49 protein-coding genes and 1 pseudogene (2 of these 50 only partly in view) are annotated in these 57,671 nt (G+C 70.5%); 38 read left to right on the top strand and 12 right to left on the bottom strand.

The window, feature by feature from the left end; all coding sequences use genetic code 11:
• The 3 genes from OG456_RS02320 to OG456_RS02310 form a co-directional block, all read right to left on the bottom strand.
• On the bottom strand, window positions 1-46 hold the start of the coding sequence (locus OG456_RS02320) for a CoA ester lyase (RefSeq protein ID WP_266556732.1). The gene continues 854 nt to the left of window position 1, outside the view; the window shows 46 of its 900 coding nt (coding positions 1-46); the start codon lies at window positions 44-46; its stop codon lies beyond the left edge, outside the window.
• A complete protein-coding gene (locus OG456_RS02315) occupies window positions 36-1,253 on the bottom strand; it encodes a CaiB/BaiF CoA-transferase family protein (RefSeq protein WP_266556730.1) in 1,218 nt (405 codons plus the stop codon). The genes OG456_RS02320 and OG456_RS02315 overlap by 11 nt, the downstream gene beginning before the upstream one ends.
• Before the next feature lie 123 nt (window positions 1,254-1,376).
• Complete coding sequence (locus OG456_RS02310) at window positions 1,377-2,300, bottom strand: LysR family transcriptional regulator (RefSeq protein WP_266556728.1); 924 nt, start codon at window positions 2,298-2,300, stop codon at window positions 1,377-1,379.
• 162 nt (window positions 2,301-2,462) lie between these two features.
• Between OG456_RS02310 and OG456_RS02305 the strand changes: the two genes are divergently transcribed.
• The 3 genes from OG456_RS02305 to OG456_RS02295 are packed head-to-tail and all read left to right on the top strand — an operon-like array spanning window position 2,463 to window position 4,847.
• The gene (locus OG456_RS02305; RefSeq protein WP_266556726.1) at window positions 2,463-3,782 is read left to right on the top strand and encodes a CitMHS family transporter; all 1,320 of its coding nucleotides are present in this window, start codon (window positions 2,463-2,465) and stop codon (window positions 3,780-3,782) included.
• Between the two features lie 32 nt (window positions 3,783-3,814).
• Window positions 3,815-4,339 carry a CocE/NonD family hydrolase gene (locus OG456_RS02300; RefSeq protein WP_266556723.1) on the top strand — a complete coding sequence of 175 codons (525 nt, stop codon included), beginning with the start codon at window positions 3,815-3,817 and terminating at the stop codon, window positions 4,337-4,339.
• Window positions 4,263-4,847: a CocE/NonD family hydrolase C-terminal non-catalytic domain-containing protein gene (locus OG456_RS02295; protein ID WP_266569001.1), complete on the top strand. Its 585-nt coding sequence runs from the start codon at window positions 4,263-4,265 to the stop codon at window positions 4,845-4,847. Before OG456_RS02300 ends, OG456_RS02295 begins: the two co-directional genes overlap by 77 nt.
• A 321-nt stretch (window positions 4,848-5,168) precedes the next feature.
• On the opposite strand, the gene OG456_RS02290 is transcribed toward OG456_RS02295, so the two are convergent.
• Entirely contained in the window at window positions 5,169-6,449 is a 1,281-nt protein-coding gene (locus OG456_RS02290; protein WP_266568999.1) for an ATP-binding protein, read from the bottom strand.
• 930 nt (window positions 6,450-7,379) lie between these two features.
• Here OG456_RS02290 and OG456_RS02285 point away from each other — a divergent pair.
• From OG456_RS02285 to OG456_RS02265, 5 genes are all read left to right on the top strand, one after another.
• Window positions 7,380-7,931: an NUDIX domain-containing protein gene (locus OG456_RS02285; protein WP_266556721.1), complete on the top strand. Its 552-nt coding sequence runs from the start codon at window positions 7,380-7,382 to the stop codon at window positions 7,929-7,931.
• A 99-nt stretch (window positions 7,932-8,030) separates the two neighbouring features.
• The gene (locus tag OG456_RS02280) at window positions 8,031-9,506 is read left to right on the top strand and encodes a methyltransferase (RefSeq protein WP_266556719.1); all 1,476 of its coding nucleotides are present in this window, start codon (window positions 8,031-8,033) and stop codon (window positions 9,504-9,506) included.
• Window positions 9,507-9,534: 28 nt separating this feature from the next.
• Window positions 9,535-10,743 (top strand): bifunctional class I SAM-dependent methyltransferase/NUDIX hydrolase, encoded by a 1,209-nt coding sequence (locus OG456_RS02275; protein WP_266556717.1) that lies wholly within the window; start codon window positions 9,535-9,537, stop codon window positions 10,741-10,743.
• A 77-nt stretch (window positions 10,744-10,820) separates the two neighbouring features.
• On the top strand, window positions 10,821-11,027 hold the full coding sequence (locus OG456_RS02270) for a hypothetical protein (RefSeq protein WP_266556715.1): 207 nt from the start codon (window positions 10,821-10,823) through the stop codon (window positions 11,025-11,027).
• Window positions 11,028-11,414: 387 nt separating this feature from the next.
• Window positions 11,415-13,229, top strand: coding sequence for a hypothetical protein (locus tag OG456_RS02265; RefSeq protein WP_266556714.1), 1,815 nt, complete (start codon window positions 11,415-11,417; stop codon window positions 13,227-13,229).
• Between the two features lie 258 nt (window positions 13,230-13,487).
• Here OG456_RS02265 and OG456_RS02260 read toward each other — a convergent pair whose 3' ends face one another.
• Window positions 13,488-13,874 (bottom strand): DUF6281 family protein, encoded by a 387-nt coding sequence (locus OG456_RS02260; RefSeq protein ID WP_266556712.1) that lies wholly within the window; start codon window positions 13,872-13,874, stop codon window positions 13,488-13,490.
• Between the two features lie 139 nt (window positions 13,875-14,013).
• Entirely contained in the window at window positions 14,014-15,414 is a 1,401-nt protein-coding gene (locus OG456_RS02255) for an IS1380 family transposase (RefSeq protein WP_266556710.1), read from the bottom strand.
• Window positions 15,415-15,814: 400 nt separating this feature from the next.
• On the opposite strand from OG456_RS02255, the pseudogene OG456_RS02250 reads away from it, so the two are divergent.
• Window positions 15,815-15,981, top strand: a pseudogene (locus OG456_RS02250) (integrase); the annotation flags it as partial.
• Window positions 15,982-15,986: 5 nt separating this feature from the next.
• Here OG456_RS02250 and OG456_RS02245 read toward each other — a convergent pair.
• On the bottom strand, window positions 15,987-16,481 hold the full coding sequence (locus OG456_RS02245) for a GbsR/MarR family transcriptional regulator (RefSeq protein WP_266556708.1): 495 nt from the start codon (window positions 16,479-16,481) through the stop codon (window positions 15,987-15,989).
• Between the two features lie 134 nt (window positions 16,482-16,615).
• Here OG456_RS02245 and OG456_RS02240 point away from each other — a divergent pair, with 134 nt between their 5' ends.
• The 3 genes from OG456_RS02240 to OG456_RS02230 all read left to right on the top strand — a co-directional run bounded on the left by OG456_RS02240 (window position 16,616) and on the right by OG456_RS02230 (window position 20,844).
• A complete protein-coding gene (locus OG456_RS02240) occupies window positions 16,616-18,178 on the top strand; it encodes a GMC family oxidoreductase (RefSeq protein WP_266556706.1) in 1,563 nt (520 codons plus the stop codon).
• Between the two features lie 84 nt (window positions 18,179-18,262).
• A complete protein-coding gene (locus tag OG456_RS02235) occupies window positions 18,263-19,687 on the top strand; it encodes an aldehyde dehydrogenase (protein ID WP_266556704.1) in 1,425 nt (474 codons plus the stop codon).
• Window positions 19,684-20,844, top strand: coding sequence for a M20 family metallopeptidase (locus OG456_RS02230; RefSeq protein ID WP_266556702.1), 1,161 nt, complete (start codon window positions 19,684-19,686; stop codon window positions 20,842-20,844). Before OG456_RS02235 ends, OG456_RS02230 begins: the two co-directional genes overlap by 4 nt.
• A gap of 404 nt (window positions 20,845-21,248) precedes the next feature.
• Here the strand turns inward: OG456_RS02230 and OG456_RS02225 are convergent, their stop codons facing one another.
• On the bottom strand, window positions 21,249-22,295 hold the full coding sequence (locus OG456_RS02225; protein WP_266556700.1) for an NAD(P)-dependent alcohol dehydrogenase: 1,047 nt from the start codon (window positions 22,293-22,295) through the stop codon (window positions 21,249-21,251).
• Between the two features lie 99 nt (window positions 22,296-22,394).
• Between OG456_RS02225 and OG456_RS02220 the strand changes: the two genes are divergently transcribed.
• The 8 genes from OG456_RS02220 (at window position 22,395) to OG456_RS02185 (ending at window position 34,555) form a co-directional block, all read left to right on the top strand.
• The gene (locus OG456_RS02220) at window positions 22,395-23,201 is read left to right on the top strand and encodes an SDR family NAD(P)-dependent oxidoreductase (protein WP_266556698.1); all 807 of its coding nucleotides are present in this window, start codon (window positions 22,395-22,397) and stop codon (window positions 23,199-23,201) included.
• Window positions 23,202-23,361: 160 nt separating this feature from the next.
• Window positions 23,362-24,288, top strand: coding sequence for a branched-chain amino acid ABC transporter permease (locus OG456_RS02215; protein WP_266556696.1), 927 nt, complete (start codon window positions 23,362-23,364; stop codon window positions 24,286-24,288).
• A gap of 11 nt (window positions 24,289-24,299) precedes the next feature.
• A complete protein-coding gene (locus OG456_RS02210) occupies window positions 24,300-26,798 on the top strand; it encodes an ATP-binding cassette domain-containing protein (protein WP_266556694.1) in 2,499 nt (832 codons plus the stop codon).
• Between the two features lie 42 nt (window positions 26,799-26,840).
• The gene (locus tag OG456_RS02205; RefSeq protein WP_266556692.1) at window positions 26,841-28,178 is read left to right on the top strand and encodes an FAD-binding protein; all 1,338 of its coding nucleotides are present in this window, start codon (window positions 26,841-26,843) and stop codon (window positions 28,176-28,178) included.
• A 32-nt stretch (window positions 28,179-28,210) separates the two neighbouring features.
• The gene (locus tag OG456_RS02200) at window positions 28,211-29,797 is read left to right on the top strand and encodes an aldehyde dehydrogenase (RefSeq protein WP_266556690.1); all 1,587 of its coding nucleotides are present in this window, start codon (window positions 28,211-28,213) and stop codon (window positions 29,795-29,797) included.
• Window positions 29,798-29,842: 45 nt separating this feature from the next.
• Entirely contained in the window at window positions 29,843-30,982 is a 1,140-nt protein-coding gene (locus OG456_RS02195) for an acyl-CoA dehydrogenase family protein (RefSeq protein ID WP_266556688.1), read from the top strand.
• A gap of 17 nt (window positions 30,983-30,999) precedes the next feature.
• Entirely contained in the window at window positions 31,000-32,952 is a 1,953-nt protein-coding gene (locus tag OG456_RS02190) for an FAD-dependent oxidoreductase (RefSeq protein ID WP_266556686.1), read from the top strand.
• 73 nt (window positions 32,953-33,025) lie between these two features.
• The gene (locus OG456_RS02185) at window positions 33,026-34,555 is read left to right on the top strand and encodes a GMC family oxidoreductase (protein ID WP_266556684.1); all 1,530 of its coding nucleotides are present in this window, start codon (window positions 33,026-33,028) and stop codon (window positions 34,553-34,555) included.
• A 61-nt stretch (window positions 34,556-34,616) separates the two neighbouring features.
• On the opposite strand, the gene OG456_RS02180 is transcribed toward OG456_RS02185, so the two are convergent.
• The 3 genes from OG456_RS02180 to icmF all read right to left on the bottom strand — a co-directional run bounded on the left by OG456_RS02180 (window position 34,617) and on the right by icmF (window position 40,544).
• Window positions 34,617-35,480 (bottom strand): 3-hydroxybutyryl-CoA dehydrogenase, encoded by an 864-nt coding sequence (locus OG456_RS02180; RefSeq protein ID WP_266556682.1) that lies wholly within the window; start codon window positions 35,478-35,480, stop codon window positions 34,617-34,619.
• Window positions 35,481-35,516: 36 nt separating this feature from the next.
• Window positions 35,517-37,199: an AMP-binding protein gene (locus OG456_RS02175; RefSeq protein WP_266556680.1), complete on the bottom strand. Its 1,683-nt coding sequence runs from the start codon at window positions 37,197-37,199 to the stop codon at window positions 35,517-35,519.
• 117 nt (window positions 37,200-37,316) lie between these two features.
• Window positions 37,317-40,544: a fused isobutyryl-CoA mutase/GTPase IcmF gene (icmF, locus tag OG456_RS02170; protein WP_266556678.1), complete on the bottom strand. Its 3,228-nt coding sequence runs from the start codon at window positions 40,542-40,544 to the stop codon at window positions 37,317-37,319.
• A 179-nt stretch (window positions 40,545-40,723) separates the two neighbouring features.
• Between icmF and OG456_RS02165 the strand changes: the two genes are divergently transcribed.
• From OG456_RS02165 to OG456_RS02080, 18 genes are all read left to right on the top strand, one after another.
• Window positions 40,724-41,779, top strand: coding sequence for an alcohol dehydrogenase catalytic domain-containing protein (locus OG456_RS02165; protein ID WP_266556676.1), 1,056 nt, complete (start codon window positions 40,724-40,726; stop codon window positions 41,777-41,779).
• 117 nt (window positions 41,780-41,896) lie between these two features.
• Entirely contained in the window at window positions 41,897-42,685 is a 789-nt protein-coding gene (locus OG456_RS02160) for an enoyl-CoA hydratase/isomerase family protein (RefSeq protein WP_266556674.1), read from the top strand.
• Window positions 42,686-42,690: 5 nt separating this feature from the next.
• The gene (locus tag OG456_RS02155) at window positions 42,691-43,071 is read left to right on the top strand and encodes a Zn-ribbon domain-containing OB-fold protein (protein ID WP_266556672.1); all 381 of its coding nucleotides are present in this window, start codon (window positions 42,691-42,693) and stop codon (window positions 43,069-43,071) included.
• Window positions 43,068-44,213: a thiolase family protein gene (locus tag OG456_RS02150; protein ID WP_266556666.1), complete on the top strand. Its 1,146-nt coding sequence runs from the start codon at window positions 43,068-43,070 to the stop codon at window positions 44,211-44,213. Before OG456_RS02155 ends, OG456_RS02150 begins: the two co-directional genes overlap by 4 nt.
• 21 nt (window positions 44,214-44,234) lie before the next feature.
• A complete protein-coding gene (locus tag OG456_RS02145; RefSeq protein WP_266556664.1) occupies window positions 44,235-45,437 on the top strand; it encodes an acyl-CoA dehydrogenase family protein in 1,203 nt (400 codons plus the stop codon).
• Entirely contained in the window at window positions 45,434-46,408 is a 975-nt protein-coding gene (locus OG456_RS02140; protein ID WP_266556662.1) for a phosphotransferase family protein, read from the top strand. The genes OG456_RS02145 and OG456_RS02140 overlap by 4 nt, the downstream gene beginning before the upstream one ends.
• 76 nt (window positions 46,409-46,484) lie before the next feature.
• The gene (locus tag OG456_RS02135) at window positions 46,485-47,726 is read left to right on the top strand and encodes an acyl-CoA dehydrogenase family protein (protein ID WP_266556660.1); all 1,242 of its coding nucleotides are present in this window, start codon (window positions 46,485-46,487) and stop codon (window positions 47,724-47,726) included.
• Window positions 47,723-48,499: an SDR family oxidoreductase gene (locus OG456_RS02130; protein WP_266556658.1), complete on the top strand. Its 777-nt coding sequence runs from the start codon at window positions 47,723-47,725 to the stop codon at window positions 48,497-48,499. The genes OG456_RS02135 and OG456_RS02130 overlap by 4 nt, the downstream gene beginning before the upstream one ends.
• Entirely contained in the window at window positions 48,496-49,269 is a 774-nt protein-coding gene (locus tag OG456_RS02125; protein ID WP_266556656.1) for an SDR family NAD(P)-dependent oxidoreductase, read from the top strand. Before OG456_RS02130 ends, OG456_RS02125 begins: the two co-directional genes overlap by 4 nt.
• The gene (locus tag OG456_RS02120) at window positions 49,266-50,069 is read left to right on the top strand and encodes an enoyl-CoA hydratase-related protein (protein WP_266556654.1); all 804 of its coding nucleotides are present in this window, start codon (window positions 49,266-49,268) and stop codon (window positions 50,067-50,069) included. The genes OG456_RS02125 and OG456_RS02120 overlap by 4 nt, the downstream gene beginning before the upstream one ends.
• A gap of 30 nt (window positions 50,070-50,099) precedes the next feature.
• A complete protein-coding gene (locus OG456_RS02115; protein WP_266556652.1) occupies window positions 50,100-51,248 on the top strand; it encodes an acetyl-CoA C-acetyltransferase in 1,149 nt (382 codons plus the stop codon).
• Between the two features lie 78 nt (window positions 51,249-51,326).
• Window positions 51,327-51,947 carry a TetR/AcrR family transcriptional regulator gene (locus tag OG456_RS02110; RefSeq protein ID WP_266556650.1) on the top strand — a complete coding sequence of 207 codons (621 nt, stop codon included), beginning with the start codon at window positions 51,327-51,329 and terminating at the stop codon, window positions 51,945-51,947.
• 177 nt (window positions 51,948-52,124) lie between these two features.
• Window positions 52,125-53,315, top strand: coding sequence for an ABC transporter substrate-binding protein (locus tag OG456_RS02105; protein ID WP_266556648.1), 1,191 nt, complete (start codon window positions 52,125-52,127; stop codon window positions 53,313-53,315).
• A gap of 53 nt (window positions 53,316-53,368) precedes the next feature.
• Window positions 53,369-53,728 (top strand): nuclear transport factor 2 family protein, encoded by a 360-nt coding sequence (locus OG456_RS02100; RefSeq protein ID WP_266556646.1) that lies wholly within the window; start codon window positions 53,369-53,371, stop codon window positions 53,726-53,728.
• Window positions 53,729-53,752: 24 nt separating this feature from the next.
• Window positions 53,753-54,151 (top strand): hypothetical protein, encoded by a 399-nt coding sequence (locus OG456_RS02095; RefSeq protein WP_266556644.1) that lies wholly within the window; start codon window positions 53,753-53,755, stop codon window positions 54,149-54,151.
• Between the two features lie 45 nt (window positions 54,152-54,196).
• Window positions 54,197-54,517, top strand: a complete 321-nt coding sequence (locus OG456_RS02090) for an EthD family reductase (protein ID WP_266556642.1) — start codon at window positions 54,197-54,199, stop codon at window positions 54,515-54,517.
• Between the two features lie 67 nt (window positions 54,518-54,584).
• Window positions 54,585-56,075, top strand: coding sequence for a class I adenylate-forming enzyme family protein (locus tag OG456_RS02085; protein ID WP_266556640.1), 1,491 nt, complete (start codon window positions 54,585-54,587; stop codon window positions 56,073-56,075).
• A gap of 167 nt (window positions 56,076-56,242) precedes the next feature.
• Window positions 56,243-57,283, top strand: a complete 1,041-nt coding sequence (locus OG456_RS02080) for an MBL fold metallo-hydrolase (RefSeq protein WP_266556638.1) — start codon at window positions 56,243-56,245, stop codon at window positions 57,281-57,283.
• A 64-nt stretch (window positions 57,284-57,347) separates the two neighbouring features.
• Here the strand turns inward: OG456_RS02080 and OG456_RS02075 are convergent, their stop codons facing one another.
• Window positions 57,348-57,671: the 3' end of an SDR family NAD(P)-dependent oxidoreductase gene (locus OG456_RS02075; protein WP_266556636.1), read on the bottom strand. The gene runs 435 nt beyond the window's last position; only the last 324 of its 759 coding nucleotides appear in the window; the start codon falls outside the window, past its right edge; the stop codon is at window positions 57,348-57,350.

Below are 57,671 nucleotides of genomic sequence, written 5' to 3'. Positions count from 1 at the left end.
GGGACCGCAGCAGCGGGCGGGGCGGGGCTGTGGGTTCAGACGACACCGTGCTTCTCCAGGTCCGTGAGGTGATCCGGGTCCAGGCCGAGCCACTGCCGGTAGACGAGGTCGTTGTCCTGCCCCAGGGCGGGGCCGGTCCGCCACACCGCGCCCGGCCGCTGCCGGAAGTGCGGGATGACCGACTGCATCCGTACGGGGCCGAGGTCGGCGTCGTCGATGGTGACGATGTCCTCGCGCTCGGCGTAGACGGGGTCCTCGGCGATGTCCGCCGCGCTGAACACCCGCGACGCCACCACCTCAGCCAGGGCGAACGCCTTCAGGCACTCGGCCGCTGTCCGCTCGGCCACCCAGGCCCGCAGCCCTTCGTCGAGCCGCCCGCGTCCCGCGAACTGCTGTTCCGGGGTGGCGAATTCGGCCTCGTCGTAGCCGAGTAGCGCGGCGACATTGCGTACGGAACGAAGAGTCGCCGACGTCACCGTGATCCACTCGTCGTCTCGCGACCGGTAGGTGTTGATGACGGCGGCCGGGGCGACGGCGAGCTGGTTGCCGGAGCGCTCGGGCACCGTGCCGAGCTGGTCGTGGACGATGACCTGCCACTCCACGAGCCGGAACAGCGGCTCGAAGAGAGCGAGGTCGATCCATTCGCCGTCGAAGTCGGGGTCGTGGTCGCGGCGGTGCAGCGCGGCGAGTACCGCGTAGGCGCCCATGAGCCCCGTGACGGCGTCGCCGTGCGAGAAGCCGGTGTGCACCGGAGGGGTGTCGGGGAAGCCGGTCAGGTGCACCACACCGCTACGGGCCTCGCCGACCTTGCCGAACCCCGGCTCGTCGGCTCGCGACGAAGTGGCGCCGAAGCCGGATATCTGCAGCAGTACCGCCTTCGGGTTGACGCGATGCACTGCTTCCCAGTCGAGCCCCCAGGAGCGCAGGCGCCCGTTACGCAACGTCACGATCACCACGTCGGCCCACGCGACCAGGCGCTGGGCGACCTCCCGCCCCGACTCCTGGTGGAGGTCGAGGGTGACGGATCGCTTGTTGCGGCCCGCGACCTTGAACCACAGCGGATGACCGTCCTTCTTGGGGCCCATGGCGCGCGCCGCGTCGCCGGCACCTGGCGGCTCTACATGAACCACGTCCGCACCCTGGTCGGCGAGCATCGACCCGGCGAGCGGACCGGCCACCACGTGTGCGAACTCGACCACCTTCAGGCCGTGCAACTGGCCCCGGCCGCCGGATTCCTGCTGATTGATCGACACTGCTGCTCCCCGGCTCGCTTGACTGCGGTGCTCCTGAGCTTGCCCAGCCGCTGACATGTGCGTCCAGCAAGAAATGACGATGAATCCTTGCAGTTACCGCATAAGTGCAGGGGGGTGGCTGGGTCAGACCCAGGACACCCCGGGCGGCAACGGATGCCGGCGCGTGCGGCACTCCTGGAGCGTCTCCAGGAACCGGTCGGCCGCGAGCGGGAGGGGGCGCTGCGCGCGCAGGGCGATGTCCAGGCGCCGGTGCACGGTCGGCTGGGCCAGTGGGCGGTGCACGACCGGGCCCGCGCCGAGCAGTGGCAGCACGAGTGCGGGCATCGCGGTCACCCCGAGCCCGGCCGCCACGAGGCCGCCCACCGTGGCGACGTTGCCCGCCTCCGCGGACGGCGCCGAGCGTGCGTCGATCTGGGCGAACGCGGCGTCGGTCAGGCGCCGCACACTGGAGTCGCGGCCCACGGCGAGGAACGGCTCACGGGCCAGCTCGTCCCAGGTGACTTCGGAGAGGTCGGACAGCGGATGGTCCCGCGGCAGCACCGCGACGAACCGGTCGCGCACCAGCGGGCGGTGCTCCAACTGCCCCGACGGCTCACCGGTGGTGGTGATCGCGAAGTCCGCGTCGCCCGACAGGACCCGGCTCAGCACCGACTGTTCCAGACCGTCCATGATCTGCACGGCGACCTGCGGCCGCTGCTGCCGGAACTCCAGGATCACCTGGGGCAGCAGCACCGCCGCGACCGATGGCAGCGTGGCCACCGCTACGTTCCCCGCCTCGCCGAGCAGGAAGCGCTGCAGCTCCTTCATCCCCGACCGGTGGGCGTTGACGATCTGCTCGGCTATCCGCAGTGCCTCCCGGCCCGCCGCGGTCAACTCGACGTTGCGGGTGTCGCGTTCGAGTAGCTGGGTGCCCAACTGTCGTTCCAGGTCGGCCACCGCGCGGCTGAGCGAGGACTGGGAGACGTGCAGCTGGGCGGCGGCCGCCGTGAAACTGGCCGCCCGGGCCACGGCTGCGTACGCGGTGAGATGACGGAGAGTGCTGTCCATGGCGAACGAGCGTACGGTCTGCGGCTGTCATTGATGCGCAGACCGCATGGATAGATCTCGGTTTGATGCTGGACGCCGATCCTCCGCTGCTCCGAGACTCGTCACTCAGCCGGGCAGACACGCGCGACGGTGCGCGACGGTAGGAGAAGGTGAGCGACAACCATGCTGGCAGCGCTGGGTTTCTGCACGATCGGGCTGTTCCTCGTGCTCACCATGAGTAAACGGGTCTCTGTCCTGGTGGCTCTCGTGCTGCTGCCGGTCCTGGCGGCGCTCGTCGGCGGTTTCGCCGGGGACATGGGCGACATGATCCTCGACGGGCTCGCCACGGTCGCCCCGACCGGCATCATGATCGCCTTCGCGGTCCTCTACTTCACGCTGATGGTCGACGTCGGCCTCTTCGATCCGCTCATCAACGGCATCCTGCGGATCGCCCGCAAGGATCCGGCGCGCATCGCCGTCGGCACCGCCGTCCTCACCATGTGCGTGGCCCTTGACGGCGACGGCGCCTCGACCTTCCTCATCACGGTCTCCGCCCTGCTGCCCGTCTACAAGCGCCTCGGCATGAGCCCACTGGTCCTGTCCGGTGTCGTCTGCCTGGGTGCGGGCGTGATGAACCTGATCCCGTGGGGTGGGCCGACCGTGCGGGCCATGGCGGCGCTGAAGCTGGAGAGCTCGGACGTCTTCACGCCGGTCATGCCCGCCATGGCCTGCGGCGTTGTATGGGTGCTGCTCGCCTCGTACTGGATCGGCCGGCGCGAGCGCCGCCTTGCCGTCCCGGGGCTGCACGAGGAGCATGAGTCCGCCGTACGCACAGCAGGAGACGGTCTCGGCACCCCGCTGGTGCCGTCGGTGACACGTCCGCCGGTCCTGCTCACCGCGTTCAACGCAGTACTTACTGTCGTCCTCGTCGTGGCCCTGGTCACGGAAGCCATGCCGCTGCCCGTGCTGTTCGTGATCGCCTTCGCGCTCGCCCTCGTCGTCAACCACCCCACCTGGGAAGCTCAGCAGACGCTCCTGGAGAAGCACGCGAAGAGCGTCGTACTGGTCACGACGATGATCTTCGCGGCAGGTGTGTTCACCGGCATCCTGACCGGAACCAAGATGATCTCCGAGATGGCCCAGGCCCTCGTCTCCGTCGTGCCCGACTCCCTCGGCGGACACCTTGCACCGCTCGTGGCGGTCACCGGCATGCCCCTGAGTCTCGCCTTCACCCCGGATGCCTACTACTTCGGTGTGCTGCCCGTCCTCTCCCACACGGCATCCGGGTTCGGCGGCGACCAGGCGGAGATCGCGCGGGCCGCGATCCTCGGCCAGATGACCACCGGGTTCCCCCTCAGCCCGCTCACCGCTTCCACGTTCATCCTCGTCAGCATGAGCGGCGTCCAACTCGGCGAGCACCAGCGCTTCATCTTCCGCTGGGCGTTCGGCACCACCCTCGTGATGACCGCCGCGGCCCTGCTCACCGGTGCCATATCCCTCTGAACGACTCTGGACGACCTTAAGGACACGTCGACATGCAGTTTCCTGAAGACGCGGTGCCGCTGCGCCGCCGCACAGTGTGCGCACTCGGCGCTGCCAGCGCTCTGACGGCGGCTCTCGCCCCCACCCGGGCCGCGGCAGCGACACCCCCAGCCACCTCGGTGCCGTCCGACCCGTTCTTCTCGTACGACAGACCGGAGACGTACGGTGTCGTACGCGAGGACGTCAAAGTGCCGCTTCGGGACGGAAGTTACCTGGCCGCTCAGCTGTCCCGGCCCGCGAGCCCCGACGGAAAGCCGGCCACCGGCACGTTCCCGGGCATCGTGTACGAGTACACGGCCTACGCCGCGAACCTGGAGTACTTCGGCACCGGTGCCGCCTACTTCGTCCGCCGCGGCTACAACGCCCTGGTCTGCCAGGCCAGAGGATCAGGTACCTCGCCGGGAACGGTCGACCCCTTCAGCCCGCAAGAGCAGCGCGACAATTACGACGCGATCGAATGGCTGGCCCAGCACCCCGGCTCCACCGGCCGCATCGGTCAGATGGGCGCCACGCCCTGACGCTCGCGCTGCGCGCCGATGGGTCGCTGAAGCCCGCACCCGGCGTTGGCGGCGAGGCCTCCTTCGAGGTCAACACGGGGACCACCGCGCCGCACAGGGGAAACAAAACCGCTTCTCCACACGGCCGTTGGCCCGCGACATGGTCCTTGCCGGGGACAGCACCTTCGCCGTCGACGCCGCGTTCACCGCCGATGACGGCAATATCGCTGCGGTGCTCTTCGACGAAGCGCCCGATGGAGCCGCCACAAGGATCACCGCGGGATGGCTCAAGGCCAGCCACCGCCGCGGGCACACGGCGCTCTCCCCGGTGACGCCGGGCGCCTATCACGCCATGGACATCCACATCTGGCCCACGCACTACCGCGTGGAGGCAGGGCACCGGCTTGTTTTGCGCGTGTCGAGCGACGACTACCCGGAGATCGACTCCGACGTGCCGGCGGAACGCGTCACGCTGAAGGTCGGCGAGCGGGGTGCGGAGCTGAGGCTCAGAGTGAGAGGGGACTCGTGAGGGGCTGTGGGGTTCCCACAGTGGGGGTCGTGCTGACCTGCATCTCTACGCCGCTCGCTCGTACTCGTTGATGAGGCCGCCGAGGACTGGGCGGCGCTTTATGCTCTCGTGGGCGAGGTTCGCGGTGGGGTGATCGGGTCGCGGCGGGTGCAGCTGTTGTCCGCGGTGCGGTCTTCGCCCGTTGCTGGGCGTACTCGTTCAGCACGGTGCGTAGGCGGCGCTGGCTGAAGACGAGCATCCGGTCGGTGACCTCGGAGCGGACAGCGCGCAAGCGACCGACGCTGAAGGCAGCCTGCCGGGTCTGCGGTGTGTGCCTCGATGTCACATGCGCACGTATTCCTCGGTGTCCTGAGCGAAGTCCTTCAGCGCTTGGTCGGTGAGTGTGGGACGGGTCTCGGCGATGGCCTGCAGGTAGTCCTCTGTGCCGATGGGGATGCCTTTCCCCTGGGCGACTTCGCGTTCGAAGGCGGTTTGGGCACCCTTGCGAGCGGCGAACTCGATATCGGCCGGTGTGAACATTGCGCTTGCCTCCACCAGACGGTGCAGGTCGACATGGATGGCGGCGGGTCCGAGGTAGCGTCGCCAGACCGCCGAACGAGCCTTTGGATCCGGCGGCCCGACGGGGATGACGTAGTCGAAACGACCAGGGCGAAGGAACGCCGGATCGAGGGAGCGGACGGAGTTCGTGGCGCAGATCAGGAGGCGGTCGTCGTGGTCGCGGAAGCCGGGGATCAGCTTGAGCAGTTCGTTGGTGACTCCGTGACTGGGGTCGACAGCCGTACCGGATCGGACAGAGGCGATCTCCTCGACCTCGTCGATGAAGAGCACCACCGTCTCCAGCTCGGCCAGCTCGGTGAATGCCTCCCGCAGCGAGGTCGCCAGTCCTCCCTCCTGGAACGAGGCCAGCCGCGAGGGGAAGAGTTCCACGAAAGGCCACTGCAGCCGCGAGGCGACCGCTTGGGCGAAGCTGGTCTTGCCGGTTCCCGGCGGCCCGAAGAGGATGACCGCCTTCGGCGGCCTCACTCCGTACTGCTCGGCCAGCACGGGCTGGGCCAGCGGCAGCACGATCCGCCGCTCGATGGCTTCTTTCTCCCGTTCCATTCCCGCGAGGCTGTCCCACAGACCCTTGGGAAGCATCCTTCCCCCGAGTTCCGCAAGGAGGCCGGCGTCGCTCGCGCCGAGGTGCTCGACCTTCTCGTAGAAGACGAGCCCGGACCGGGCGCGGTAGCCGGTATTTTCCAAGGCTGCGGTTCCCGTCGCCCCCGGCGCGAGGAGAGCGCCGATCCGGCGGACTCCCTGTGACCGCAGGCGCCGCTCAAGCTCGGCGATCAAGGAGCTGCCGATGCCGCGGTTGCGCCACGTCGAGGCCAGGGCCACCACGGTGATCCAGCCGCGCTCGCCATAGGCCTGCGCCACGGCGACGCCCACCAGCTCGTCGCCGACCACCGCCACCACGGCCGGTCCTCCGGCCCTGGCTGCGGTCACCACCTCCGACACAGGGAAAACGGCAGGTGCCTCGTCCGCCTGCTGGTTCTGGTCCCAGATCTGGATGGCGCGGTCCAGGTCGTCATCGTGGAAGTCCCGCAATCGCCACGTCGGCATCGCCACCACCTTCGCGAGGGGGCCACCGCCGCTCTGCAGGTCAGAGGGCGAGGTGTTCCTGGCAACAGATCCTTCCTTCATTCTCCGCGTGCGTGCCACCCATGCGCGCGTCGAACGATCCGGCATGGCGAGCTGCCGATGACCGCCCGGCCGCCAAGTGCGATCCCCGGCAGCGTCACGGGGTCGCACAGACCCTATGGCGCACCTGCCAAACCCGCGCCTAGGCCTCCGCGGCCGTCGCGGTCGCCGGAGCACTGCGGCCGGATCTGACGTCTCGACGACCACGTAGCTGCGACCGACAATCCCCCAGAGGAGGTACCGGAACCCACATGAGTGATCGAACGCAGCATCACAAGCCCCCGCGCCCGGACACACAAAGGCACGGCCCGGTATTCGAAAGCGGGTCCTACATTTCGCCCTCCCGTACCCGTGACGGCGACAAGAACCACCCCGTTACCCGATCACTCGTCCGGATCTCATCCCGAGGAATTGCCATGCGTCCCGCACGCCGCCCCGCGCTGGTTCATCTTGAGTTCGAAAAGACCAATGCTGTCTTGGACACCCGCGCCCGCCCTGCCGGCGCTCTCGCCGACGGCTCACGTCCCGATACGAGGTACCGGGCATGACGGACTCCACACGCTTTCCGTCCGCTCTCGCGTCCTGGACGGAAGCAATCCTCGGCCCCCTCGAGTCCGTGCACGACTCCTCGCACGCCCGCGAGAACTCACTGGTGTGGAGAGTGAGCACGGAGACAGGCGACCACTACGTGGAAGTGGCGCCCAAGCCGGTCCTGCATGCTCGGGAGGTCCGCGCTTATCGCGAAGCTGTCCCGCAGCTTGGCGATGGCAACGCCCCGTTTATGAGGGCCAGTTCAGTACGCCCCCGCGGCCAGCCTCCCGAATCCCTCTGCCCCACCGTCGCGGATCCCGCATGACCCGCTCGCACGAAAGGCCCGCCGTGACGACACCCCACGCCGACGACCTCGACGAGACGCGCACCCTGCGCCACCAGCTGGCTGAGGAAGTCCGTGAGCCGCGCGACCACCGCAGCCGCAGCATCGTCGGCGCCCACCTCGTCCTCATCCGCGACGGCGCCGTCCTTTTGGGTAAACGCCACCCAAGCAGCGCCTTCGCCCCCTCCACATGGCACCTCCCCGCCGGCCACCGCGAAGACATGGAATCCACCGTCACCTGCATGGTCCGGGAAACGGAGGAGGAGACCGGACTGCGCATTCCTGTAGGTGACTTGTCGCTCATCCACGTCCTGGACCTGCTCGACCCCGGGAGCCCGATTCCGCGGGTGCAGTTGTTCTTCGCTCCCTCCCACTGGGAGGGCGAGCCCGTCGTGCGCGAACCCGAGTGTTGCACCAAATGGCAGTGGTGGCCGCTGGACGCACTGCCCGAGCCCACCGTCGATTACGCGCGCGTCGCCTTGGAAGCCATCTCCCGCGGCTCTCTCTACGCCCCCATGGGTTGGTCCTGACAAAGTCCGCATCCGAACGACCGGCACCAGGCAGCTACCACCGGATTCAGCCGCCCTGCCTTTGCCAGAACCGCTACCGAGAAGGGCCTGCCGTCGCACATGTTCACCACGCAGGACGAATGGGACCGCGGCTATACCCAAGGTCGCCGCTATCGGCCGCTCACTGACGCCGAACGCACGCTGCTCGATACACATCTACCGCCCGCCGGTGAGGCGCTGGCTCTCGACGTCGGGTGCGGGACCGGCGAACTCGCCGCACACCTGTCCTCATCCGGCTACACCGTGGACGCCGTCGACTGGTCGGAAACCGCCCTGGCCGAAGCCCGGAACCGCCACGGTGGCGCTGCTCGTTGGCTCCGTCTCGACATCGAGGGCGACGACGGAGCCTCGCTGAACGCCGGCGGCTATGACCTGATCACCCTGCGACTCGTCGCTCCGTTTCTCACCTACCGCGACCGCAGCCCGGACGTGCTGGGTCATCGGCTTCGGCCAGGCGGTGCCCTCGTGCTGATCACGCCGCTCGCCGCCGACACCCCCGCTGAGCGGCGCGGGATCGCCCTGGCCGAAGACGAACTTGCACGCCTGCACAGTCGCTGGGCGGCTGCGGAGCGGCATGATGCCGACGGGCTGGTCTTCCTCGTCCTGCGGGGGCCGCGCCAGGACGAGGCCGCACCGCACGTCGCGGCGCAGGGCAACCCGTCGTGTGCGCACAGCGGGGAAGAAGCAGCCGCCCGGCGCGAGCATCACTTCCACCTCATGGCCCCCTACTACGGGCAGGTGGAGTCGGGACGCAAGACGATCGAGGTTCGCGTCGCTACCCCGCAGAAGGCGGCCGTCAAGGTCGGGGACGCCATCGTCTTCCACGACCGGGACAGCGAGCGGGAAGTCGACGTCATCGTGAAGCGGATCTCCTCGTACGCCTCGTTCGAGGATCTGCTCAGCGCGGAGGATGCCGACCGCATCGACCCGGACGGTCCGCGCGAGGAACTCCTGCTCACCCTTCGCGCCATCTACCCGACGGCCAAGGAAGCGCTCGGCCCCCTCGCCTTCGAGTTCGACCACAGCCCCGCGCGGCCCGGCCGCCCCATGCCGATGACACCCACGCAGTACGCGCAGACCGTCCCCCACCACACGGTGTACGGCTGCCTGTACGTCCGTGACGAACACGACCGTCCAGTACAGCTGCGCTCGGTCTACGGATCCCGGCTCTGGCAGTTCCCGGGCGGCAACCTCGACACGCAAGGGGAAGACCCGCTCCAGACCGCACGGCGCGAAGCCGTCGAGGAGACCGGTCTCGAACTCGGCCTGGAGGAGCCGCGGCTGCTCCTGACGCACTTCCTGCACGCCGGACCGCGCATGCCACTGAACAAGGTGGGTCTCATCTTCGACGGGGGCCGGCTGACCGCGGACCAGCTTCGCCGGATCCGCCTCGATCCCGCCGAACACGACATCTGGGCCGTCCACGACCTCGTCGACTGGCAGGAGTTGATGGCGCCACGGGACTACGCCCGTCTCGACGCCGTCGAACATGCCAGGCGCGGAGAGGGTCCCGCCTACCTCATCACGCACACCTGACCCGCGTCCCGCCCACCGAGGAGGCACCGTGCCCATCGAGGACATCAACGCCCAAGCCTGGAAGATCTATGGCCAGCGCCAGCTGACCCGCGCCTACACACCACCTGTCCCCGTCCAGATGTCCTGGACGCCCTGGCCCTGGGAGGGGGGCGGACCAGGGGCTGAAGTCCTCGGCGACATCACCGGCCGCCGCGTCCTGGACATCGGCTCCGGGGCCGGCCACCACGCTGTGCATCTCGCGCGAGCCCACGGCGCTCGCGTCACCGGAATCGAGCTGTCCCCGACCCAGCACGAACGCGCCGTCTCCACCCACGCGGACGTTCAGGACGTGGAATTCACACAGGGAGACGTGGCCGCATACCTCGCCGAGGCCGAGCCGTTCGACGCCGCGTACGCCATCGGCACCCTGGCCTACATCGAGCCGCACCGGGCACTGCCCGCCCTGCGCGACGGACTGCGTGCCGGTGCGCCACTGATTCTCTCGCTCCTGCACACCGACTTGCACGGCCGCGGCCCGTCCACGCAGGTGGCACCGCGCGAGCAGATGATCCTGCTGCGCGACGACCCGCCCCTGCCGACCCAGATGTGGGTCCTGGCGCCGCAGCTGTGGGAGGACCTGCTCACCGAGTACGGCTTCAGGGTCGAGTCCATCGACCTGCTGCACCATCCTGACGACAACGCCCTGGTCGTCCAGCAGCTCATCCGCGCCCGCCGACTGCCCGCCCGGCCGCCGCGGAGTTCCAGCCGCCCCCGGAGCAGCAGGCCGCCGGTGGCGCACGCGGCCGTCGGTGTCGGAGCCATCCTCGTCAGCGAGCAGGGAATCCTGCTGGGCCGCCATCGTCGAGGCACCTTGGAACTGCCCGGTGGAACCGTCGAGGCCGGTGAGTCCTTCGAAGCCACCGTGGTCCGCGAACTCGGCGAGGAGACCGGTCTGATGGCCCGCCCTGGTGACGTCACGCTCCTGGGCAGCCTCCTCGACCACGTCGAAGGCGTCCTTCGGGTCACCGTCGGCGCGCTCGTCCACACCTGGCGGGGACAGCCGGCCACGCAGCCGAACGAAAGCGTCGGTGACTGGGCCTGGCACCCTCTTGATCGGCTTCCTGACGGCCTGTTCGTGTGCAGCGCCCAGATCCTCACAGCCTGGCGTCCTGACCTGCCCATCGACCACACGCCCGCACACTTCACGCCTTTCGCCCACGGCACATCAGCCACGACAACGGTGGACGGCCGGGCATGACAGCAGTTGCAGACTCGAGTCTGCGGCGCCACCGCGACTTCCGCCTCTAACTGAACAGGCCAGGCCAGGCCAGCGACGTGCTGGGCTCCTCGCTCAGCGCGGTCGCCGTCCTCCTGGTCGCGATCGTGACTCTGCCCGCCACGACGTGGGAGGCCACCGTCCTCGCGGCCGTGCAGAAGACGCCGCCCCTGCTGTTCTCGCGTGACTGCGAATACTTGGCGCCGGCGCTCCCGGGGACCAGCCGGGACCGGACGGAGAGCCAGATCCGGTCGGCGGGTACGTAGCGGACTCGGGGGATCTGGCTGCCTGCGCAGCAACGCGTTCTCGTGCCATGACGCCAGGACTTCTGCGTCCTTGGCCATGCGGCTGTGCAGCACGGCAGCGGACGCCTTGATCAGGTTTCGGGCCGGCGCGGTGACGATCGACAGCGGCATCGTCAGATCGTCCCCGGCGCTGTGCAGGTCGGCGCCGGACGCGGAGAAGCTGCAGGCCAGACCCGGAATCGTATTTCCGAGCGGGACAGGAACTGCCGCCGGTGGACTGAACACGCCGGGTTCGGGCCCTCTATGAGGACGGCCTTCGGTTCCTTACGATGACCGCGTACAACTCACGATGACCGCGCACTCGTCATCCCAGGGCAGCCATCCGACGGCGAAAGGCCTGACGGCACAGTGGACGATCGTACGCTCGAAGCACTCGGTCTCTCCGAAGCCCCCCGCGAGCACCCCCTCATCTACCCTGGCGCCTGGCCGACGGAATCCGGTCTCCTGCATCAGAACCGGTACCTGCGCCTCAAAGCCATGGAGAACCGGCGGCTCGCCAAGTGGATGGTGGAGCAACCTCCCGGTGGCTTTCGCGCCGGCAAGACGGGCGACGGCCCCGTTCCCCTCAACTACGCGCTGATGAGCGCCAACCAGACCCTGGTCGGCGACCGCTTCCCCGTCATCTCGGTCGGCTCCAATGCCTGCCCGGCCCAACTGCGGCACAAGATGGAGGGACTTGGGGTCTCGTCCACGATCCCGATGGTGAAGGCGCGGGTGACAGGGATCGGTATTGGGGTCTCGGCGTACGTCAGCCCGCTGGGCTATGTCTCCTCGTCGCCGTTCCACACGCCCGGGCTGAGCCGGGACCTGTTCATCACATGGCTCGACGCCGCCCAGTTGGAGATCGTCGACGCCAGCGAGGGAATCTCCGATCCCGACGGCGAGTACGACCGGGTGCTTCTGCCGCCCGAGGACTTCCCGATGGCACTGGAATCGGGTGAACTGCTCGGCGGCGCCTACCTCTATGTGCACCGCTACGGAGTCCTCCATGGTGGCTCCGGGGACCCCCGTCCGCATCCCGGCGAGCGCCAGCTTCTCACCGAGCTCCTCTCGGAGTCCCGTCAGCTCAGAGAGTGGTTCGGGGACACACCCGAGGAGTTCAGCTCACGGGCCCGCGGGAACGGGCAGCTCTGCGAGAAGGGCACCCGTCTGTTCGCCGACGAGGGACGTCTGACGGACTCGGGACTGCGCCAGTACGTCACCGGCGAGCCTGCCAATACGGTCTACGACGATATCCACCCCGCGAACTCGGTCCCGACCGGGGCCTATCACACCGGGCGCACCCCGGATGGCTTCGACCAGCGCGGCGCCGGCGTCGTCCGCTTATCGAGCGCGGTCTCAGCCGCCCTGGGTAACCCCCAGCTCGCCATCGTCCAGAACGCCCAGATCCCCCCGGCGCGCCATGAGCGGCTCGGCACGCTGGCCACGGTGATCGTGGCCGAGGACATACCGGCCCAGGAGACACGCAGGGTCGAGGTCGATCATTCGCTGCGTGTCGGAGTCGGCCTCGAACCGGGAGAGGCCGTCACGGTGCGTGCCGCGCGTCTGCCCCACCCGCGGCGCAGATGGAAGGACACCTTGTTCGGCCATGCCAACTATGTGACCTGCCGTGTCCAGGACGGTGACCGGGCCAGCGCGGAGCAGGAGGTGTGCCTGCTGGACACGCTGACGCTCGAACTTCTCGGTGTCGCCAGCGGGGACGAGGTGGTGCTGGAGGGCTTCCCCTACGACGACGGTACGGTGCCCGTGCTCCAGCTCAAGGCGATCCGCACCAGCGAGGAAGTCCAGGAGCGCCGCAAGGAGTTGCATGGCGGCGACATGACGAGCCGCTATCCGAGTTCGCTGGACGCACTAGGGACCTTTCCGGATCTGCCCTGGGTGTTCCTGGACCGGCGGCTGTGGTCGGGGCTCGGGCTGGACGGCCAGTGGCTGGCCACGGTGCGCATAAGGTGCAGTCGCTCCTATCAGCTCAAGAAAGAACTCCGGGAGATGGTGTTCCTCCTGGGCATCGCGTTCATCGGCGTGGTGACGGTGCTCAAGAGCGTGGTCTGGCAGGCGGCCAGCCTCGCCGTGCTCGTCCTCCTCGTCGGGTTCGTGGTGAACGTACGCCTGCGCAGTCGCCTCAATCAGCGGGCCAAGCGGATCGGGCCCAGGCGGACGTGAGACGGCGCGGGGCGGCGCTCTTACTGAAACCGTGCCGTACAGACTGAGGGGCAGGAGTTACTACGCGAGCCGGTGGTGGCGGCTGTGACAGAGCCGCCATGTGGTGCCCGACTACCTGGCCGAGTTCGGCAGGTCGGCCCGTCGCGGCGACGCGAAAGCCGCCAGGTCCGCCCGCATCAGACCCGTCACCCGTGCCATCTCCCCGATGCCCCCGCGGCCAACCAAGAGCCATCAGGGGGTCTTCCCTCAGGAGAGACATCAGGACTTCTTGAGCAGCTTCTTGATTTCAGGGGGAAGGTCGTTGTCTGTGCCGACTTCTACGAAGAGGACATCATCGGGCGCGTCATCCACCGCAATAGCAACCTTGGGAGACACTCCCACGATCTCGTAGGCGACCGTCGAATCCGGCGATGCTTGACCGCCCCCGTCGTTCGAGGAGTCGCTACAGGGCGGGAAGGTGGCTTCTCCCAGCTTCTTACCGATCTTGAAGTGAGCATTAGCCACGTCTGAATACGTGTGCTCTTTGTGCTCAACTCGGTACTCGCACGACGCGTCGGTTTCGCCGTCACTGGAGGACGAACAAGCAACGGACATCACGCCTGCTGCCGCCAGCACCACTATTTTGGCGACTGAGCCCGGATCCACCGGCTTGATTTTGGAGTGATCGTTTCGGGTGGTTCGGGGGCGGTCCGAGGCCGAGCTGCGGATTCGGGCATGGGGTGCCCGCTGGTCTGCCCAGCTTTTCCACATGCTCGGAGGTCTCAGGCCCTTGCGGGCGGGGTGGTCAAGGCTTGTCGACGGCGGGTGGTGGCGCGTGTGCGAGGTCGAAGAGCTGGGTGAAGTCGTCCCGCCAGGGCCAGCGTTGGGGCAGGTGGAGAGTAAGGCGGCGGGCCGAACGTGCCAGCCGAGCAGGCACGTTGATCAGGTGGTCGCGGATTGTGCCGGTGGTCGCCTTGGCGTGGAAGGCGGATGCCAGGGTGCCGGCGGCGCGGGTCAGGTTGTGCGCGAGGGCGGCCAGGGCGAGCCAGGCTGCGTTCGCCTGGAAGTGCCCGGAGGGGGCGTGCGCGAACGGGCCGTTCTTCACATCCGCGATCACCTGTTCCACGACTGCGTGACGCCTGTGATCACGCTCGGCAGCGGCCAGGGAGAGCGGAGAGTTGGTGAACGCGCCGTGATAGCGCCAGGTGTCGAAAAGCGTGCCCTGCCCCTCGGGGATCGCCCCGGGGTTGAGGCGCTTGACGCGGCGCACGATCAGGCGGGCGGTGACCTGCTGATTCTTCGGCTTGGAGGTGAAGGCGGTGTAGGTGGCCTCGGCTATCTCCGCGTCCGAGATCCAGCACTGCCCCTCTTCGTCCCACACCGCCTTCGGGTACTTGACCGCTTTCCATGCGGCTTCGTCGATGCCCGCAATCGCGGCCTTGATCGAGGCGTTCATCCGCACCGTGACGGAGAAGCGGGCATCCAGGGCCCGGCAGGCGCCGATGACGTCGGCGCCGTAGAACGCGGAGTCGGCCCGCACGAGGAGCAGTCCGGTAGCGCCGCTGGCGCGGGACGTGCGGATGGTCTCGGCGACGAAGGCGGCGGCCCCGCGTGCGGAGTTGGTCGGGCCCTTGCGCAGACGGGTGGCGGCGATCACGGGGGCGGACAGGGGTGTGGAGACGATCCCGAGCAGCGCGTTGAGGCCCTTGACCTTGCTGTATCCGTAACCCGCCCCCTGCTTGGCGTAGCCGTAGGTGCGGCGGATCGTGTCATCGATGTCCACATGGGCGACCGATTCGGCGCCGGACAGCAGCCCGGTGTGCGCGGCCAGTTCGGGCAGGAACCTCCGTGCCACCGCGTGCAGTTGCTTCACGTGCCCGTGAGTGAAGGAACGCAGGAACGAGCCCAGCGTGGACGGCGCCCGCACCCCGGCGAACAGGCGCGGCAGAGCGCCGTGCCGCAGCCGGTCCATGTCATCGATGCTGTCCGCGCCCGCGACCATGCCGCCCACCAGCGACATCAGCTTCGCCGCGGGGAAGGCACCCGTGCCGTCCTTCGAGACCGGCAACCGGACGTGTTCGCTGGCCAGCGCGGGCAGTCCGCACCGCTCGGCCAGGCGCACCACCGGCTCCAGTCCGCCGTACCCGACCAGATTCGGATCATCGAACCGTGCGGAGACCTTCGCGGCGGCATGGGAAGATTGCATCTCGGAAGTGCCTTGTCGATCGTGCCTGATGTGGTCCTAGAGAAACCCCATCATCGCAGGTCACAAGGCACTTTCTCGTTTCCCCGAGAGTCATCCACAGACATCAAGCCGGTGGATCCGGGCTGAGCCTCTCCGGCCTATGGTTGCGGAATTCACCCAATTACCGCCTTTCCGGAGTGGTCGCCCCGGGTCAGTAGATGCTACGCAGAACCAAGGACGTCGCGCCCACCAGCGGTTGCGGGAAGGTTGATGTTCGCTCTCTCGGCACCCATGAGGCCGGACACATCTGTGGCCTGAAGGACATCTACGGGTCCCACAGCAACCTCACTATGCCTTGGTCGTGAAGTCGAAGTCATGGGTGTTGAACCGAACATCGACTCGCCATGGAGTGTCCGAGGTGGGGCACAGGCGGATCCAGGGCGAGTTGGCCCGACTCGGGCATCGGATCGCGCCTCGGCAGTGTGGGAGACCTTGAATGCGGCGGGCGTGGAACCGGCGCCGCGTCGCTCCGGCACGACCTGGCGGGAGTTCCTCACCGCCCAGGCCGAGGGCATCATCGCGGCGAACTCCGGTCATCGTGCCTTACGTTCCTTCCGGCCCGCGGTGTAGTCGGTCAGCAGTGTCTCGAGATGTCCCACCATGAAGCGGTAGTACTCGTGCATCTCGCGCAGCCGCTCGCGCTGTACCTCCGGCATCCCCGCGCCCCGCTCCTGCGCGTGCTCGGAGAGTTCTCGCAGTTGGGTCGTCGAAGCGACGATGTGCTGCAGGCAGCCGATCCAGGCGTCATCACGCCAGCGGTAGACGAAGTGCCGCTGCCCCGTTTCCTTGAAGCGCTCCACGGTGCCGTTGGCGATGAGCAGGCGCGTCGTTTCGGAGACCGACCCCTTGCTCGCGTCGAGGGTGTCCTGGAGTTCACCCAGGGTCAGCGGCTTCTCGCTCAGCATCAGCACCCCGGCGGCGCGGCCGGCCATGCGCGGCCAGCCCATCGCCCGGCCGATGTGCGTGCCGAACTCCTCGATGAGCGCGTCGTGGGCGTCGTCGCTGCCGCCTTCGGCCGCGTCGGGCACGGGGCCTCCCGTAAAGTCAGAAAAAAATGAACGTTCAATGTTGACTGAACTCTCGATGGAGCGCAGAGTACCAGTCCAGAGCTATCCGGCCGGAACCGGGGCCGAGGCTGTTCACCCCAGGTGGGAGACATGACATGACGGGCATCGGGTGGGACGTCATCGTGGTGGGTGCGGGTTCTGCGGGCGCCGCGCTCGCGGTTCGCTCGGCACAGAAGGGCAAGCGGGTCCTGCTCCTCGAGGCGGGCCCCGACTACCGCTCGGCGCAGATGCACGAGGCATGGCGCTCGCCCAACCCCGCGGTCGCGCTCATGGACCCCGCGGCGGCCGAGGGGCTGGTCTGGACGGGCCTGAACTCTTCGCGCACCGACAAGCAGCAGCAGTCGCCGTACTGGCGCGGCCGGGGTGTCGGCGGCAGCTCGTCGATCAACGGGCAGATCGCGATCCGGCCGCCGATGGCGGACTTCGAGGACTGGGCGGCACAGGGGTGCCGGGGCTGGTCGCCCGAGGACGTGCTGCCGTCCTTCGCGAAGCTCGAGGACGACGAGCAGTTCGGTGATCAGCCGTACCACGGCCGCGGTGGGCCGACGCCGATCCACCGGACGCCGCAGGACGAGTGGGGCGGCGTGGATGCCGCCCTCGCCCATTCCGCGCTCGCCGCGGGGTTCCGCTGGGCCGCGGACGTCAACGCACCGGCCGCGACCGGAGTGTCGCCCTATCCGATCAACTCGCGTGGCGGTCGGCGGGTGTCGGTCAACGACGCGTACCTGGAGCGGGCCCGCCACCTGAGCACCCTCACCGTCAGGGGAGAGGCCCTGGTCGACCGCGTGCTCTTCGACGGGAACCGGGCGGTCGGCGTCCAACTGCTCGTGGACGGAAGGGTGGTGACCGAGCACGCCGACACGGTCGTCCTCAGCGCCGGCGTCATCCACTCTCCTGCCATCCTCCTGCGCTCCGGCATCGGCCCCGCGCAGCACCTGCGTTCGCTCGACATCGACGTGCGCCACGACCTTCCGGTCGGCCGCGGGATGCAGGACCACCCGATGACTCTGGTGTCGCTCCCGCTGACACCGCAGGCAGCCGTCAAGACGGCGCACGACCGGCACACCAACGTGTGCGTCCGGTGGAGCAGCGGTGCCGCTGCCCCGCAAGACGACGTGATGTTCGTGTCGCTCAACCAGAACGTGCTGGCCATGGCGACCGCGTCGAGCGCCACCGCATCGGGAGCCTTCGGAGTCTGGCTGAACCAGAACTGGTCCCGGGGTGTGCTGACCCTGGCATCGACCGACCCGGCGGACCATCCGCTGGTGCACCAGCGGATGCTCTCCGACGAGCGGGACCTGTCCCGCATGCGGCAGGGCGTACGGGCGCTGGTCGACCTGGCGCGCAGGCCGGAGACGGCGGAGATCACGGAGGGCCCGCTCGAGCGCGAGAACGAGGCTCTGTTCTCCGTGCTGGACAGCGACAGCGAACTCGACGACCACCTGCTGGGCACGGTCGTGGACGCCCAACACGGCACCAGCACCTGCCGCATGGGGACGGCCGACGGCTCCGACACGGTCGTCGACAGCGATTGCCGGGTCCTCGGTGTGGACGGCCTGCGCGTGGTCGACGCCTCGGTCTTCCCCTCCGTGCCCCGGGCCAACACGAACCTGGCCACGATCATGGCCGGTGAGCTCATGGCCGACCGCCTCGACTGAGGCACCCACGTCCGCCCGACCGATTCCGCGGCGCCGCGGCCCCGGCGCGCGTCCCGCTTCCGGCATATGGAGGAGAGCTTCCCGATGAAGACCTTGCAGAACTTGATCGGCGGCATCTGGGAGGACTCCCTGGGCGACACGCTGCTCGACGTCGTCAACCCGGCGACCGAGAATGCCGTCGCCCGCGCTCCCGGTGGCTGCCGGGACGACGTCGACCGCGCCGTGGCGGCTGCGGTACAGGCGCAGCCCGCGTGGGCGGCGCTGCTCCTGGCCGAACGCGTGGCGTGGATCTCCGCGTGGGCCGACGTCGTCGCCGAGCACGCCGACGAACTCGCCGAGCTCGAGTGCCGTGAGATGGGCAAGCCCGTCGGCATCGGCCGCACATTCATCGACGGTGCCGTGGCCGGTCTCAAGGCATCCGCGGGCCAGGCACTGTCGTACGGCTTCGAGGAGACCGTCGCTCATGACGACGGCGGCTCGACGAGGATCCTGCGCCACCCGCTCGGCGCCACCGCGGTGATCACGCCGTGGAACTTCCCGGTGACCATGGTGCTCGGTGCTCTCGGCCCCCTGCTGGCAGCGGGCAACACCGTGGTCGTCAAACCGTCGGAAAAGTCGCCGCTGTCGGCCGTGCGGCTCTTCGAGCTGCTGAACCTGCCGCCGGGCGTGGTGAACCTGGTGCTCGGCGACGCGCGCGCCGGGGGACCGCTGGCCGAGCACGAACAGATACAGCTGGTCCACTTCACCGGATCCGTCGAAGCCGGACGGAAGGTCGGCGCGGGCACCGGCGAGCGACTGCACCGAGCAGTGCTCGAACTCGGCGGCAAGGACCCTGTCGTCGTCGATGCGGGCGTCGACCCCCGGGCGACAGCGGCAGCCGTCGCGTTCGGCGCCTTCATCAACACCGGTCAGATCTGTACGTCCATGGAGCGCATCTACGTACACGAGGAGGTCGCCGACGCGTTCGTCGAGGCCCTGGTCGAGGCAGCAGGGACGTACACCATGGGCGACGGCCACGACGAGGGCGTCATGATGGGCCCGCTCGTCGACGAACGCCAGCGGGACATCGTCCGCCGGCACGTCGCAGACGCCGTCGAGCGGGGTGCGACGATCCGGGCCGGCGGTGTCGAGCCGGCCGGCCGGGGATTCTTCTACCCGGCCACGGTGCTGACCGGCGTCGACGAGTCGATGCTCGTCATGAACGAGGAGACCTTCGGGCCGCTTGCCCCCGTTGTGGTCGTCCCCTCGTTCGCGGCGGGGATCGAGCGGGCGTCCCGGTCCCGCTTCGGCCTCGCCGCCACCGTCTACACCGACGACCCCGACCACATGGCCGCGGCCGCCCGGATTCCCGCAGGCGTCGTCTGGATCAACCAGTGGCAGGGCGGCGGCCCGGAACGGCTCTACGAACCGGCAGGCGACAGTGGAATGGGCGCCACCGGTGCGGTCGCGGCCTACGACGCCGCCACCCGTCCCTCCTCCGTGCACATCGCCGCTCGACTCGCGTCGTGAAGGCCGCACCGATGACGCCCAAGAGCGCGATCGAACGGCGCATCCGGGCGGCGGAGCGCAGCCTGGTGGAACTGTCCCATCTGATTCACGCCCACCCCGAGTTGGGCTTCGAGGAGGTGCGTGCCAGCGCGTGGATATCCGAGCGGCTGAGCGCAGCCGGATTCGACGTCGAACACGGCTGTTACGGCCTGCCCACCGCGATCCGCGCCACCGTGGGTTCGGGGCCGCTGCGCATCGCGATCTGCGCGGAGTACGACGCGCTGCCGGACATCGGGCACGCCTGCGGGCACAACATCATCGCCGCCGCCGCGGTCGGCGCGGGACGGGGGCTGGCCGGCCTCGCCGACGACCTCGGACTCACGGTCACCGTGCTCGGAACACCGGCGGAGGAGGGTGGCGGCGGCAAGGTCCTGATGCTCGAGCGCGGGGCCTTCGACGAAGTGGACGCGGCGATGATGGTGCATCCGGCGGCCGTGGAGATGGCAGCGATGCCCGGCTCCGCGGTCTCCATGTTCGACGTCTCCTACCGAGGGACGCCCGCGCACGCGGGCGCCTACCCCGAGCGCGGTGTCAACGCCGCCGACGCCATGACCGTCGCCCAGGTGGCCGTCGGACTGCTGCGCCAGCAGACCACGAGTACGGACCGCATCCAGGGCATCGTCACCGAGGCGGGCACCGCGCCGAACGTGATCCCCGACGCCAGCAGGGGCCGATGGATCGTCCGCTCCGACACCCTGAAGGCCCTCGCGCCGCTCAAGGCACGCGTACAGCGCTGCTTCGAGGCCGGGGCGCTGGCCACCGGATGCGAACTGTCGACAGACCCGGTAGGCCCCGACTACGCCGACATGCGCCCCGACCGCGGGATGCTCGCGCTGTACCGGGCCAACGCCGAAGCCCTCGGCCGCACCTTCCCCGACCTGCCGGGCAGCGGGGTGGTCGGGGCAGCCACCGACATGGGCAACGTCTCGCACGTCGTGCCCACCATCCATCCCATGCTCGGCCTCGACTGCGCACCCGCGGTCAACCACCAGCCCGAGTTCACCGCCGCGTGTGTCACTGCGGCTGCCGACCGCGCCGTCCTCGACGGCGCCCTCGCGATGGCCTGGACCGCTGCCGACCTCGCGGCCGCGACCGGAGGAGGACTGTCGGCGCCGTGAGGTGGCGTTGACCGTCCTCCAGACTCGGCCGCGAGGTCCGACGGCGGGACAGCGTTGGCCCTGAACGCGATGCCGTACGGGCCGTGGCTCGCCGACCTGGCGCTGCAGGACGAGCCTCAGAACTGAGCTGCGTGCGCAACGAAGTTGGCCCTGTCCCGCTTGAGACCTGGGGCGAGGGAGGCGACCGCCGTCGTTGTCCTGCGCCTCGGCGGGGGGCAGCCCACCGAGCAGGAACTGATCGACTTCACCCGGGAGAAGGTCGCCTCGTAGAAGAAGCCCCGCTGGGTCCACTTCGTCGATGCCCTCCCCTGTAACCCCAAGGGGGAAGATCCTCAAGCGCGGACTCGAACTCCGCGCTGCCGTCAGGAAGGCCTGGAAGATCCGCAGCTGCGCCGAACGGGCTGTCAGCCGGACATCACCAGCACCGCTCGCCCCCTGATCAGCCCGCGCCGAAGCCGGTCCATGGCCTCGGGTGCCGAGCGCAGCGGGAGTTGTTCCGTTTCCACGTGCAGGGCGCCCGCGCGGGCCAGGGCGATGACCTCGACCAGCTCCTGGCGCGTGCCCCAGAACGGTAGTGAGAGGCGGACGCCCGGCGGCAGGAAGCCCGGTTTGCGGACGGTGAGCTGGCCGCCGCCGCTGCCCACGATCGCCAACTCGCCGCCAGGGCGTAGGACTTGGGTGGCGAGTTCCAGCGTCGGCTGTGCCCCCGCGAAGTCGAGCACGGCGTCCACGCCGACCCCGCCGGTCGCCTTCCGCAGTGCGGCGGCGGTGTCGGAGTCCATCGGGATGCTCAGGTGCGCGCCGGAGCGGTCCGCGAGAGCGAGGGCCTCGGGCCGTATGTCGACGGCGAGTACGCGGCTCGGGGTGGTCGCGCGCAGGATCTGGACGGCCAGGTGCCCGAGGCCGCCGACTCCGATGACTACGGCCGTGGTGCCCGCGCCGAGCGCGTTCCGCACGCCTGCGACGGCGTGATACGAGGTCAGGCCGGCGTCGGAGAGCGGAGCGGCCTGGTCGGCCGGAAGGTCGCCGATCGGCACCAGGTGGCGGGCGGTGGGGACGAGTACGTACTCGGCCATTCCGCCGTCGCGGCCGAGTCCCGCTCCGTGCCAGTCGAGACTGCCGCGCCGGTCGCAGTAGTTGTCCTGCCCGGCGGCGCATCGCGTGCAAGTGCCGCAGCCCCACGGGCCGTGGACCACGACGCGCTCACCCGGTGCCGGGCCGCCGTCCGCGCCGGGGCCGAGGGCGGCGACATGCCCGGCGATCTCATGACCGAGCGTGAACGGCACCCGGTAGGGGAGCGTGCCCGGGGTGGCGTCGAGGACATGGATGTCGGAGTGGCAGAGCCCCGCGGCCTCCACTCGCACCAGGACCTCTCCCGCTCCGGGCGCCGGGCGGTCGACCTCGGTGAGTTCCGGCTCGCGTCCCCAGTCCTTCAGCCGTAGCGCCTTCATCTTCACCGTCCAGGGTCTTGTCAGCTCGGTGGTCGTGACGATAACAGAGATGAAGTCAGTTCAGTAGTGATCGTGGTTGACGTGAGGAAGGGTCGGATCATGAGCGAGGTTGTGCGGCAGGGGCGGTTCACGGACAAGGTCGCCTTGGTGACCGGGGCCGGTTCGGGCATGGGGGCCGCGATCGCGCGGCAGCTGGCGGCGGAGGGGGCGCGGTACGTGGTGGCGGCCGACCTGAATGGTGACGCCGTCAAGGCCGTCGCCGCCGAACTGCCCGCCGCGGCCGCGGCCGCGGTCGCGCTCGACGTGGCCGACGCGGCCGCGGTCGAGGGCGCCGTCGCGGACGTGGTGCGCGAACACGGCCGGCTCGACGTGGTCGTGCACGCCGCCGGGGTCGACGACCCGCAGGCCAAACAGCTCATCGCGGACGCACTGGTCGAGGGGCGTCCGCCGGAGGTCACCGACCGGCTGGACGATGCCTCCTGGCGGCGCGTCATGCAGGTCAACCTCGACGGGACGTTCCATGTGCTGCGTGCCTCGGTGCGGGCGATGCGACCGGCCGAAGCGGGCGCCATCGTCGTCATCGGATCGTCGTCGGCCTTCGACGCCCCGGTCGGCTACCCCCACTACGCCGCGTCCAAGGCCGGGGTGCACGCACTGAGCCAGGCCGTGGCCAAGGAGGTCATCGCCTCCGGGATCCGGGTCAACGTGGTCGCGCCGGGCCCGACCGAGACCGGCATGGCCGCGCGCACGCCGAAGGCGCTGCGCAACGGCTTCGCCGATCCGCGGGTGCGCCCTTACGCGACGCCCGAGGAGATCGGTGACATCGCCCTGTTCCTGGCGAGTGACGCCTCGGCGAACCTTGTCGGAGCGGTGCTGCTCGCCAACGGCGGCCGTTTCACGGCCTGATCGCCGCTCCGTCGCATCCGGGACCGACTCCTCTCTGGGGCCGGTCCCGGATGCGGGTCCGGGGGCCCGGGCGTCCGGCGCGCGCGAAATCAACTCGTGCACGGGTCTTGCCCGGCCGCGGCGGAATGCTTACGGTCCATGAATTGAGTTCAGTTCGTACTTGCTCGGTGGTGCTGAGGCGCCGGACGCGGGCGTATGGCACGAGGAGACGGTCGACGTGGATCAGTTCCTGCTCGTCCTGGTGAGCGGTCTCGCCAGTGGCGCGGTGTACGGCCTGATGGGGCTGGGTCTTGTGATCATCTATCGGGCGACGGACGTGGTGAACTTCGCCCTCGCCAGCCTGGCGACGATCGGGCTGTACGCGGCGCTGACCCTGTACGACAGGGGACTGCCGCTCATCCTGGCCGCCGGAGCGGCGATCGTCGTCACGGCGGCGGTCGGCCTGGCCGCGCGTGAGACGGTCATCAGGCCACTGGCCCACGGGGAGTTGCTCTCGGCGCTGGTGATGACCATGGCCGTCTCCCTCATCGCGGAGAGCGTCATCAGTACGATCTGGGGCGACCAGCCACAGCTCTTCCCGAGCCTGGTGGACGGGTCCGTCTCGTTCGGCGACGCGGCGATTCCGACGCAGAGCCTGCTGACCATCGGTGTGGCGGCCGTCGCCATGGCGCTCGTGGCGTACCTCTTCGGACGGACCACCATCGGCTCCGCCATGCGGGCCGTCGCCGAGTCCGCCGACACCGCGCAGATCCTCGGCCTCGGCTCACAGCGCATCGCCCGAGTCGCCTGGGCGCTGGGCCTCGGGCTCGGTGCGCTGGCCGCGATCCTCTACGCACCCCGCGCCGGCCTGCTGCCCACGGTGCTCAGCGCCCCTCTGTTCCGCGCCTTCGCCGGAATCTTCCTCGGTGGCCTGACCAGCATGTACGGCGCCGTCATCGGCGGGCTGACCGTCGGTGTTCTCGACAACCTGGCCGCGAGCTATGTGTCGGCCGGCTACCGGGACACGTTCGTGTTCTCGTTCACCATCGTCGTGCTGCTGATCCGCCCGCAGGGGCTGTTCGGCGTGCGCGCGTTCCAGCGGGTCTGAGGGAGCGCTCCATGTCCGTCTTCAGTCGTTCCAACCTCTTCAGGGCGGGGCTCGGGCCGCTCGCCGCGGTCGCCCTCATCCTCGTCCTGCACAGCGGGGCCATCCCGCCCTTCCAGGCCTACTCCGTGGGGCTCGCCGGTGTCTACACGATCCTCGTGCTCTCGGTGAACCTGCTCGCCGGCTGGGCCGGTATCTGGTCGATCGCCCATCCGGCCTTCTTCGCCCTGGGCGCCTACTTCGCCGCGTACGGCAGCTCGCACGGCTGGTCGCTGGAGGTCGTCGTGCTCGGGGCGGCCGGGTGTGCCGCGGCTTTCGGGGCCTTCCTCGGGGGCGCGGGCGCGCGGTTCTCCATGCTGTATCTGGCCCTGCTGACCCTCGCGTTCACCATGGTGTCGCTGGAGGTGATGGGCCAGTGGACCGGCGTCACCGGCGGCGACCAGGGCATTCCGATGGAGAAGCTGCACAGTGCCCTCGGGCTCGGCACGCTCGCCAGCGCCGGGACGCAGGCCCAGTACATCGCCGTGGGCGCGGCCGGAGTGGCCCTCGCCGTCGGCGCCCTGGCCCGGCCGAGCGCCCTGCGGATGCGCCTGGTCGCCGCCAAGTCCCATCCGCTGGCCGCCCGTTCCGTCGGCATCGCCCCCGAGGCGCAGTCGGCGCTGGCCTTCGCCGTCAGCGCCGTGTTCGCCGCACTGGCGGGCGTACTGCTTGCCCTGGTCGTCGGGTTCGTCAGCCCCGACCCCTTCTCGCTGGCCCTGGCGATCTCGCTGATCGCCGCGTGCGTCCTCGGCGGGGCGGGGACGCTGCTCGGCGCGGTGGTCGGCGGCGCGTATCTGACCTGGGCGCCCACAGCCGCCGAGAGCGTGGGCGTCCCCCAGCCGATCCTTCAGGGGGTCGTGCTCATCGCGGCTCTGCTGTTCCTGCCCGGCGGGGTGGTGCCCTTCCTCGGGCGCGCACTGCGGCGACTGTCGGCGCGCACCACCGCGCAGCCGCCCACTCCCGTCGAGGCGACCGAAGCGGCGCCGCCCGTGCCCGCCCCCGCGCCGACCGCCCCCGAGCTGCTGCGCGTCGACGATGTGGGGGTCTCCTTCGGCGGCGTGAAGGCACTCGAAGGCGCGTCGATGACCGTGCGGGCCGGGGAGACCGTCGCCATCATCGGTCCCAACGGCGCGGGTAAGACAACGCTGTTGAACGTCCTGTCCGGGCTCGTCGGCGGCGGCCGGGTCACCGGTGACGCGCAGTACGCGGGCAAGCCCCTGCTCAAGAGCCGGTCCACGGCGCGGCGCGGCCTCGGCATCGGACGGACCTTCCAGCACGCCGAGACGTTCCCGGAGCTGACCGTCGCCGAGAACATCCTGTGCACCCACCGCCGCGTCACCGCACAGCACCGGGCCAAGGCCGCCGAACTCCTTCAGAGCGTCGGACTCGCTCCCTTCGCCGACCGCCGCCCCGCAGAGCTGCCGTTCGGACTGCACAAGCGACTCGACCTGGCCAGAGCCCTCGCCGAGGAACCCGAACTGCTGGTCCTCGACGAGCCGTTCGGCGGGCTCGACGCCGCCGAACGCACCTTGCTCGCCCGGCAGATCGTGCGCCAGCAGCAGCGCGGCACCGCTGTCGTGATCATCGACCACGTCCTCGACGACCTGTTCGCCGTCGCCCACCGGGTGGTCGCCTTCGACTTCGGCCGCCCCGTCGGCGAGGGCCTGCCCGGCACGATCCTGGACGACCCCCGGGTCCGCTCCTCCTACCTCGGCGAAGGCGGCGACGGGGTCGAACTCCCGCGCCGCGACGGCCTCACGCGAACCGCAGTACACCTCACCGCAATCGACCACTCCTACGGCGGCGTCACCGCGCTGCGCGGCATCGACCTGGCTGTCGCCCGAGGCGCTGTGCTCGGCGTCGTCGGCGCCAACGGCGCGGGCAAGAGCACCCTGGGCCAGATCCTGCACGGCACGCTCGCCCCCACCGAAGGCCGGCGCACGGTCGACGGGGAGCTGCGCAGCGCGCTCGTGCCGGAGGGCCGCGCGCTGTTCAAGACTCTCTCGCTACGGGAGAACCTGGAGGTCGCCGCCTACGCCGCGGGCATCAAGGGCGCGGATCTGCGCACCCGCCTCGAGCAGACCGGCGAGTGGCTGCCACCCCGGCTGCGCGAGCGCATGGGGATGCCCGCCGCCGGGCTGTCCGGCGGCGAACAGCAGATCCTCGCCATCGCCCGCGCCCTGATGGCGCGGCCCGATCTGCTGATCGTCGACGAGCCGGCGCTCGGCCTGTCACCGGCGATGGTCACCGAGGTGTACGCCCGCCTCGGCCGTCTCGCCCGCGAGGGCATGACGGTCGTCCTGCTGGAACAGTCACTCACCCGCGCCGTGTCCGCCTGCCACGAGGTCGTCGTCCTGCACGACGGCCGCGTCGCCGCCCAGGGCGAGCCCGCCGACCCGGAGTTCCTCGCCCAGGCCGAACAGGCCTACTTCGACGGCGAGGAGGACGCCCCCATGGCCGCCGCGCAGGGCTGAACCGAACGAGCGTCAACAGATTTCCTGATGAGGAGAACCACCGTGCAACCTCAAGGTGTCGACCTGCTCGTGATCGGAGCGGGCATGGCCGGACTGACCGCCGCCGCCCGAGCCGTCCGCGACGGTCTGTCCGTCGCCGTCGTCGAGATCGCCACGGACGTCGGCGGCTCCGCGCGCTTCGCGGGCTACGCCTGGACCGCCCCCGACCACGTGACCATGGACCGGCACAATCCGCGCGGTGACCACGCGCTCAAGCGCGCCCTCGTGGACCGGTTCGCCGACGGCATCGAATGGATCAGGTCCATCGGCGTCGAGGCCAAGGACGCCCAGCCCATCCTCAGCTTCGGTCGCGGCCACCAGTTCGACACCAACCACTACGTCGACACCTGCCGCCGGCTGATCGTGGACGGCGGCGGCACCCTGCTCCTGGAGACGGAGACCGAGCAGCTCCTCGTCGAGGACGGCTCCGTGGTCGGCGCGGATGTGCGCGGCGCCGACGGCGAGCACATCCGTATACGTGCCACGACCACCCTCGTCGCCACCGGCGGCCACCAAGGCGACACGGACCTGCGCACCGCGCATGTGCACCCGCACGCCGACCGCATGCAACTGCGCTCCAACCCCCACAGCAGGGGCGGCGGCCACCGGCTCGCGACCGGCATCGGCGCGGCCACCGGCGGCGAGAACGCCGGGTTCTACGGGCACCTCATCCCGAGCGGCATCCCCTTCGCCGACCCGGCCGACTTCGTCGACATGTCGCTCTACTACAGCGAGCACGCCCTCCTGCTCAATCTGCGCAGCGAGCGGTTCGCCGACGAGACACTCGGCGACCACCTCACCGCCATGGCCCTCCTCGACCAGCCCGAGAGCCGCGGACTCCTCATCGCCGACGCCCGGGTGTTCCGCGACTGGATCGTCGGCTCGTACGTCGAAGGCGCGGTCGCCGTCGACAAGTTCGCCCTCGCGAGCAGGCGCGGCGGACGCGTCGGACTCGCCGGGGACCTCGACGAACTCGCGTACCTGCCCCAGGAGTGGGGCTACGACGGCGAGGCCGTCCGCAACGCCGTCAAGCTCTTCAACGAGCAGGTCACGGCGGAGCCGGGGCCCACGCCGGGCCGTGAACTCGACCGCCTTCCGCTCGCCGAGCCGCCGTACTACGTCATCGAGACCGTGCCGGCCATCACCTTCCCCTTCCACGGCCTGCGCATCGACGACCACGCCCGCGTCCTGGGTGAGGACGGCCGCCCGCTGCGCGGACTGCTCGCCGCCGGCTCGGACACCGGCGGCCTGTGGCACCGCGCCTACGCGGGCGGCCTCGCCTCGGCCCTCGTCTTCGGACTCACGGCCGCGCGGACCGCCGCCGCGTCGGCACACCACTGATCGAGCGGACTCCATCCGCGCGGGAGGGCAGCATGAGCACCAGTGGAACCACCAGCACCATCGACCACAACGCCTTCTTCATCGACGGCTCGTGGCGGCCCGCCGACGGCACCGACCACTTCGACGTGATCTCGCCGCGTTCCGAGCGGCGCGTCGGACGGGTCCCCGCCGCGTCCAAGGCGGACATAGACGCGGCGGTCGCGGCGGCCAGGCGGGCGTTCGACGAAGGGGAATGGCCCCGGCTGACGCCGGCGCAGCGGGCCGACCACCTCACCCGCCTCGCCGACGGCATCGAGCGGCGCCGCGCCGAACTCGCCGAGCTGATCACCGAGGAGCTGGGCTGCACCCTGGTCCTGTCGCAGGTGTACCAGACGGTGTCGCCCGTGATGAGCCTCAACTACAGCGCAGAGATCGGCCGCGGCCTGCGCACGGCCGAAGTGCGCGTCAGCGACCTGTCGTCGCTCGCGGGCCGGTCGGCGGGCGGCGGCATCATCCCGATGGCCGGGGCCAGCCTCGTCGTCAAGGAGCCCGTCGGCGTCGTCGCGAGCTTCCCGGCGTACAACTTCGCGCTGCCCGCGATCGGCCAGAAGGCCGGGCCCGCGCTGGTCGCCGGCTGCACCGTCGTGGTCAAGGTCACCGAACCCAACCCGCTGGCGATCTTCGTCATCGGGGAGATCTGCGAGGAGATCGGGCTGCCGCCCGGCGTCCTCAACATCGTCGCGGCGCGTGCCCCCGAGTCCGAGTACCTGGTCCGCCACCCGGGTGTCGACATGGTCAGCTTCACGGGTTCCGTCGCCGTGGGGGCCAGGATCGGGGCGGCCTGCGGTGAGCTGATCCGGCCCTGCGTGCTCGAACTCGGCGGCAAGTCCGCGGCCATCGTGCTGGAGGACGCCCGGATGGAGGACGTACTCCCGGTCCTCATCGGGGCGAGCGTCGGCACCAACGCCGGTCAGAGCTGCGTCGCCCAGACCCGGCTGCTCGTGCCCGAATCGCAGTACCGCGCCTACGCCGAAGCGCTGGCCGACGGATTCGCCTCGCTCAAGGTCGGCGACCCCATGGAAGCCGACACGGTGGTGGGCCCGCTGATCACCTCGCGCCACCGCGACCGCGTCGACCACTACGTGGAGACCGCGCGCAAGGAGGGCGCGACCATCGCCTACGGAGGACGCCGCCCGCCGGGCCTGACGCGCGGTTGGTACTACGAGCCGACCCTCGTCACCGACGCGCACAACGGCATGACCGTGGCGCGGGAGGAGATCTTCGGACCCGTCGCCGCGCTCATCCCGCACCGGGGCGAGGACGATGCCGTGCGCATCGCCAACGACAGCGAACTGGGCCTGGCCGGTTCGGTGTTCACGGCGGGCGCGGCGCACGGCTTCGAGGTCGCCCGGCGCGTGCGCACCGGCACGTTCTCCGTCAACACCTTCGCGGCGGACCTGGGCTCGCCTTTCGGCGGCTTCAAGCAGTCGGGGCTCGGCAGGGAGCACGGCCCCGGCGCCGTCGAGGAGTTTCTGCTGACGAAGACGATCTCGACCGATCCGGGCGCGGGGCTGCCTGTCGAGGTCACCCAGGGCATCCCCCTCGGAACCGGCCCCGGCACCCACGGCCCCGTCAAGTGACCCGCGTCCACTGAGCCCCGCCCACACGAGCACGCTGGAGACCCCATGCACCACCTGCACCCCGACATCGACCCCCGGCTGCTGTCCGAGACCGAGGAGCAGCGGGAACTGCGCACCGTTCTGCGCGCCTTCTTCACCGAGGTCAGCGGACCCGAGGACGTCCGCAAGCACATGACCGGGCCGCGCGGACACGACGAGACGCTGTGGGCGCGGCTCGCGGGCGAGATCGGCGTCCAGGGTCTCGCGATCCCCGAGGAGTACGGCGGATCGGGCTACACCTTCGCCGAACTCGCCGTCGCCATGGAGGAGTCCGGGCGCGCCCTGTGCAGCGCGCCGCTGCTGTCCACGGTGGGCCTCGCCGCGCCCGCCCTGCTCGCGAGCGGTGACCGGCAGGCATGTGAGCGCTATCTGCCGCCCATCGCGAACGGCACGCTCACCGCGACCGTCGCCGGCCTCCACGACGACGAGCCCGGCATCGTCGCCGAGCCCGCGCGCGACGGCACGGTGCTGCGCGGCGCGGCGGACTTCGTGCTGGACGGCGCGGCCGCGGACCTCGTCCTCGTACGGGCTCAAACACCCGACGGACCACGGCTGTTCGCCGTCGAACCGGACCCCGACACCTGCGTGCGCACCCCGCACCGCGTCCTTGACGAGACGCGCCGCCAGGCGCGGGTGGAGTTCCGGGGCGCGCCCGCGACGCCGGTGGGGGAGTCCGACGAAGCGGCGGCGGTCCTCGACACGGCGCGGGCCGCGCTCGCCGCCGAACAGGTCGGCGGCAGCGGCCACGCACTGGACGCCACCGTCGAATTCGTCGCGCAGCGACACCAGTTCGGGCGGCCCATCGGGTCGTTCCAGGCCGTCAAGCACCGGCTGGCCGATGTGCTGGTCGCCCTGGAGGCGGCCCGCTCGGCGTCCGCGTACGCGACCGCATGCGTCGCCCTCGGCTCACCTCGGCTGCCGGTGGCCGCCGCTGCCGCCGCCACGGTCTGCTCCGAGACGTTCCGCCTGGCCACGGCCGAGTACGTCCAGCTGCACGGCGGGATCGGCTTCACGTGGGAGCACAACGCGCATCTGTACGTGCGTCGCGCGCGCAGCGGCGCCGTGCTGCTGGGCACGCCCGCCGGACACCGCGCACGCCTCGCCGCGCTCATCGGCCTCACCCCGAACACCGCCACCGCCGCCTGAGCCGAGGGGAGACACACATGACTGCACCGCACACCCCTGCCCTCGCCACGCCCTTCACGCTCGGCGGGCACACCCTCCGCAACCGCCTAGTCGCCACCGCCCATGCCACCGCGGCGGTCGCCGACGGCGCTCCGACCGAAGCCGACGCGGCCTACTGGCGGCGCCTCGCACAAGGCGGCGCCTCCATGGTCATCACCGGCGGCACCGCCGTCGCCCCGGAGTCGACCCTGCCGCAGCGCTATCTCACCGAGGCATGGCGCCCCGAGATCAAGGACGCCGTGCGCCGCCGCGCCGAGGCCATCATCGAAGGCGGCGCCGTAGCCATCGCCCAACTCGTCCATCTGGGCCGCGAGACCCTCGGCGCGGGCACGTACTACGCGCCGGTCTCCGCCGCCGCCGTCCGCTCCCCGCGCGAGGCGAGCGCGCCCCACGCGCTGAGCACCGAGGAAGTACGCCGCGTCGTCGACGCCTTCCGTGTCTCCGCCGGCAACAGCGTGCAGGCCGGTTTCCACGGCGTCGAACTGCACGCCGGACACGGCTATCTGCTCGCCCAGTTCCTCTCCCGCGTCAACAACACCCGCGACGACGAGTACGGCGACCCGATCGCGCTCCTCGCCCAGGTGATCGACGCCATCCGCACCGAGATCGGCGAACACCCCATCGGCGTACGGGTGTCGGTGGAGCCCGGCGCGGACTCCGGGCTCGCTCTCGACGATCTCGTCGAGCTGCTGCCGCGCCTGAGCGCCGCCGTGCCGTTCACCTACGTCAATGTCACCACCGGCGTCCGCAACACCTACGTGCCCGGCATGGCCACCACCCGCCCGCCGCTCCTGGAGTCCGTCGCCCGGCTGCGCGCCGCGGTCGGGGTGCCGCTGCTGGTCAGCCAGGGCTTCCGGTCCGCGGCGGACATCGAGCGGGCGCTCGGCTCGGGCGCCGATCTGGTCGGCTCGGCCCGGCCGTTCATGGCCGACCCCGACTTCGCGCGCAAGGTCGTCGCCGGGGACGAACGCTCCATCCGCCCCTGCACGGGCTGCAACGAGGGCTGCCGGACCTTCGAACCCACCGGATCGTGCTCGGTCAACCCGGAGCTCGGACCGCCGGAGTCCGCGACCCGCCGCCCGGCCGTACCTCTTCTGCTCACCCGGCCCGGCTCGCGCCGCGGCCCCGTCGCCGTCCTCGGCACAGGCCCGGCCGGCATGGAGTGCGCGATGACGCTCGCGCGCGGCGGCGCCGAGGTCGTCGTCCACGACCCCGCCCGGGAGACCGGAGGGCAGGCACGCCTGGCCGCCCTCGGCGCGCACCGTACCGGCTGGCAGAAGATCGTCGACCATCAGCGTGACCAGCTCGCCGACCTCGGCGTCCGCGTCCTGCTGGGGACCACCCTGACCTCCGCCGACCTGGCCGGGTACTCCCGGATCGTGCTCGCCACCGGTGCGCGCGAGGCGCCCGTGCCCGTACCGGGGGAGCTGCGGACCCTCAGCAGCACCGACTTCCTCCACCGGTACGCGGACGTGGTGCCGCAGGCGCCCAGGGTCGCCGTCCTCGACGACGGATTCGGCTGGTGGCAGGGGATCAGCGCCGCGGAGAGCGCGCTGGCGGCCGGGGCACGTGAGGTCACGGTCATCACGCCCGGCAACGGCTTCGCCACCGGCCTGTCGCCCGAGAACCGCACCCAGTTGATGAACCGGCTCACCGGAGCGCCACTGCGCGTCGTCCCCCTGACCGCCGTCACGGCCACGACGCCCGACGGACTGCGGCTGCGGAACGTGATGGACGGCCACGAGTCGCGTGTCGCCGCGGACGTTCTCGTGACCGTCGGCGAACGGCTCCCGTACCGCCCGGACATCACCCCGGGCGAGGGCCAGAGCGTCCACGCGGTCGGCGACTGCGTCGTCTCGCGTCGCATCGCCCACGCCATCGCGGAGGGTCGCGCCCTGGCCGAGGAGCTCGCGGCGGCCGTGTCCGCCTGAACAGAACCGCGCTCAGGACCGCACAGCCGCAACGTCGACCGCACAGACGACCTCAAGAAGAGAAGAGGCTGCAATGGCACGTCGCATAGTGATCTGCGGAGGCGGCTCCGCCGGTGGTGTCCTGGCCGCCCGGCTCAGCGAGGACCCCGCCAACAACGTCACCCTCGTCGAAGCGGGCCCCGACTACCCCACCGCTGAGGAGACCGCCCCCGAGGTCCTCGACGCGAACCGCATCGGGTTCACCACCCACGACTGGGGCTACGCGTCGAGCGACGGCGTCCGCGAGGCCGATGGCGTCCCGACGTTCGGGGTGGTCGAGCAGGGCGTCGTCCCCGTCCTGCGCGGCAAGGTCATCGGCGGCTGCTCGTCCGTCAACGGGGCCAACGCCCTGCGGCCGACCCCCGAGGACTTCGCCCGCTGGACGGGCCTCGGCCACGACCGCTGGTCCTGGGACCAGGTCCTGCCGTACCTGAAGAAGCTGGAGGACGACCCGGCCGGCGGCGACCTGCACGGCACCGGAGGGCCTGTGCGCATCACGCGGTTCACCGAGGACGACGGGATGCGCCCCGTCGGGTCCGCGTTCCTGGAGGCCTGCGCCCAGGCAGGCCACCCCGTTCACGAGGACGTGAACGGCGCGGACCGGCGCGGCGCCGGACCGCTCCCGCTCAACCGCAAGGACGGCGTCCGGCAGAGCACGGCCATCGCCTATCTCGCCCCGGCCCGCGACCGCGACAACCTCACCGTTCTCGGCGAACGGACCGTCGACCGCGTCGAGTTCACCGACGACGGCACCGCCCGCGCGGTCCTCCTCACCGACGGCACCCGCCTGGAGGGCGACCTGATCGTCCTCGCCGCCGGGTCCATCGGCAGCCCGTCGATCCTGATGCGCTCCGGCATCGGCCCCGGGAGGCTGCTCGACGAGCTGTCCATTCCGGTGGTGCGGAGCGTCGAAGGCGTCGGCCGCAACCTGCGCGACCACTCGATGGTGTACGTCACCTACGCGGTGGACGAGGACGCCGTCGGCGAGATCACGCCGCCCTTGCAGACCGTGCTCGCGTTCCCCTCGGGCGGCGCCGGCAGCGCGGGCGAGGTCGACCTGCACGCGGTGGTGCTCACGCCGGAGCCCGGCGTACTGCTTGTGCCGCTCGTCCTGTACCGCCCGTACTCGCTCGGCAGCATGGAGATCACCTCCCGCGACCCCGACGCCGCGCCGCACATCCGGCTCGGTCTGTTCGACCACCCCGACGACCTGCACCGCATGGTCTCCGGCATCCGCGAGGTCCGGAAGATCATGGAGTCGGGCCCGCTGCAGAAGTACGTGCGGGCCGAGACGTGGCCGGGCCCGGACGTGACGTCCGACGCCGACCTCGTCCGCGCCGTCCTCCAGGGCAAGAACACCTGCTGCCATGCCGTGGGGACCTGCGTCATGGGCGGTGAGGGAACCCCGGGCGCGGTCGTCGACCAGAGCGGCAAGGTGCACGGTGTCGAGGGGCTGTACGTCATCGACGCGTCGATCATGCCGGACATCCCGGCGGAGCCGACCAACACCACGGTGATGATGATGGCCGAGCGCGCTGCGGACGAACTGCGCGGCAGGGCCTGACCGTTGACGCATGCGAGAGGGCCGGCCGCTGGAATCCAGTGGCCGGCCCTCTCCCGCGGACTCAGCCCTCGTACACGTAGAACCCGCGCCCGCTCTTACGCCCCAGGTGTCCCGCCGCCACCATCCGCCGCAGCAGCGGGGGAGCCGCGTACAGCGGCTCCTTGAACTCCCCGTACAGCGACTCCGCCACGGCCTGCGCCGTGTCGAGGCCGATCAGGTCGAGCAGCCGCAGCGGACCCATCGGATGGGCGCAGCCCAGCTCCATGCCGCGGTCGACGTCCTCGGCGCGGGCCGTGCCGGACTCCACCATGCGGATCGCGGCGAGCAGATACGGCACAAGGAGGGCGTTCACCACGAAGCCCGAACGGTCGGGCGCCTGGATAACCTCCTTCCCCAGCCCCTCGACGGCGAAGTCGCGGGCACGCGCCACGGTGCCGGCGTCGGTGGTCAGCGCGGGCACGACCTCGACCAACTGCTGCACGGGTACGGGGTTGAAGAAGTGCAGCCCCACGACATGGGAGGCCCGGCCGGTGGCCACGGCGAGGTCGACGACGGGGATCGAGGAGGTGTTCGTGGCGAGAACGGCGTCGGGGTCGACGAGCACCTTGTCCAGCTGCCGGAACACCTCGGTCTTCACCTCCCGGTTCTCCGCGACAACCTCGATGACGAACTGCCGGTCGGCCAGTTCGCCCAGGTCGTGGGTGAACGAAAGCCGGGCCAGGGCCTGTTCGCGCTCGGCCTCGGTGAGCTTGCCGCGCCGCAGTCCGCGGTCCAGGGACGCGACGACACGGGCACGGCCCGAGGCGGCGGACTCCGGCGTCGACTCGGCGACGGTCACGTCGAGACCGCGCAGTGCTGCGACCTCGGCTATGCCGGAGCCCATGAGGCCGCAGCCGACGACGCCGAGACGGGAGACGACAGACATGAGGGTCCTTTCTGGAGGGGATGGGGGAGGGGACTGTCACCGTTCGTGGACGGCGAGGACGGTCATGTCCGCCACGGCACGCGCGGGTTGTGTACGGTCGCGCAGCCACTCCCGGAGGGCGAACTTCTTGATCTTTCCGCTCGTCGTGTACGGCAGGGCGTCGACGAGGAACAGGCTCTCGGGGATCTTCTGCGCGGCCACCTCACCGGCGGTCAGGTGCTCGCCGATGTCCTTGAGCGTCAGCTCCTGTCCCTCGCCCGTCGTCACGACGAACGCGCAGGCCCGCTCGCCCGTGCGGGCATCGGGGCCGGCGACGACGGCGACCTCGGCGATGGCGGGATGCTCCGCCATGAGGTTCTCCACCTCGCGGACGCTGATCTTCTCGCCGGAGCGGTTGACGACATCCTTGATGCGGCCCTCGATGTGGAGGGCGCCGTGCTCGTCGAACCGGGCCAGATCGCCGCTGCGGAACCAGCCGTCCGGGGTGAACGCGTCCTCGTTCAGGCGGTCGTCGAGATAGCCGAGGCAGGTGTCGGGGCCGCGCCAGTGCACCTCGCCGAGGACGCCCTGCGGCGCCGGGGCGTCCGAGCCGTCCGCGACCACGACCTCGGTAGGGGCGAGGGGCACGCCGTCGGTGCGGGTGCGGATCCCGGCCGGGGCCCACCGGTTGGCCGCGGTCACGGACGGGCCCTCGGTCGCCCCGTACATCCGGGTCACCACGCCGAGCCGGGCCGCGGCCCGCCGGGCCAGTTCGTCGGGGATGTCCGCACCGCCGCAGACGAGGTAGCGGATCGTCGGCGCGGTCACGTCCGCGGTCTCGGCGGCGTCGAGCAGATCGGTGAGGAAGGGCGTGGAGAAGATCGCGAAGCTCGCCCCCTCGCCGGTGATCCGGCGCAGTGCCGACGCCGGGTCCCACCGGTCCTGGAGGATCACGGGGGCACCGAGCAGGAAGGGCAGCACCAGGGCGCAGTTCACCCCGGTGACATGGGTGACCGGGGACGGGTTGAAGATCACGTCGCGTTCGTTCAGCGCGAACCCGTCGATCAGCGCGGAGTTCTCGAAGACCACGGTGTTGTGGCTGTGCAGGACGCCCTTGGGAGCCGCGGTCGTCCCTGAGGTGTAGAGCAGCAGACAGACCTGGTCGGGATCCGGTTCGGGCAGCGCGCGCACCGTCGCTTCGGGGTCGGGCCCGGCCGAGCCCGTGAAGGTCTCCCAGGAGATCGCGGCCGGCTCCTCGGTGCCGTCCCCGCCCACGACCACCACGTCCCGCAGCTCGGGGAGGTCGTCGCGCAGGCGCCGGTAGAGGTCCGGATAGTCGAAGCCCCGGTAGCGGCCGGGCACGAACGCGATCCTGGTCCGCGCCTGGCCGAGGATGAAGCGGAGCTCGCTGCCCCGGTAGATGGGCACGATCGGATTGGCGACGGCGCCCACCTTCATGACCGCCTGGAAGAGCACCACGGCCTCGGCCCGGTTGGGCAGCTGGAACGACACGACGTCGTCCTGGCCGATTCCGCGGGAGTGCAGGGCGGCGGCCAGCGCCGTCGCCTGCCGGTCGACGTCGGCGAACGTCATGCGGTGCGCACCGTCGACCACGGCGAGCGCGTCCGGCCACAGGGCGGCGGCTCGGCGCAGATACCGGGCTACCGGGCGGTCCCGCCATGCCCCGACGGCACGGTAGTGGGCGGCGCGCTCGGCCGTGGGCGGATGGGTGGGCCACATCGGGATGTCTCCTCGGCTGTCGCTGGTCGCTGGTCGCTGGTCGCTGGTCGCTGGTCGCTGGTCGCAGGTCGGTGGTCGGTGGTCGGTGGTCGCAGGTTCGTTGTCGGCCGGCGGGTGTCAGACATTGCGCCGATAGGCGCCGCCGACCTCGAAGAACGCCTCGGTGATCTGCTGGAGCGAGCACACCCGCGCCGCGTCCATCAGCACGGCGAAGACGTTCTCGCCGCTGGTCGCCGCGGACCGCAGGGCAGCGAGCGCCTCGCGGGCGGCGTCCTCGTGGCGGGCCTGGAAGTCGTGGACCCGGGCGAGCTGGGAGCGCTTCTCCTGCTCGGTGGCGCGGGCCAGTTCGACGACGGCCGCTGCCTGCCCTTCCTCGTCGGCGTGCGGAGCGCGGAAGGTGTTGACGCCGATGATCGGCAGCGAACCGTCGTGCTTTCGCTCCTCGTACAGCATCGACTCGTCCTGGATGCGGCCCCGTTGATAGCCCGTCTCCATCGCGCCGAGGACCCCGCCGCGCTCGCTGATCCGCTCGAACTCGGTCAGCACGGCCTCCTCCAGGAGGTCGGTCAGCTCGTCGATGACGTACGAGCCCTGGAGCGGGTTCTCGTTCATCGCGAGGCCCCACTCGCGGTTGATGATCAGCTGGATGGCGAGCGCGCGCCGCACCGACTCCTCTGAGGGGGTGGTGACCGCCTCGTCGTAGGCGTTGGTGTGCAGGCTGTTGCAGTTGTCGTAGAGCGCGATGAGCGCCTGCAGTGTGGTGCGGATGTCGTTGAAGTCCATCTCCTGGGCGTGCAGGGAGCGGCCCGAGGTCTGCACGTGGTACTTCAGTTTCTGGCTGCGCTCGTTCGCTCCGTACCGGTCGCGCATCGCCACCGCCCAGATGCGGCGGGCCACCCGGCCGAGCACCGCGTACTCCGGGTCCATGCCGTTGGAGAAGAAGAACGACAGGTTCGGCGCGAAGTCGTCCACGTCCATGCCGCGCGCCAGATACGACTCGACGTAGGTGAACCCATTGGCGAGCGTGAACGCGAGCTGGCTGATGGGGTTCGCCCCCGCCTCCGCGATGTGGTAGCCGGAGATGGAGACCGAGTAGAAGTTCCGCACGTCCTGCTCGATGAACCACTCCTGGATGTCGCCCATCATGCGCAGGCTGAACTCCGTTGAGAACAGGCAGGTGTTCTGGCCCTGGTCCTCCTTGAGGATGTCGGCCTGGACGGTGCCGCGCACCTGGCTCAGCACCTCGGCCCGGATCTCCCGCGCCTGCTCGTCGTCGGGCGCGCGGCCGTGCTCGCCTGCGAAGGCGTCGAGCCGCTGGTCGATCGCGGTGTTGAGGAAGAAGGCGAGGATCGTCGGCGCGGGACCGTTGATCGTCATCGAGACGGAGGTGGTCGGCGCGGTCAGGTCGAAGCCCTCGTACAGCGCCTTCATGTCCTCCAGCGTCGCCACCGAGACACCGGACGTGCCGACCTTGCCGTAGATGTCGGGGCGCAGGCCGGGGTCGCGCCCGTAGAGCGTGACCGAGTCGAAGGCCGTGGAAAGGCGGGTGGCTGCGCCGCCCTGGGACAGCAGCTTGAAACGGCGGTTGGTACGGAAGGGATCGCCCTCGCCCGCAAACATCCGAGCGGGGTCCTCGCCGTCGCGCTTGAAGGGGAACACACCGGCCGTGAACGGGAACGAGCCCGGCAGGTTCTCCTCGCGCAGAAACCGCACCAGCTCCCCGTGATCGGTCGTCCGCGGCAGCGCCACCCGGGGGATGCGGCTGCCCGACAGCGATTCGCGGACCAGCGGGGTACGTATCTCACGCCCGCGCACGGTGAACGCCAACTCGTCCCCGGAATACGCCTGTACGGTCTGCGGCCACTGCTCAAGGGCCTGCCGCACGTCGTCGCCCAGCGCCCCGCGTGCCTCGACGAGCAGCTGCTCCACCGGGTCGGCCGGCGCAGGCAAAGCCGCCAGCTCATCTCGAACAGCCGTCAGTTGCTGCACCCGGCGGGCGGCACGTGCCTGGTCGTCGGTGCCCGCATGGTACGTACGCACCGACTCGGCGATGTCGGCCAGATAGCGCGCCCGGGAGGGCGGCACGATCTGCGCGGCCCCACTGGAGTGCCGTACCGACACCTCGGGCAGCGCCCCCGGGCGCAGTGCCAGGCCGCGCTCCCCGAGCAGCCCCCGCAGATGCTGGTACAGCGCCGTGACCCCGTCGTCGTGGAACGTCGCGGCGCTGGTGCCGAACACCGGCATCTCCTCGGGCCGCGAGCCGAACGCCTCGCGGTTGCGGACGAGTTGGCGGCCCACGTCGCGCAGCGCGTCGGCCGCGCCCCTGCGCTCGAACTTGTTGATGGCGACGACGTCCGCGAAGTCGAGCATGTCGATCTTCTCCAGCTGCGACGCAGCCCCGAACTCCGGCGTCATGACGTACAGCGACACATCCGCGAAGGGCACGATCGCGGCGTCACCCTGCCCGATGCCGGGCGTCTCGACCACGATCAGGTCGTATCTGGCGGCCTTGCAGGCGGTGATCGACTCGCCGAGCCCCTCGGGCAGCTCGCTCGTGCCGCGGGTGGCGAGGGAGCGGAAGAAGACGCGGTCGCCGTCGAGGGCGTTCATCCGGATGCGGTCGCCGAGCAGGGCCCCGCCGCCGCGCCGCCGCGTCGGGTCCACGGCCAGCACCGCCACGCGCAGCGCATCGCCCTGGTCGATACGGATCCTGCGGACCAGCTCGTCGGTGAGTGAGGACTTGCCCGAGCCGCCGGTGCCGGTGATGCCCAGGACCGGTACCTGGCGCGCCGAGGCCGCCTTCTCCAGGCGGCGCAGCTCGGCGGCCGGCAGCGTCCCGGCCGCGGCGGAGGACAACACACGGGCCAGCGCCGGGCGTTCACCCTCAAGAACCCGCACGATGTCTGCGGGCTCCTCCAGCCACGGAGCGCGGTCGCAGTCCTCGATCATCGACCGGATCATGCCGACGAGGCCGAGGCGCTGACCGTCCTGCGGCGAGAAGATGCGCACGCCGGCCGCCGCGAGCCGTTCGATCTCCTGCGGGACGATCACGCCCCCGCCGCCCCCGAACACCCGCACATGCCCGGCGCCGCGCCCCCGCAACAGCTCGACCAGATACTCGAAGTACTCGATGTGGCCGCCCTGGTAGGAGCTGACGGCGACGCCCTGGACATCCTCCTCGAGCGCGGCGTCCACCACCTCGCTCACGGAGCGGTTGTGCCCGAGGTGGATCACCTCCGCACCCTGGGCCTGAAGGATGCGCCGCATGATGTTGATCGAGGCGTCATGCCCGTCGAAGAGGCTGGAAGCGGTGACAAAGCGGACGGGATGCTGAGCGCGCGGCATGTGCTGCACTCCTGACTGCCCCCGGCCGCGACGGCGTGGGGGCGGATGCTCACAGAGACCTCTCCATACTGAACCGAAGTAGGTGCAGGTCTCAAGAGAAACATTGAAGTCAGTTCAGTTCAGTGACACTCTCGGGTGGTCGCAACGAGGCGATTCCAGCGTGATCCCCGGGAGGAACGATGCTCGCCGCCAGGCTGTACGGAACCAAGGACCTGCGGATCGAGGAGATGCCCGAACCCGAGCCGGGACCCGGCGAGGTGAAGATCCGCGTGGCGTACGCGGGCATCTGCGGCACCGACGTGCACGAGTACTTCGAGATGCCGCGTGCCACGCACGAACCCAACCCGCTGACCGGCGCGACCCTGCCGCAGACGCTGGGTCACGAGTTCGCCGGGACGGTCGTCGGGTGCGGCGCGGACGTGGACCGCGTCGCGGCGGGCGACCGTGTCTGCGTACGGCCGATCCGCACGTGCGGGGTGTGCCCGCGCTGCACGTCGGGCCTGTCCCACCTGTGCACCGCCCTCGCGGCGATCGGCGTGACCTCGCCCGGCGGCGGACTCGCCGAGTACGTGGTCGTGCCGGCCGCTTCCGCACACCGGCTGCCCGACGCCGTCCCACTGGAACAGGGCGCTCTGGTCGAACCGATGGCCGTGGGGCTGAACGCGATCGAGCGGGCCGGTGTCCGTGCTGGTGGCAGCGCTCTGGTCATGGGAGCCGGCGCGGTCGGTATGGGTGCTCTGTTCGCGCTCAAGGCGCACGGCGTCGACGACGTGCTCGTGGCGGAGCCCTCGGCGTCGCGCCGCGCGGCGGCCGCCCGGCACGGCGCCCGCGTGCTCGATCCCGGCGTGGACGACGTGGTGGGGGCGGTGATGGCCCACACCGGAGGGAAGGGAGTGGACGCCGCCATCGAATGCGCGGGGCGGCCGGAGGTGCTGGACGCCGCCATCCGCTCGGTGGCCGCCCGGGCGCCGGTCGTGCTGGTCGCCCTCTACTCGGGCCCGGTCGCCGTCGACGCCTCCGTCGTGCGCCTGGCCGAACTCGCCCTGCTCGGCTGCGAGGCGTACCCCGACGGTGTCTTCGAGCGGGTCATCGAGCACATGGCCGCCGGGTACTACCCGACGGACGGCTGGATCGACCACATCCCCCTCGGTGACGCCGTCGAGGGGCTGCATGACGTGCGAGATGCGCGGCGGGTCAAGGTTCTCGTCGACATTACGGCGGACGGCGGGAGCTGATCCGCGGGCGGCCTGGCCGGCATCCGCTGAACCAATCTCGAAGTTGGGCTTGACAGTGGATCAACGGCTCCCCAGACTCGTAATGAATTCAGTTCAGTTTGAAGCGGAGGAACAGAGATGGCAGTGGAAGACGAGATCCAGTTCGAGCGTGACGGCCATGTCGCCCGCGTCTGGCTCAACCGCCCGTGGAAGAAGAACTGCGTCACGGTGCCGATCCTTGACCGGCTGGACGAGATCATCACCGAGGTCGACGAGGACCCCGAGCTGCGGGTCCTGGTCTTCCGCGGGCGCGGCGGCACCTTCTGCTCGGGCTTCGACCTCGACAGCCTCAAGGCCGACTTCGTCGGCAAGTCGGACGCCATCAATGTCGCGGTCAAGTCCGCGAAGGTGTGCGACCGGCTCTACTCGATGAAGACCCCCTCGGTCGCGGTCCTGGAGGGCCATGTCACCGCCGGCGGCTTCGAGATCATGATCTCCTGCGACTTCGCGATCGCCGCCGACGACGCCAAGATCGGTGACTTCCACATCCGTCGCGCGCTGTTCGGCGGAGCGGGCCCGATCTACCGCGTGCCGCGCATGATCGGCATCCGCAAGACCAAGGAGCTGATGCTCACCGGCAAGCTGCTCTCCGGTATCGAGGCCACCGAGTTCGGCCTGATCAACGACCACGCGCCGGCCGAGAAGCTGGACGAGACGGTCGAGGAGTTCATCTCCCACCTCACCGACAAGAGCCCGTTCACGATGTGGCTCACCAAGATGACGATCGACCGCAGCCTCGACGCCGACACCCAGTCGCTGATGGTGATGGAGCACCTCGCCGTGGGCGTCGCCCTCAACTCCGAGGACGCCAACGAAGGGGTCTCGGCGTTCCTGGAGAAGCGCGAGCCCAAGTGGCAGGGGCGCTGAGCCGGATGACCACGCATCCGCGGAGTCCGGCCGCCGGGCTCCAAGGCGCACGCTGCCGCGGCTGCTCGGTCGCGGTCTACCCCGCGGACGCGGCGTGCCCGCGCTGCGGGGGACCGGCCGAGCCGGCCCTCCTCAGGAGCGCGGGCACGCTGTGGACCTGGACCGTGCAGCGGTACGCGCCCAAGTCCCCGCCCTACCAGCCCCCGCCCGGCGGCTTCGAGCCGTTCGCGGTCGGTTACGTCGAACTGGACGAAGGCGTCCGCGTGGCCGCCGTACTGGAGGTCGACGACCTCGACGCGATCCGGATCGGCATGCCGCTCACGGTGCGTGCCGGCGACGGCGTGCCACGGGCCCGGCCCACGACAGCAGCGGAGGAGAGCTCATGACCGCGGACGTGCTGATCTGCGGAGCCGCACGGACCGCGTTCGGCCGGTCGGAGGCGAGCGGCCGGCAGCTGGCCGTCAGCGCGGTGAAGTCCGCGCTGCGGGACGCCGGAATCGAATGGCCGCGGGTGCGCGCCGCGTTCGGCGGCAGCGACAGCGCCGGGCTCGCCGACACCTTGGTGGCCGAACTCGGCCTGACCGGCGTGCCGTTCGTGAACGTCAAGAACGGCTGCGCCACCGGAGGCAGCGCGCTGATCTCCGGCGTGAACGCCATCCGCTCCGGCATGGCCGACGTCGTCCTCGCCGTCGGCTTCGACAAGCACCCGCGCGGCGCCTTCGACCCGAGGCCCGAGGACTGGGGCCTGGGCACGGAGTACGGCAGCGATGGACTGATGGTCACCACGCAGTTCTTCGGTATGAAGATCCGCCGCTACATGCACGACCACGGCATCACCCCGCACACGCTCGCCAGGGTGGCCGAAAAGGCCTACAGGAATGGTGAGCTGACCCCCGAGGCGTGGCGCCGCAAACCGGTGTCCGCCGCGGAGATCCTCGACTCCGGCATGGTCAGCGACCCGCTGACCCGCTACATGTTCTGCTCCCCGGGAGCGGGCGCCGCCGCACTCGTGCTGTGCTCGCCCGAGGTCGCCCGCACCCTTGAGGGCCCGTCCGTCGCCCTGCGTGCGGCGGCCCTGCGCACCCGGCAGTTCGGCTCGTTCGAGGTGTTCAGCCCGTGGGTCGCCGGGGGCGAGCCGACCAGCGTCAGCCGCGCCGCCTCTGCCGCCGCCTTCGAGGAGGCCGGGATCGGCCCTGGTGACATCGACGTATGCCAGTTGCAGGACACCGAGAGCGGCGCCGAGGTCATGCACATGGCCGAGTGCGGGCTGTGCGAGGACGGTGAGCAGGAACGCCTGATCGCCGAAGGTGCCACCGAGATCGGCGGCGTGCTGCCGGTCAACACCGACGGCGGCTGCATCGCCAACGGGGAACCCATCGGGGCGTCCGGTCTTCGCCAGGTCTACGAGGTCGTCCAGCAACTGCGCGGCCGGGCCGGTGACCGTCAGGTCCCCGGCGAGCCCCGCACCGGCTTCACCCATGTGTACGGCGCGCCGGGCGTCAGCGCCTGCACGGTCCTGTCCCGCTGATCGCAGGAGGTGCACGAAAAGATGAACGGCATCCCGGAACCGGAGGGGTTCCGCGCCGCCGCCCGGCGCTGGCTCGCCGGCGTCGCCGCGCCGCGCGCCGCCGCCGGGGAGTGGGGCAGCGGCCCCGACTCCGTCGCGGTCTTCGAGAACTGGACCGAGGAGCAGGAGCGCGCGCACACCCGCCGCACCCAGGAGTGGGAGCGGACCCGCTACGACCAGGGCTGGGGTGCCCTCAACTGGCAGGCGGTGTACGGGGGTCGGAGCCTGCCCGCGTACTACGACCAGCTCTACCGCGCCGAGGAAGCCGCCTTCGATGTACCCCACCGCACCGAGATCTTCCCCGTGACGCAGCAGCTAGTCGCCCCCGCGATCGGCATCTGGGGCACCGAGGAACAGAAGGCCCGCTGGCTGCGGCCGATGCTGCGCACCGACGAACTGGCCTGCCAGCTCTTCTCCGAGACCGAGGCGGGCTCCGACCTCGCCGGGGTGCGCACGAAGGCGGTGCGCGACGGCGAGAACTGGGTGCTGACCGGACACAAGGTGTGGACCTCCGGCGCCACCGTCGCGACCTGGGGCGTCGCCGTGTGCCGCACCGACCCCGACGTACGCAAGCACGCCGGCATCACCGTCTTCCTGGTCCGCATGGACGCGCCCGGCGTGACCGTGCGGCCCATCCGCCAGATGACCGGCGGCGCCAGCTTCAACGAGGTCTACCTCGACGGTGTGGCCGTCCCGGACACCGACCGGCTCGGACCGATCGGCGAGGGCTGGCGGGTCACCCTCAGCGTCCTTGCCGCCGAACGCCTCGACTCCGGCAACCTCGGCCTGGACAACGCCGACCGCGCGGTCGAACTGGCCGGGCATCTGCCCCGCCCGCTCACCGGCGCCGAACAGGAGCGGGCCGCCGACCTCTGCGTCCGCGCACTCGTGCAGCGGCTCATCGGGCTGCGCGTCACCGGCGCACTCGCCGCCGGACGCGAACCCGGCGCGGAGGCCTCGGTCGGCAAGCTGTACGCCACCGAGACCATGCGGCGCACCAGCGACCTCGTCTCCGAACTGCTCGGCCCGTCCCTCGTCGCCGACACCGGGGAGTGGGGAACGTACGCCTGGACCGAGCATCTGCTGGGCGCGCCCGGCTACAGCATCGCGGGCGGAACCGACGAGATCCAGCACAACATCCTCGCCGAGCGCGTGCTCGGCCTGCCCAAGGAGCCCGTCCGATGAGCACGTCCATCCAGGAGACGGAGCTGGCCCACCGGGTCGCCGCCGCGCTCACCGGCGTCCAACCCGGGGCGTCTGTAGGCGAGTTGAGGACCCTTCCGGGCGGACATTCCGGGCTGACGTATTCGGTCACGGCGGGGGACGGGAGGTACGTCGTCAAGGCGGTGCCACCGGGGCAGCGGGCCGTCGGCCGCAACGACGTGCTGCGTCAGGCGCGGGTCCTGTCCGCGCTGGCCGGGTCCCCGGTGCCCGTGCCGGGCGTCGCCGCCGTGGACGAGGCCCAACCCGCCTGGTTCGCCATGGACTTCGCCGCGGGGGAGGCGCTGGAGCCCGTACTCGACGACCCGGAGGTGCCCCCGGCGACCGCGCGGGCCCGCATGCTGGAGATCGCCCACGTACTGCGGCGCCTGCACGACACCGACGTGGACGCACCCGGCCTCGACGCGCCGCCGCCGTTCAGCGCCGCAGGAGAGCTCGAGCGGTGGAGCCGCACCCTGCACGCCGTACCAGCCGAACTACGGCCAGGTGGCGAAGAGTTGCTCGCCCGCCTCAGCGAAGACGTGCCCGCCGATCTGCCGTCCGTGCTGCTGCACGGCGACTTCCGGCTCGGCAATGTGCTGTGCGTCGAGGAGCGCGCGGTCGCCGTCGTGGACTGGGAGATCTGGAGCGTCGGCGATCCCCGGATCGACCTCGGGTGGTTCCTGCTCTTCGCCGACCACCGCAACTTCCCCGAACTGGGGCGAGCCGTCACAGGACTGCCCAGCGAGGACGAGCTGCTCGCCGCCTACCTCGACGGCGCACCGGCGCTGCCCGCCATGGACTGGTTCCGTGCCCTCGGCCGCATGAAGATGGCCGCGATCATGGGCCACAACCTGCGCCGGCACCGCGAGGGCAAGCACCACGACCCGGACCAGGAGCGACTGCCGCCCACCATCGCCGCGATGATCCGCACCGCGCGCGACCTCCTCGGCTGAGCCGCCCCGGCCGCCGACCACACACGTCACGACACCGGTGCCCACGCCGACCGGGCACCGGTGGACAGGAGCCATCGTGGATTTCGGATTCTCGCCCCGCGCGAGTGAACTCCAGGACCGCATGCGGTCGTTCATGCAGGAGCACGTACTCCCCGCCGAGGCCGTCTACGACCGGCAGATCGCCGAGGCCGGCGACCCGCACGCGCTGCCGCCGGTGATGACGGAGCTGAAGGAGAAGGCCCGCGCTGAGGGCCTGTGGAACCTCTTCATGGCGCACGGCGACTGGGGCGCCGGACTCACCAACCTCGAATACGCGCCGCTCATGGAGCTGGCGGGCCGCTCCATCATGGGCCCCGAGGTGTTCAACTGCTCGGCGCCCGACACCGGCAACATGGAACTCCTCGCGCTGTACGGCACGCCCGAACAGCAGGAGCGGTGGCTCAGGCCCCTCTTGGAGGCGGAGATCCGGTCGTGCTTCGCCATGACCGAACCCGAGGTCGCCAGCTCCGACGCACGCAACATCCGTACGCGCATCACCCGCGACGGCGACCACTACGTCGTCAACGGCCGCAAGTGGTACACCTCCGGGATCCTCGACCCCGACTGCCGGCTCATCATCCTGATGGGCAAGTCCGACCCCGACGCGCCCACCTACCGGCAGCAGAGCATGGTGCTCATCTCGCGCGACACCCCGGGCGTGACCGTCGTGCGCGACCTGCCGATGTTCGGCTACACCGACCGGTGCGGACACGGCGAGGTGCTCTTCGAGAACGTCCGCGTGCCCGCCGACCACATCCTCGGCGGCGAGGGCGAAGGCTTCGCCCTCGCGCAAGGACGCCTCGGTCCCGGACGCATGCACTACGCGATGCGCGCCGTGGGCTTCGCCGAGCGCGCCCTCCAGCTCATGTGCGAGCGGACCACCGAACGCATCGCTTTCGGCGGACCGCTCGCCGGCCAGGGCGTGGTGCGCGAATGGATCGCCCGCAGCCGCATCGAGATCGAGCAACTGCGCCTCCTTGTCCTCAAGTCGGCGTGGCTGATGGACACCGTCGGCAACGCCGCCACCCGCATGGAAGTCGCCGCGATCAAGGTCGCGGCCCTTGAGGTCGCCCACAAGGTCGTCGACCGGGCCGTCCAGGCGCACGGCGCCGCCGGCGTCAGCGACGACACCGTGCTCGCCCGGCTGTACGCCATCACGCGGGCGCTGCGCATCGCCGACGGCCCCGACGAAGTACACCTGCGGACCGTCGCACGGCAGGAACTCGCCAAGTACCGGAAGACCGAGCAGAAGACCGACACGAAGGCAGGAGCGGCGTGAGCACCGACATCCTCGACGGCAGGGTCGCCGTCATCACCGGCGGATCCCGCGGTATCGGCCTGGGCATCGCCACCGCCTACCGGACGGCGGGCGCCCACGTCGTGATCGCGGCCCGCAAGGCCGCCGGACTCGCCGAGGCGCGCGAGGAGTTGCTGCGCGTGAAGGGCGACGGCGACGTCCACACCGTCGTCGCCAACGCGGGCGAGCCCGACCAGGCCGAGGCCTGCGTCGACGAGACCATGACGCGCTTCGGCCGCCTGGACATCCTGGTCAACAACGCCGCGACCAACCCGTACAACGGAGACCTCCTCGACCTGGACCTGCCGCGCGCGGAGAAGACCGTACGCGTCAACCAGTACGGCATGATCGCCTGGACCCGGGCCGCCTGGCGGGCCTGGATGGCCGAGCACGGGGGAGCGGTCGTCAACATCGCCTCCGTCGGCGGGCTCGTCGTCGACCCGCACATCGGCTACTACAACGCCACCAAGGCCGCCATGCTCCACATGACGCGGCAGCTCGCCTACGAACTCGGGCCGCGAGCACGGGTCAACGCCATCGCTCCCGGGCTGATCAAGACCGAACTGGCGCGGGCCGTGTGGGAGGTGCGCGAGCCCGTCCTCACCGCCAAGCTGCCCATGCGCCGCCTCGGCACGGTCGAGGACGTGGCGAACGCGGCGCTGTTCCTGGCGTCCGACGCCTCCTCGTGGATGACCGGCCAGACGCTGGTGCTCGACGGCGGCGCCACCGCCCTGCCCATCGGGGTGGACGAGTGAGCACGCTGCGGCCCGCCGCCGAACTGTTCTCCCTGGAAGGCCGGACGGCGATCGTCACCGGCGCCTCCGCCGGGCTCGGCGCACGCTTCGCCGCTGTCCTCGCGCAGGCCGGCGCCACCGTGTTCGCCGCCGCCCGCCGCATCGACCGGCTCAAGGAACTCGCCGACACGGACGCCCGTATCCACCCCGTCGCCTGCGACGTCGCGGCGGAGGCCGACCGCGAGCGGCTGGCCGAGACCGCTCTGGCCGCCACCGGCCGCATCGACATCCTGGTCAACAACGCGGCCGTCTCCGGCGAGACGCGTGCCGAGGACGAGTCCCCCGACGCCTTCGCCGACGTGCTGGGCGTCAACCTCACCGCGCCGTTCCACCTGTCTCGGCTCACCGCCGAAGCACCCGGCCCGCCCGGTGGCCGGAGCATCATCAACGTCTCCTCGATCCTCGGTCTGGTCTCCGCCTCGCCCCTCGGCGGCGCGAGCTACTCGGCCTCCAAGGCCGGACTCATCGGCCTGACCCGCGAGTTGGCCGGCCAGTGGGGCAGCGGCGGAACCCGCGTCAACGCGCTCGCCCCCGGCTGGTTCCGCACCGAGATGACCGCGGAACTCTTCGCAGACGAGCGCTCGAGCCGCTGGGTCGGGCGCAACACCCTGCTGGGCCGCGGCGGCGACGGCCATGAACTCGACGGCGCGCTCCTGTTCCTCGCCTCGGACGCCTCCACGTACTGCACCGGGCAGGTCCTGACCGTCGACGGCGGATGGACGGCACGATGAGCGTCGGCATCGACATCAGCGACGACGGACTCGCCCGCGTCACCCTGCGGCGCGGCGACGCGGGCAACGCCATCGGCCTGGCGACGGCCCGGGGACTGCTGGACGCCGCGCTGGCCTGCCAACGGGCCGATGTGCGGGCCGTGTTGCTCACGGGCGAGGGCAGGTCCTTCTGCGTCGGCGGCGATCTCCGGGAGTTCGCGCGGCTCGACGGCGCGGCGCTGGAGGAGCACCTCATCGCGGTGACGGACGCGCTGCACGAGGCGCTGCGGATCCTCGCCCGGCTCGACGCGCCCATGGTGGCCGCCGTGCAGGGAGCCGTCGCGGGCGCGGGCATCGGGCTCGCCGCCGCCGCGGATGTGACGCTCGCCGCGGACAACGCCTCGTTCACCGCCGCGTACACCGGCATCGGGTACTCGCCGGACGCCGGGGTCAGCTGGTTCCTGCCGCGCCTCGTCGGGCCCAAGCGGGCGCTCGACCTGCTGCTGACGAACCGCCGGATACCGGCAGCCGAAGCCGAGGAGATCGGGCTCGTCAGCCGCACCGTCGCCGCCGATCTGCTGACCGAGGAGGCGGCGCGCACCGCCGAGGCCCTGCGCCGCGGACCGACCGCCGCGTTCGGCGCCACCCGCCGGCTCGTCGCCGCCGGGCTGACCTCGGACCTCGGCCCTCATCTGGACCGCGAGGCCGGTGCGCTCGCCGCCGCGGCCGCCTCGGACGAGGGCCGTGAGGGCGTCGCCGCCTTCCTCGGCAAGCGGGCGCCGGACTTCGCCCGCGCCCCGTCCCTGACCTCCGGAACCTGATCCCGTCCCCCCAACCCCATGGAGCCCACCATGTCGGAAGCCTTCATCGTCGGAGCCGTCCGTACCCCCGTCGGCCGCCGCAAGGGCGCGCTCAGCGGCGTCCACCCCGCCGACCTCGGCGCCCGTGTGCTGCGCGCCCTCCTGGAGCGGACCGGCGTCGACCCGGGCGCGGTCGACGACGTGTACTTCGGCTGCGTCGGCCAGATCGGTGCCCAGACCGGAAACGTCGCACGCACCGCGTGGCTGTCGGCGGGGCTGCCCCAGCACGTCCCCGGCACCACCATCGACCGCCAGTGCGGTTCCTCCCAGCAGGCCGTTCACTTCGCTGCCCAGGCGGTCGGCTCCGGCGCCGCCGACCTGGTGGTCGCGGGCGGGGTGGAAGTCATGAGCCTCGTGCCCATCGCCAGTCCGATGTTCGTCGGTGAACAGGCCGGGATGGGCAGCCCGTACGCGGGCAACGGCTGGCGCGAGCACTTCGGCGAGCAGGAAGTGTCCCAGTTCCGCGGGGCCGAGCTGATAGCCGAGAAGTGGGGGATCTCCCGCGACGACATGGAGCAGTTCGCGCTCCACAGCCATCAGCGGGCACTGGCCTCGCAGGCGGCCGGGGACTTCGACGACGAGATCACCCCGGCCTTCGGGCTCACCGCGGACGAGGGCCCGCGCGCCGACACCACGCTGGAAAAGATGGCGGGCCTGAAGACCCTGACCGAGGACGGCCGGCTCACCGCGGCCGTCTCCAGCCAGATCTCCGACGGCGCCGCCGCCCTGCTGATCGCCTCCGAGGAGGCCGTACGACGCCACGGCCTGACGCCGCTCGCACGGGTGCACAGCATGGCCGTGGTCGGCTCCGACCCGATCCACATGCTGACCGGCCCGATCCCTGCCACCGAAAAGGTCCTGGACAAGGCGGGCCTTGCGATGGACCGGATCGACCTGGTCGAGATCAACGAGGCCTTCGCCTCCGTGGTCCTCGCCTGGCAGAAGGAACTCGGCGCCGCCCACGAGCAGATCAACGCTTTCGGCGGGGCGATCGCCCTCGGCCATCCGCTCGGCGCCACCGGCGCCCGGCTCATGACCACACTCGTCCACCAGCTGCGCAGGACCGGCGGCCGCTATGGTCTGCAGACGATGTGCGAGGGCGGCGGCATGGCCAACGCGACCGTCCTCGAACGCGTCTAGGCATTCGGTTGGCAACTGAGTTCAACTTGGGTTTACTCTCGGTACGGACACGCTGAGTGACGGCCAGGAGAGAGAGTCATGACCAGGATCCTTGAACCGGAGGCGGGGCCGCGGTCCAAGCGCGCGGCCATCCTCGCGGCGGCCGTGGACTGTTTCGGCGAGACGGGCTTCGAGGCCACGAAGTGGTCGACCGTGGCGGAGCGGGTCGGCATCGGCCAGACCGCGCTCTACCACTACTTCGAGTCGAAGACACACTGCCTGCTCACCATCATGCGGCTTGAGCTGCAGCGCTCCCACGACCGGTTCGTCGAGGCGACCGAGAGCGCGGACGACCCCGTGGAGGCGCTGCGCGCCGGCGTCCGTGCCGCGTACGACGTCTCGGAGCACGAGGTGCTGCAGATGCGCATCCTGCAGAACCACATGGATCTCCTGTCCGGGGCCCGCAAGTCCAAGCGGGAGGAGGCCGAGCGGATCGCCGCCCGCCAGCTCGTCCAGGTCGTCGAGCGGGACTGGACCAACCTGCTGGTGCGGGGGATGTCCCAGGGCGCCTTCCCGCTGCGGGACGCCCAGTTGCTCGGGGCGAGCGTGCTCGGCCTGATCGTCAGCGTGTGGCGGTGGTACCGGCCGGCCGGGCCGACGCCGCTGTCGGAGATCGGCGAGTTGATCGAGGGTGCCTGCGTGCGGATGATCGCCTCCTGACGGATCGATCCGCCGCGCACACATCCAGTGACCGATCCCCTGACGGGTCTCCCGTCAGGGGATCTTTTCGTGCCCGGTCCCGTGACAGCGGTGACAGACCATTGCCAGGCGTGTTTCCGCAGCATTAAAATCAACTTGAACTGAACTCAGGTTGAGTTTTTGAGTTGAGGAGGGGTCATGCGACGACGCGCGACACGCACGTTCATCGCCGCACTCGCCGCCATGCTCGCCCTGACGGCGAACGCCTGCGGCACCAAGAGCCCCTCGGCAGGGGACGACAAGATCATCAAAATAGGAGCCTGGTACCCGCTCACGGGCCCCCTGGCCTCGTTCGGAATCCCCGAACGGGCGGGCGCCGACGCCTACTTCAAGTCGGTCAACGCACGCGGCGGGATCAACGGGCGCACCATCGACTGGGTCGTCAAGGACAACGCCAACGATCCGCAGCAGACCGTCCAGATCGCCCGCCGGCTCGTGGACCAGGACGGGGTCGTGGCGATCGTCGCGACCAACGGCACCTCCCAGACCCAGGCCACCTTCCCCTTCGTCCTCGAGCAGAAGAAGGTGCCGGTCCTCAACACACTGGGCGGCGACGCCTCCTGGTACGAGCCGGCCCGCGACGGACTGTTCGGTCTGCAGACGCTGTACGAGGACCAGGCGGCCGCGCTCGGGGACTGGGTGACGCGGGACGGGGCGAAAAAGGTACTCGTCGTGCACAGTGACCCGGCGGCGTTCGTGAACGTGGCCAAGGCGATCGGCCCCGCCGCCCGCAAGACCGATCCGTCGGTCCAGGTGAAGCGGCTGTCGGTGAAGTACCAGACCACCGACTACAGCCCGGTGATCAGCAAGGTCAAGGCCGCGAAGCCCGACGCCGTCGTGCTGATCCTGACCGCCGCGGAGACCGCCTCCTACCTCAAGGAGGCGAGGCTGCAGGGCGTCACCGCCCCCGTGTACGGCTACGCGCCCGTGGCGGCACAGGCCACGCTCACGCTGGGGGGCCGGGCGACCGAAGGCCTCAAGGCGCTCCAGCTGGTCAAGTCGCCGAACGACGACGACCCGGCCATCAAGGAGTTCCGTACGGCGATGCAGAAGTACGAGCGGGGGCATCCGGCCGACTTCATCACCCTGTGGGGCTGGGAAGCGGCCAAGGCCTTCGTCGAGATCGCCAAGACCATCGACGGTCCCGTCACCAGCGAGTCACTGACGCGGGCCTACCGCACCGCGCGCCACGTCGACACGGGCGTGGGCCCGGTCCTCAACTACGGCGCCGGTCGGCACCTCGGCACACGCGACCTGCAGAAGGTCGTCGTCAAGAACGGGCGCTGGGAGTCGCAGGGCGACTTCTTCACCCCGCCCACCCGGGACTGACCGCCGCCCGCGGAGCGCGTCGCCCACACCTCTCAGCCCTGCGAAAGGACACCATGACCAGCGTCTTGCCCACCTACATGGCACGTATGGACAGCGACGACCCCGCCCGGGCGCTCGAACTCCTCGTACCGGAATTCCGCTTTCACATCGCCTTGCCGGGCCGCGAGGCGACGGGACGGTCCAAGGACGACTTCGCCGCCTACATCGCGGGCCGCAACGCCGTCGAACGGGTGCACAAGATCCTCCGGCACAGCTGTGACGGCGATCTGGAGACCGTGTACGGGATGGTGATCGAGTCCGGGAAGGCGGTCGGTTCCTTCCTGTCGGCCGCCGTGGTCACGCCCGACGGGCACATGGCCCGCTACCAGTCGTACTTCACCACCACGTACGACCTCATCGACCTGCCGGAATAGACAGCAAGGCAAAGGGAAGCGCACATGACCGAGACCTCCACGGCCGCCGCCACCACCGCGGCCCCCGCCCCCTTCCTCACCGCCTGGTTCGAGATCCTCGACAGCGACGAGCCCGACCGGATTCTCGACCTGATCAGCGACGACTTCTCCCTGTCCATCCTGTTCTCCACCGGCGACGGCAACGCCACGGACTTCGCGGGCGACCGCGCCGCCCTGGTCGGCTATCTGCAGCAGCGGGAGCGGGGTACGCGCACCCACCACCGGCTCTCCGCGACCACCCTCGGCCAGGACGAGCTGTTCCTCGGCGAGGTGCGGCGCGGCGAGGTTCCCGAGGCGAGCTTCGTCGCCGCCGGTCGGGTGAACGCGGCCGGCCGGCTGGAGCGGCTGCTGATCGGCCGGTCCTCGCAGATCCGTTTCGAGTAGGCACCACCCGTTTCCGATGTCACCGGCCTTGTACGAAGGAGCGACATGTACAACCTCGTCCTGCTGGCAGCGAAGCCCCCGGAGTGGACGCATGAGCAGTTCATCGACTGGTGGCGCGGCGACCACGCGGAGCTGACGTACAAGCTGCCCGGTCTGCGCTCCTGGCGGCACACCGACATCGACCAGGCGCTGGAGAAGCGCTCCGAGGGCTGGGACGGGATGTCCGTCCTCGGATTCGACTCCCCGGAGGACGTGAAGAAGGCCCTCGCCAGCCCCGAGTGGGCGGACGCCGTCGCGCAGGTCGGCGACATGAAGGGAAAGCGCATCGCGGTGATGGGGTTCGAGAAGGAGTTGTTCACCGGCTGAGGCCCCACCGGCCTTGCGCACAGCAACGTTCGACACCGGGTTCGGCACAGCGTAGCGAGGAAGCGGGATGCGACAGGTAGTGCGGGAGTTCCGACAGAGGGCCGAGCAGGCCGACTTCTTGGCCGTCGTCGATGACGAAGGCAGGCACACGGCACGTGAGTTGCTCGCCGAAGCGGCCCGGCTCAGCGACGCGATGTCCGCCGACGGGGCGGGCGGCACGGTCATGCTCCAGGCCGACAACTCATGGCGCACCGTGGCCGGCGCCCTCGCCGTGGGCCTGAGCGGCGGTGTCCTCGCGCTGGTCAACCGGCACACGACACCGGCCGAGTTCGCGGCGGCCTTCGAGGACATCCGGCCGGACGCCGTCGTCGCCGAGCCGTCGGCCACGGCCGACTGGGCGGTGTCCGAACTGATGCCGGGCCGCGCCGACGACACAGCGCTCGACGGCTGGAGAGTGCACCGCTCCGGTGAACGGCCCGACGCGTCACGCTGGTCGGGAGGTGTCCTCATCGGGCTCACCTCCGGATCGACCGGGCGGCCCAAGGGTGTCGTCCAGTCCGAGGAGGCCCTGACCTACGCGGCCGCCAGCACCATCGAGATCAACGACCTGCGGCCCGGCGACGCGGTGGCCGCGATCGTGCCGCTGTCATCAACAGCCGCGTACTGCTTCGGCGTTCACCTCTCCCTGGTCCTGGGCGGCCCGCTCGTTCTCACCGCCAAGTGGGACCGGGCCCTCGCGCTGCGGCGGATGGCCGAGAACGATGTCCGCTGGACCATGTGCGTGCCGACGATGGCGCTGCAGATGGGGGCCGAGGCCGCGGGGTCCGGCATCCTCTCGGGAGTCCGCGCGATCACCGTCGGCGGCGGGCCGATGGACCGCGGCGCGCTGGCCCGCGCCGAGAAGTCCCTGGGCACGAAGATCCTTCGCGTCTTCGGGATGTCCGAGTGCCTCGGGCACACCTCGCCGAGGCCGGACGACCCCGAGGAGACACGGCTCGGCAGGGACGGACGCCCGTTCCCCGGCACGTACCTGCGCGCGCTCACGCCCGAGGGCGCCGAGGCCGGGCCGGAGACGGCCGGCCGGGCGCAGGTGCGCGGCCCTTCCCTCTTCGTCGGGTACGCGCGCGCCGGCCGGGTCGAACCGCCGACGCTGACGCAGGACGGCTACTTCCCCACCGGTGACCTGCTGATGACCCACGAGGACGGCACCGTCACCATCATGGGCCGCGAGAAGGACATCATCATCCGCGGTGGCCGCAACATCGACATCACTGAGATCGAACGGGCGGTCGCCGGCTATCCGCGCGTGGCCAGAGCCTGCGTGGCGGCCGTGCCCGACGAGGTGCTCGGTGAACGCGTCGCGCTGCTCGTCGTCACCGAGGACGGCAGCGGCATCGACCTCGCCGAGGTGACCGGCCACCTGGAGAGCATCGGGCTCTCCAAGACCAAGTGGCCCGAATTCGTCTACGGCATCGAGGAGTTGCCCCAGACCAAGGTCGGCAAGCTCGACCGGTCGGCGGCCGGACGACTGGCACAGCGCCTACGCGCGGGCACCTGACCGGGGGCCACCGGCCGTACGCGGCCAAGCGGTTCCAGACGGCCAACCGGCCCGACTCAGCCAACCCGCATTACCAGGCCAACGGGCCTCACGCGGCCGAGCGGGCCTCACGCGGCCGATCGGCCGCCCGATCCACAGCGGTACACCAGCCAGCGAGGGAGAGCACCATGACAGCGCGGTTCGATCAGGGCCCGTGGGCCGCGGCCGGAGTCCAGACCGTCCAGCCCGGAGTGCACCGCGTTCCCCTGCCCTTGCCCAACGACGGACTCCACGCCGTCAACGTGTATCTGCTGGAGAACCTGGCCGAGGACGACGGCATCGTCATGATCGACGGCGGTTGGGCGATCCCCGAGGCCCGCAAGGCGCTCGAGGAGGCCATGGCCGCCATCGGCCGCGACCTCACCGACATCAGCCAGATCCTCGTCACCCACATCCACCGCGACCACTACACCAACGCCGTCGAGCTGCGCCGTCTGCTGGGTTCGCGCGTCTATCTGGGTGCGGGCGAACGCCCCGGTCTGGAGATGCTCCACCGGCTGCGCAGCGATGTGCCGGCCGGCTCGCTGCGGACCCTGCGCGACGCGGGCGCCGGTGAACTCGCCGACCGTATCGAGAAGTTGGACCACGGCGGCTACGACCCCGCCGTCTGGGAGTCCCCCGACCGCTGGCTGGGCGCCGAGACCGTCAGCTTCGGCGCGGGGGAGCTGCGGGTCGTGCCGACCCCCGGACACACCCAGGGACATGTGGTCTTCCTGGACGAACAGCGCGGACTGCTGTTCTCCGGCGACCACGTCCTGCCGCACATCACCCCGTCCATCGGCTTCGAACTCACCGAGCCGGGCGGCCGTCCGCTCGCCGACTACCTGGACTCGCTGCGGCTGATGACGCGGTACGCGGACGCCCGCCTGCTGCCCGCGCACGGGCCGGTCACCGACAGCGCGCACACCCGCGTCGCCGAACTGCTCACCCACCACGACAACCGCCTCGCGCAGAGCCTCAACGCGCTCGGCGACACCACGCTCGACGCCCACGCCGTGGCCCGCGAACTGGGCTGGACGCGCAGGGAGGTGCCGTTCGGCGAACTGAACGACTTCAACCAGATGCTCGCGATCAACGAGACGGCGGCGCATCTGGACGTCCTGGTGCTGCGGGGACGGATCACCGTGGCGACTGTCGGCGGCGTCCAGCAGTACACGCGCGTGAACTGAGATCCGGTCGGCCACAACGAGCGGGGGGCGCGGCAACTGCCGTGCCCCCCATCGCCGTTGACCCTCAGCGAGCCGTCCACCCGCCGTCGACGTACAGCTCGGAACCGGTGACGAAACTCGCGTCGTCCGAAGCGAGGAACGCCACCGCCCCACAGACCTCCTCGGGCCTGCCGAGCCGGCCCATCGGCGTGCCCTCGACCATCGCGGTGTACCGGGGCGTGCCCTGCCACAGCTCGCGGGAGTGCGGCGTCTCGATGAACCCGGGGTGGATCGAGTTCACCCGCACCCCGCGCGTCGCCCAGTGCAGCGCGGCGTTCTTCGTCATCAGCCGTACCGCGCCCTTCGCCGCGTGGTACGAGAACTGGCTGCCGAAGCCGCCGACCGTGCC

This window comes from Streptomyces sp. NBC_01446 (genome assembly GCF_026340095.1).
GTDB lineage: Bacteria > Actinomycetota > Actinomycetes > Streptomycetales > Streptomycetaceae > Streptomyces > Streptomyces aureus.
Note: the sequence above shows the minus strand (reverse complement) of the source record. Positions and strands in the feature narration are given on the sequence as shown.

Coding starts and splice junctions, on each gene's coding strand:
- OG456_RS02310 (WP_266556728.1), bottom strand. CDS start 2,300: ATGGACAGCACTCTCCGTCATCTCACCGCGTACGCAGCCGTGGCCCGG.
- OG456_RS02305 (WP_266556726.1), top strand. CDS start 2,463: ATGCTGGCAGCGCTGGGTTTCTGCACGATCGGGCTGTTCCTCGTGCTC.
- OG456_RS02300 (WP_266556723.1), top strand. CDS start 3,815: ATGCAGTTTCCTGAAGACGCGGTGCCGCTGCGCCGCCGCACAGTGTGC.
- OG456_RS02290 (WP_266568999.1), bottom strand. CDS start 6,449: ATGCCGACGTGGCGATTGCGGGACTTCCACGATGACGACCTGGACCGC.
- OG456_RS02285 (WP_266556721.1), top strand. CDS start 7,380: ATGACCCGCTCGCACGAAAGGCCCGCCGTGACGACACCCCACGCCGAC.
- OG456_RS02280 (WP_266556719.1), top strand. CDS start 8,031: ATGTTCACCACGCAGGACGAATGGGACCGCGGCTATACCCAAGGTCGC.
- OG456_RS02255 (WP_266556710.1), bottom strand. CDS start 15,414: ATGCAATCTTCCCATGCCGCCGCGAAGGTCTCCGCACGGTTCGATGAT.
- OG456_RS02240 (WP_266556706.1), top strand. CDS start 16,616: ATGACGGGCATCGGGTGGGACGTCATCGTGGTGGGTGCGGGTTCTGCG.
- OG456_RS02235 (WP_266556704.1), top strand. CDS start 18,263: ATGAAGACCTTGCAGAACTTGATCGGCGGCATCTGGGAGGACTCCCTG.
- OG456_RS02225 (WP_266556700.1), bottom strand. CDS start 22,295: ATGAAGGCGCTACGGCTGAAGGACTGGGGACGCGAGCCGGAACTCACC.
- OG456_RS02220 (WP_266556698.1), top strand. CDS start 22,395: ATGAGCGAGGTTGTGCGGCAGGGGCGGTTCACGGACAAGGTCGCCTTG.
- OG456_RS02210 (WP_266556694.1), top strand. CDS start 24,300: ATGTCCGTCTTCAGTCGTTCCAACCTCTTCAGGGCGGGGCTCGGGCCG.
- OG456_RS02200 (WP_266556690.1), top strand. CDS start 28,211: ATGAGCACCAGTGGAACCACCAGCACCATCGACCACAACGCCTTCTTC.
- OG456_RS02195 (WP_266556688.1), top strand. CDS start 29,843: ATGCACCACCTGCACCCCGACATCGACCCCCGGCTGCTGTCCGAGACC.
- OG456_RS02190 (WP_266556686.1), top strand. CDS start 31,000: ATGACTGCACCGCACACCCCTGCCCTCGCCACGCCCTTCACGCTCGGC.
- OG456_RS02185 (WP_266556684.1), top strand. CDS start 33,026: ATGGCACGTCGCATAGTGATCTGCGGAGGCGGCTCCGCCGGTGGTGTC.
- OG456_RS02180 (WP_266556682.1), bottom strand. CDS start 35,480: ATGTCTGTCGTCTCCCGTCTCGGCGTCGTCGGCTGCGGCCTCATGGGC.
- OG456_RS02175 (WP_266556680.1), bottom strand. CDS start 37,199: ATGTGGCCCACCCATCCGCCCACGGCCGAGCGCGCCGCCCACTACCGT.
- icmF (WP_266556678.1), bottom strand. CDS start 40,544: ATGCCGCGCGCTCAGCATCCCGTCCGCTTTGTCACCGCTTCCAGCCTC.
- OG456_RS02165 (WP_266556676.1), top strand. CDS start 40,724: ATGCTCGCCGCCAGGCTGTACGGAACCAAGGACCTGCGGATCGAGGAG.
- OG456_RS02160 (WP_266556674.1), top strand. CDS start 41,897: ATGGCAGTGGAAGACGAGATCCAGTTCGAGCGTGACGGCCATGTCGCC.
- OG456_RS02155 (WP_266556672.1), top strand. CDS start 42,691: ATGACCACGCATCCGCGGAGTCCGGCCGCCGGGCTCCAAGGCGCACGC.
- OG456_RS02150 (WP_266556666.1), top strand. CDS start 43,068: ATGACCGCGGACGTGCTGATCTGCGGAGCCGCACGGACCGCGTTCGGC.
- OG456_RS02145 (WP_266556664.1), top strand. CDS start 44,235: ATGAACGGCATCCCGGAACCGGAGGGGTTCCGCGCCGCCGCCCGGCGC.
- OG456_RS02140 (WP_266556662.1), top strand. CDS start 45,434: ATGAGCACGTCCATCCAGGAGACGGAGCTGGCCCACCGGGTCGCCGCC.
- OG456_RS02120 (WP_266556654.1), top strand. CDS start 49,266: ATGAGCGTCGGCATCGACATCAGCGACGACGGACTCGCCCGCGTCACC.
- OG456_RS02115 (WP_266556652.1), top strand. CDS start 50,100: ATGTCGGAAGCCTTCATCGTCGGAGCCGTCCGTACCCCCGTCGGCCGC.
- OG456_RS02110 (WP_266556650.1), top strand. CDS start 51,327: ATGACCAGGATCCTTGAACCGGAGGCGGGGCCGCGGTCCAAGCGCGCG.
- OG456_RS02105 (WP_266556648.1), top strand. CDS start 52,125: ATGCGACGACGCGCGACACGCACGTTCATCGCCGCACTCGCCGCCATG.
- OG456_RS02100 (WP_266556646.1), top strand. CDS start 53,369: ATGACCAGCGTCTTGCCCACCTACATGGCACGTATGGACAGCGACGAC.
- OG456_RS02095 (WP_266556644.1), top strand. CDS start 53,753: ATGACCGAGACCTCCACGGCCGCCGCCACCACCGCGGCCCCCGCCCCC.
- OG456_RS02090 (WP_266556642.1), top strand. CDS start 54,197: ATGTACAACCTCGTCCTGCTGGCAGCGAAGCCCCCGGAGTGGACGCAT.
- OG456_RS02085 (WP_266556640.1), top strand. CDS start 54,585: ATGCGACAGGTAGTGCGGGAGTTCCGACAGAGGGCCGAGCAGGCCGAC.
- OG456_RS02080 (WP_266556638.1), top strand. CDS start 56,243: ATGACAGCGCGGTTCGATCAGGGCCCGTGGGCCGCGGCCGGAGTCCAG.